This window comes from Paraburkholderia fungorum, assembly GCF_046027605.1.
Classification (GTDB): Bacteria; Pseudomonadota; Gammaproteobacteria; order Burkholderiales; family Burkholderiaceae; genus Paraburkholderia; species Paraburkholderia fungorum_F.
This window is the reverse complement of sequence record NZ_JAQQEF010000029.1, coordinates 57,672-99,310: the sequence shown is the minus strand read 5'-3', so window position 1 is coordinate 99,310 and position 41,639 is coordinate 57,672. Positions and strand designations below refer to the sequence as shown.

Sequence of the window (41,639 nt, the reverse complement as noted above, 5' to 3'; positions counted from 1 at the left end):
CCTCGATGAAGACGCCACGCTCGTCGCACCGTTCAGCGAGCGCCAGCGGCTCGTCAACAAGCCGCTATACGACAAGCTCGATCGCGAGTACGCGGCGAAGGATTGAACCCTATGGACAGCGCGAGGCGGCGCGCAAGTCCATGACACCCTGAAGCGATTCTCGGCGCTGCAACCGGATTTGTTGCGTTACGATTCAAGGCTGGCGGCCACGAGGCGTATTTCCACGGATACGTCACGGTGTGGGCCGCCATTTCCCTGCTCGTCTTTATCCGGATGCCGGAAACACGTTTTCGAAAGGTAGTCGCAAGAACATGAGGCCAACAAGATATCGCGGTACCGCCTGGCACATTAAAGGCCCCAACGGATCCACCCGCCCTGCAATAAGGGCGGTGCAATGACGACAAGCGGCGCACGCAATTCACACGTAGGCTGGCTGCCGTACATCGTGGCGGCCACCTTCTTCATGGAGTACCTCGACACCACAGTGATCGCCACAGCATTACCGCAGATGGCGCATTCGTTCGGTGTCGGCCCGAACAGCCTGAGCCTCGGCATGACGGCTTACATGCTGGCGCTGGCGATTTTCATTCCGGCGAGCGGCTGGGTCGCCGACCGCTGCGGCTCACGCACTGTGTTCTTCAGCGCGATCGGCGTCTTCACGGTGGCTTCGGTGTTGTGCGGGTTATCGCAGAACGTCACCGAGTTCACCGCGGCACGGCTTCTGCAAGGCATCGGCGGAGCAATGATGGTGCCGGTGGGCCGCCTGATCGTGGTCCGCAGCACCGAGAAGAGCCGCATGATGCAGGCCATCTCGACCATCACCTGGCCGGCGATCGCCGCGCCGGTGGTCGGTCCGCCGATCGGCGGTTTCATCACGACTTATGCGTCATGGCGCTGGATTTTCCTGCTGAACGTGCCGTTCGGCCTGGCGGCAATGGCAATTGCGCTCGTCCTGGTGCCGAACCTGCGCGGGAGTGAACGCAAGCCGCTCGACGTGGTGGGCCTGCTGCTGAGCGGCGTGACGTTGACCGCGATCCTGTACGGCGCCGAACTGGCGAGCCAGCCTGGCGAGAATCCGTGGATTGCCGCGGCGTTCATTGTGGGCGGCTTGCTGGCCGGCGTGGTGGCGTTCCAGCATGCGAAGCGGCATCCTCATCCGCTGATCGACGTCTCCACGCTGAAGATTCCGACCTTTTCGGTGACCGTGGTGACAGGATCGTTCACGCGTATCGGCATTGGCGCGGTGCCCTATCTGATGCCGCTGCTGTTCCAGATCGGCTTCGGCCTGTCTGCGTTCAAATCGGGCTTGCTGCTGCTTGCGAGCGCGGTGGGCAACCTCGGCATGAAGGCGCTGACCACGCGCATTTTGCAGCGTTACGGTTTCCGGATGGTGTCGATTGTCGACGTGACGTTGGCCGGCATCGCCATCATTGCATGCGGCCTATTGACGCCGAACGTACCGCTCGTGCTGGTCCTGTTGGTCGTCTTCGTCTACGGCGTGGCGCGTTCGATGCAATTCTCGACGCTTGCCACCCTCGCCTACGCCGACGTCGCACAGCCGCAGATGAGCGCGGCCAGCACGCTGTGGAGCGCGGCGGCGCAGATGACGCTCGGCCTGGGGATTGCCTTCGGCGCGGTGTCACTGCGCGCCGCTGCGTTCATCAATGGCGAGACGACCGGCCGCGTTTTCACGCTCGACGACTTCCGCCTGGCGTTTCTGTTTGCCGGCGTGGTGACGCTGATCTCGGTGATCGGCTACATGGGCCTCGCGCACGACGCCGGCCAAAGCATCGGCGGCGGTTCGCGCGGCACCGAAGACCCGGCGAAGAGCTGAGCGCAAAGCGAGGTTGATGGCAGAATTTGAAGCGCAATTGAAGCCAGGTTGAAGCGGCGGCGCCCAACCGGCGCCGCCTCCTTCAATGGCTTGATCAGAACAAGTGGAGACATGCGGTGCAAGCCAACGAACTGACGATTTCGCGCAACAGGGCCGACCTCGAGCTGGACATGATCTACACGTTCCTGTCGCAAGAGACCGCATGGGCGAAAGACATGCCGCGCGAGACGTTCGACCGGGCGATAGCGGGGTCGCTATGTTTCGGCGCGTATCTCGAAGGCAAGCAGATTGCATTTGCCCGCCTGATCACGGACGAGGCGACATTCGCCTACCTGTGCGACGTGTTCGTGCTGCCGGGGTACCGTGGCCGGGGCTACGCGTCGGCATTGATGAAGCACGTATTCGCCAGCCCGTCGCTGAGCGGTTTGCGCAGAATCGTGCTGGTGACGACAGACGCCCACCACGTCTACAAACCGCACGGCTTCAAGGAACTGGCGACGCCGGAGCGTTATATGGAACTGCACAATCCGGACGTCTACAAGACGGCTTGAGCGCGCTCCATATGCACGGCACTGCCGGTCTGCGACGGCGGAAAAAATCGAAGTGCGCCCGGTACTCGGCGCCCACCCCATATCTCAACACCTGCAACCCTTCGTCATGGTCGACAGGTCAGTTCATCTAGCTGGCGAAGCGCTTTTCGAGCCGCTCGAGGAAAAGGGCCGCCCCCGGTGATACCAGGCGCCTTCGCTAGTGCGACTGGGGATCACATCATTCGATCCGTTCTCCGGATTGACGGTAGTGGACCGTTTGAGCACTTCTCGCGCAACGATTGTTGAGCGGGCAAGCGACAGCAATCGCCGCACGCCCAAAGGCGGCTGCCTTGTTTAAAGCCGCCTCAATCAGCGCGCTGCTCAACGCTTTCCTCATGGCGATACAGATTGCCGTAGGCACCTTGAGCGGCAACACGATGACGCGAGTCAGCGCGCTCGCCGTCAGCGGCTTCGTCACGATCGCCAAGGAAACGCTGTTTCGCTACCTGCACGCCGCGGGCCGGCGCAGCGGCTCGGCGATTCTGCAGGCCAGCGCATGGCACGCGCGAATGGATGCGGTATCGGCGCTGGTCGCGACCTTGGGGGTGGCCGGCAGCATGGCCGGTCTGCCGATGCTCGATCACGTGGCAGCCGCCGCGATCGGCCTGATGATCATGCGCATGGGGTATCTCAGCGCGCGCGACGCATTCAAACAACTGTCAGCCGGTGCAGCTGAAAAAGCCGTCGCGCTTCGCACAGCCGAATAGCGCGTGTCGCGGGTGGGCATGCACGCGTTCTTTCCGTCCGCGGCATGCACAGGCGACTGTCAGCCGTAGGCGCGCTCGCGCATCCACTTCGTCATGATCCATTTGTCGCCGCCGAGCACCGGCGCGCCGCCGTGCAAGGTCAGCGGATCGAGCTGCCGCTGGCCGTTCATATAGCGGAAATAGACGGCGCCCCCCTGTTTCGCGGCGACAGACATGCCCGCTTCCGGGAAAATCGTCTCGCCACCGTCGGGCACGTCGTTCAGATAGATCACGAGGGTCGCGACCCGCTGGCCGCCCCGGGTGGTGTGCACCGCGCTGCCGGCCTGATCGGGCGGGAAATAGTCGAAGTGCGGGCGATATTCGCCGCTCGTGCCGTAATGCAGAATCTGCAGCCCTTCGCCGTTTTCAACCGGCCAGTTCATCAGACTCGAGATGCGCCGGTCCATCTGTTCGATGAACGGGTCTTCGCCACGCTGGTACCAGATGCCTTCGCTGGTGCGGTTGCGGATCACGTCTTCCTTGCCGGTGGCGGGGTTGACCGTGGTCGAGCGCTTCAGCCGATGCCGCGAGCGCTCGATCATCTCGTTGCATTCGTCCGGCGACAACACATCCGCGAACACGACCACTTGCGGCCGCTCGCAGCGCATCAGCACGTGGACATCGCGATCGTGCGCGCGGATCACATTGCCGCGCGCAACGGGCGACTCGTCGTACTGGTACGTTTGCGGCACGGCTTTTACCAGCGCGGCCTCGGTTGCCGCGGGCGCGGGGGCCGCCGCTTGCGCCGAATTCCTGCCGGACGCTTTGTGCACCGCCGCGTGCGCGGCTTCCGTGGCAAACCCGGCCTGGACCATCGCGTCGATCATCGAGTCCGCGCTGCATCCCCGCGCTACGTTGCTGCTCAGCCAGGCTTCCCATGACTCATCCATTACAGGCATAGCATTCCCCGCTTTTCCGTGTGACAAAATACTGCATCAACTGGCCGGTCCATAGCAAGGGCGGACGCAGGACGCCCGAATTGACCAGTTACGCGCGGCGCTGCCGGCGCCGATAGAGGTCGAGGCCTTTTCTCGCCTGCGCCCGGATTGCGCGCTGCACGAAAGGCGTCCAGCCCAGCAACGCGCCTTTGAGCCCCAAAGCCTGACGGGACCAGCGCCAAAGGTCGAACGAATCGCGATGTTCGACGATGCGCCCGTCCCGAAACCCAAAGCGGGCGTCGATGCGGTTGATCACCGTGCGGCCCGTCTGACTGAACGTGTAACGGGCTACCCAGTGGGCGCGGCCGGTGCGCTCGTCCGCTTCGACCCCGTCGAATGTCAGCGAGAAATCCTGTGCGCGCGCCGCCAGCATGCGCCACATGTCGCGCGCTTCCTCACCGCGCAGCTCGCCGAAGGCCGGGTCGATGAAGACCACATCGTCGGCATAGCAGGCAGCCATTGTGTCGGCGTCGCGCTGCTGGAACGCAGTGTAAAAACGCTCGATGAGTTCGGTGTTGGGATGGCTCATTTTCTTGTGCTTGTGCGTTACCCGCTTAGCCGCTTAGCCGCTTAACCGGTGGTGAAAACGGCCCGTGAAGAAGCGCGCGCCGGGGTTCCAGCGCGCACGAGCAGCACACGATATCGGAAAACGAGGCAGTCGGGGCGCGGCAGGCTGGATCGCCTCTCTAATTGTTCGACGCAACCCCACTCACCCGAACAGCTTCACCCTTGCGACCTAGCAGCCAGATGCCCGCCGCAATCGCCACCGCCACTGCGCCGGCCAGATAAAGCGCCGCGGCAAAGCCACTGGCAAAGCTCGCGTGCGCGGCCGACATCAAGGTGACCCGCAGCGCCGGCGGCAGATGCGCCGTGGCTTGCGCCGTATCGCCAGCCAGCACGCGTGACATGAAGCCCGCGTCGAGCGCGCTGCCGATATCGGGCGTCATCTGCGTGGCGGCGACGAATGCGGCGTGCGTGCGGGCCGCGAGCACCGCTCCCAGCACACCCACTGAAGTCACGATGGCCGTGAAGCGCGTCGTCGTGCTGATACCGGACGCCATGCCAGTCCGGTCAGGCGGCACGCACGCCATGATGGCCTTCTGCGTATCGCCATTCATGATTCCCGCGCCCAGCCCGGTCACGACCATGCCGAGCGCCACCAGCACATAGCGCGTGTCGCCGGCGACCAGCGCCGTCAGCAGATTGCCGGCCGCGATCAGCAATAGTCCGCTCGACAGCAACGCCAAACCCGACATCCGCCTCGCGAGCGCCGCGCCGATGTACGGCCCGAGCACCATCGCCAGCGCGAACGGCAGCATGCCGACGCCCGCCATCACCGCCGACAGGCCGAATGCGTTCTGCAGATAGAGCGGCAAAAACGTCATCATCACCTGGGCGCAAGCGGCGTAGCCGAACATCGCGAGCACGGCGGCGACAAAGCGCGGCTGGCGGAACAGCGCAAGGTCGACCATCGCATGAGCTCGCGAGCGTTGCACCTGGACGAATGCGGCAAGCAGCAGCACGCACGCGGCGAGTCTTGCAGCGGTGGTCCAGCTCGCAAGCCCGTCGACCGGCACCTCGATCAACGCCCAGATGCCGAGCGCGAGCGCAAGGCCGAACAGCATGCTGCCGGCGGCATCGAGCGGGCCGGGTCGAGGATTCCTCGACTCGCGAATCGAGCGTGACGCGCACCACGCGAGCACGGCGCACACCGGCAGATTGAGCAGGAAGATCCAGCGCCAGCCGAGCCATTGGGTAATCACCCCGCCGATGAGCGGCGCCACCGTCGTCGCAAGGCCCATGCAGGTGCCCCACACGGCCCAGGCGCGCACGCGTGCGGGCCCTTCGTGAAAGGTGTTGGCGATCACGGCGAGCGCCGCGGTGAGCAGCATCGCGGCGCCGACGCCCTTGACCGCGCGCGCCACGTTCAGCATGGCCGCCGACGGCGCCGCCCCGCAGCCCAGCGACGCCAGAAAGAACACCGCGAGTCCGAGCAGCAGCATCCGCTTGCGGCCGACGCGGTCGGCAAGACCGCCAGCGGGCAGCAGACACGACGCGAACGCGACCATGTACGCGCTGACCACCCATTCGACATCGGCGAAACTCGCGTGAAACGAGCGCGCGATCGACGGCAAGGAGACGGCCACGACATTGGTGTCGAGAACGATCAGCGCACAGGTCGCCGACGCTGTGGCCAGCACGAACGCGGGGTTGACGGGTTTGGAGTCTGCAGGCAGTGCGGGACGGGTGGACGCGGTTGACATACGGCGCAGGTGGAGTCGAATCGAAGTGATTCGATGGTAGCGAAGCGTCTGTTTCCTGTCATTGGCATAAACTCACAAAATAATTATCTCTGGCGGAAATACTGAAGACCATGCGAAAACTCGAACTTCGCCATATCCATGCGTTCGTTTGCGTCGCCAGGCATCTGCACTTCTCCCGCGCCGCCGACGAATTGGACATCGCCGCCCCATCGCTCACCAAGCTGATCCAGGAAGCGGAACGGCTACTCGGCGTACGGCTCTTCCATCGCACCAAGCGGTCGGTGGCATTGAGCGCGGCAGGCAGCGCCTACCTCGCTGAAGCGCTCAGCGCGCTCGACCACCTCGCGCGCGGCGAAGAGCGCGCGATTCTCGCCGAGCGCGGCGAGCTGGGCAGAATCGAAGTCGGTTACGTCGCATCGGCCGCCTACGCGGGTGTCTTGCAAGCGGCGGTCAGCGGCTTTCGCGCCAGCTATCCGGGCGTCGACATTTCGATTCGCGAGGTGCCGATGGACAGCGCAGCCGAGATGCTGCGCGACGGCCTGCTCGACGCCGCCTACGTGCGCCCACCGATGCCGCTGGTCGACGGCATTCAGGCAAGCACGGTGCACCGCGATACGTTCGTCCTCGCGCTGCCGGAAAGTTCCGCGCTGGCTGGCTCGCCCGACATCAAACCGTCACAACTGCGCGATCAATGTTTCGTGCTGCCGGAACAGGAAGCCGGCACCTTCGAAGTCGCGCGGCGCGGGCGCTTTTCGCCGCGGCTCGGAGCCCGTCCCGGCACGCTCGCGGCGGTATTGGCCTGCGTATCGCTAGGCGGCAACGTGGCGGTCGTACCGCATACGCTGGCCGATTGCATCGCGTTGCCGGGCGTCGTCTACCGAAATATCGCCGGCAAACCCATCGCTTCGGAAATTGCCCTTGCCTATCGAAAGTTCGAGCGGGCGCCCGCCGTGCGGGCATTTCTCGAGTTCGCGCGAAGCAGGTAAAACCTGCCCGCACTACACGTAGGCCGTCTTTCGTTATATCCTGTCGAATATCACGGTATGCTTCGTGGAACGCGGCGGCTCGCCCGTCGAACGCACACGACGAAGCAAAACAAGCAAGCAGGAGCCAGTAGCAGTGCCTAGTCGATCCACAGCGCGATCCACAGCGCGAGCCAACTCGCGATCCACATCGGGATCCTCCTTGTCCGACCCGGCGGGACGCCTTCCGAACGGGCTTTCATCGACCATCGTCGCGGTGAAGTCGGCGTCTGAACGCGGCCGCGCCGAGCTGATCCGCGATGTAGTCGACGCTTACCGGCGCCTTTACGGCAGCGTGCAGCGCTTCGTGCTGATGTTGACGAACGACCAGCTGAACTTCGCCTCGGTCGGCACGTTGGGCTCGCACTCATTGAATCAGTTGCTGTCGATCCTCGCCGAACAGGCCAAGGCGGCGGCTTTCGTCCGTTTGCGCGATCTGAAAGCCTCGATCGAAGAAGCGCGTTCAGCCGAGCAGCTTCGCGACGCGATTTTCTCGGACGCGTCCAGCAACGACCTGGCTGCGTTACGCAAGGTGGTGGCGGAACTCGAACGGCTCGACGCGGCATTTATCGGCCTGTGCGTTGGGCATGTTCTGGAGGAGCATGCGCGGGCAGCATCATCCGGCTCGCAGACGGCTGTGGTCCGGCGCGCCGCTGGCCGCCCTCCCGCCGCCTCTGCGCCTGCCGCCCCTGCCACCAGACGCAAATCGCAATCACGCGCTGTGCCCACGCTCGTACGCCCCAACGAATAATGCGTCATTTGCGCACATGAACGTTTTCTTTCACCCATCGCTATATCCTTTCGAATATATCGTCAGCACGATGCGTTGGGCGAGCGCGTCCAGCCCGCTCGTTCAGTCAGCCTGATGCCAGAACCGGATCCGAGGTCCTCATGCACACGCCGCCGTTTCGTCTCGCCCAGCCCTCACGCCTCAAACTGTCCGGCGACGAGCTTGCTGGCACCGGCCTGCAGGCGATCGACCCGTGCTGCACCCCCGCCAAGATGTCGTTTTCGAATGTCAACCGGCGCGCGCGCCTCGCGGAGCTCGATGGCCAACTGCATTGTTCGATCATCGGCACCTGTCTCAGCACGCACGAACTGCGCAAGCTGGTGCCTAAATTCACCAACCTCGATCGCCACGACGCGAGCGACCTGGAGATTCACCACTCGGCCGTCGAACTCGCGATCGATGGCGGCGCGGGCGCCAAAGCCCTGCACAAATTGCTCGACGAGCACTATGCCGGGGCGATCCGTCGTTTCGACGACGCCGCCGACGAAGTCGACTTGCTCAAGCTCTGGGACGAAGCGCTGAAAAGCGGCGACATCCCGCCAGCCTACTGGGCTTTGATGACGCATCCGTACGCGACCTTGCAGGTGCGCCAGAAAGCGTTCGGCGAATTGCACATGCTGTCGCATCTGGTCGGCGCGGCGAATCGCGCGGACATCCGCCGGCTGGTCGCGCTCGAAGCGGAAAACGCCGAATTGAAAGAGAAACTCGAGCGGCAGCAATGCGGCTTGCAGGAGATCAGCACGCAGCGCGACGCCACGATCGCGGCGCTCAACGAGCAGATCGCGCAGCTCACTGCGTTGGCCATGCGCCAGACGTCGACGGATCCCAGCGATCTCGAAGCCGAGGTATCCAGGCTGCGCGACAAGCTGGCCGACACCGACCAGCGGCTGGCATTGCACACGAGCCGCCGCGAGACCGCGGAACAGCGTATGCAGCAGGAACAGGGCGCGGCGCTCGCATTACGCAGGAGCCGCGATGAAGCATTGGCGCAGTTGTCGCAAGTGCAAAGCGAATGCGATGCGCTGGAACGCGCAACCGTGGATGCAGCGGGCGGCCATGGCGCGGGGACGCGGCAAGCCAGCCTCGACGGCATACGCGGCAAACGGATTGTTTATGTGGGCGGCCGGCCCGGCTCGAACGCCGCGCTCAAGCGGCTAGTGGAAGCGGCCGGCGGGGATTTCGTAGTGCACGACGGCGGCGTCGAAGATCGCAAAGGTCTGCTCGCCGCGGCATTGCCGGGGGCGGATATCGTCGTGTTTCCGGTCGACTGCGTCGATCACGATTCGATGAATACGCTCAAACGGGTGTGCGAACGGCATCAGATCGACTATCACCCATTGCGCACGGCGAGCGTGGCGAGCTTTGTGGAGTTGGTGGGCCGCTTGCGCCCCGAGCATCTTGCCCAGTTGGGCAAAACGCCGCCGTCGGCGTTTTGCCTGCGCCACGGCTGAGCTTTGAGGCGTGCTCAGGCAGACGCAGGGTGTGCGTTGCGAGCGCCAGTTCTTATCGGTGAACGACTAACCAGGCGCCGTGATCCGCGAGTCCTGATCGTGAACCGCGCGAGTGCTGAACGGACCCGCCCATCTCCACTCAGGAGCGAATCAGCCTGGTCAGCTCGGCGAGCTGTTTCGCGCAGCATCGTTCGGCCTCGACTTCCACGTCACGGTAGAGCCGAATGATGCTTTCGCCCACCGGCGTCAGCGTACAACCACCGCCGCTTTGACCGCCCTGCTCCGAGTGCGTGGCGGGCGCCTTGAGCGAACGGTTCAGCTCGTCGATCAGAAGCCATGCGCGCCGGTACGACATGTCGAGGCTGCGCGCCGCAGCCGAGATCGAGCCATATTCGCGCACGGCTTCAAGCAGCTCGACTTTGCCGGGTCCGAGCGCGACCGCATCGCCGCTGCGGATGCGCATTCTGAAGCGCACTTCAGGGCGCGGCCTGGCGGGTTTCGTCGCCGGTCTGGGTTTGGTTTTTGCGGTATCAGCCATGCGCAAAAGCATACACGAAGCGCCTCGCGCTGCCATCCTGGCATAGGCTCTAGTGGCGGTCCGGGACGCAATGCCCATAGTCCTCGCAACCCGGGCAACCGGGTGCCGGGCCAGGCTCGAGCCCGACCGAAAGCGCGCGTTGCTGAGCGAGGAATTTCTTCCAGCGCAGGTTTTCGACGTTGAGCACGACGAGCGTCGGGAAATAACGCGTCAGCATCCATGTGACTTCTTCACGGCCCGCAAGGCCGAGGTCGCGCCACAGGTGGTCCGGCCGCAGGCACGCGTGAGCGATGATCGCGGCGAGGCACTGGGCGTCGTTCGCATCGACGGTGGTGCTGGAATGCGTGAGCAGCAGCGCGTGTAGCGTTTCGACGAATTGCGCGTGTTCGCGTGTGTCGACGGGTGGTAACGCAGACAAAGGCGCAAGCACGGACACGGGCGCGTGTACCGCGTGGGCGAAATGCCGCTCCAGTAATGCGCGCCAGGCTTGCGGCGGCAACCCAGGCAACGCAAGTTCGTGACGCACGTCGCGCGCGGCAATTAGCCTCGCAAACAATTGCGTATCGGGCGACGCCGCGTTCGTGGCCGCCGCCAGCCACGCCGCCGTGCGCTCGGCAAGCTGCGCATCGAGCGCCGTGAGCAGCGATTCGGCGCCCGGCGCAGCAACATCCGCAGCGGGCGTAAGCGGTTCGTCAGACATGGCGGCGGCGCGATGATGAAGAGCGGACCATGGTACGCCTGTCGCTCGAATCGCCTACGCCAAAGGCTTCAGGACATGCGCCTCGATACGCGCGAGACGTTTGACGTGGCGTGCAACTGATCTCACATGACCACACTGAGTGCACAGCAACGTGCACCGCCGCGCGATGACGTCGTAATATAGCGCTCTTAATAACGTATCGGGGTTAATCGCATGATTCGCAAGCTGCTCGCTTCTCTCGTGATCGTCACCGGCGTCATGACAGCCGCGCCCGCCTTCGCGCAGGACAACACAGTCAACGTGCTGTACGCCGGTTCGCTCGTCAATCTGATGGAGCGCAGTGTCGGCCCCGCCTTTGAAAAGGCCACCGGTCAGCAATTCCGCGGCTATGCGGCGGGGTCGAACAAGATCGCCAACGAGATCAAAGGCAAGCTGCGCCGCGGCGACGTGTTCATCAGCGCCAGCCCGACGGTGAACAACAGCCTGATGGGCGAGGCGAACGGCGACCACGTCACGTGGTACGTAACCTTCGCCGAATCGCCGTTGATGATCGGCTACAACCCGAAAAGCAAGTTCGCGGCGGACTTCAAGACCAGGCGCTGGGATCAGGTGTTGCAGGAGCCGGGCATCCGGATCGGCCGTACCGATCCGAAGCTCGATCCGAAAGGCGCCTTCACCGTCGATATGATGAACAAGGCCGCGGCGCTTTATCATCAGCCGGACCTCGTCGAGAAGACCTTGGGCGACGCGGAAAATCCCGCCCAGGTTTTGCCTGAGGAAACGCTGGTGGGCCGCCTCCAATCCGGCCAGCTCGATGCCGGTTTCTTCTACTCGACCGAAACCTCCGACCTGAAAATCCCTGCGCTGCGCCCGGCGCCAGAATTGCAGGCCAAGGCCAGCTACACGCTGACGATTCTCAACGACGCCCCGAACCGTACGGGCGCGAGCAGCTTCGTCGACTTCCTGCTGAGTGCACAGGGCCGCGCGCTGCTCAAGCAACACGGTGTGGACGTCATCAAACCGGCCACGACCGGCAACGTGCAGGCAATGCCGCCTTCGCTGCAAGCCGTGATCGACGCCGCGCAGTAAGGTGTGGTGAAACAAGCGATGAATCAGGCGGTGGATCAGGTAGTAAATCAGGCGGTGAAGCAGGCAGTGAAGCGGTCGGCCGCGCGGCCGCTATTGTGGCTGGCGGCGCTGCTGGCCGTCTATTTATGCGCCCCATTCATCGCGAGCGTGCCCCAGCTCGGCGCGGCCGATTGGCCGAATGTCGACTGGTCCGCGGTGGGGTCGGCGGTCGGCATCTCGGCGGCGAGCGCCAGTGTGGCCTCGTGCGTGATTCTGCTGGGCGGCGTGCCGCTCGGCTATTTTCTGGCGCGCTCCAACTCACGCAAGATGGCGCTGCTCGGCTTCGTCGTGCAGTTGCCGCTTGCGTTGCCGCCGCTCACGAGCGGCGTGCTGCTGCTGTTTCTGCTGGGCCCGTATAGCTGGGTCGGCCAGTTCACCGGCGGCAAGCTGACGGACTCGTTCGCCGGCATCGTGCTCGCGGAAACCTTCGTGGCCGCGCCCTTCCTGATCATCGCCGCGAAATCGGCGTTCGCCGCCGTCGATCCCGTGCTCGACGACGTCGCCGCGACGCTCGGCCATCATGCGAACAGCCGCTTCTTCCGCGTGATGTTGCCGGTTGCGTGGCCGGCGATTCGAGCGGGACTCGCGCTCGCGTGGTTGCGTGCATTCGGCGAGTTCGGCGCAACGGTGATGGTCGCCTATCACCCGTATTCGCTGCCGGTGTACACGTATGTCGTGTTCGGCGGCCAAGGCCTGCCGGCGATGATGCCGCTGCTGCTGCCGACGCTCGCGATTGCGATTATCTGCGCGGCGCTGTCGATTTATAGCCTTCGCTCAAAAGCCGCGCTCGAACAAACAGAAAGCGGCGACGACGCGCTGGAACCCGGCACGGATCTAACGGCGAGCCGTGGCGAGAGCGCCGATCTGCGCCTCGCCTTTCATTTGCAGCGCCGCCTGGGCGCGTTCGACCTGGACATCGCGTGGACGCCTGCAACGCGGCGGCTGGCGATCATCGGGCCGTCGGGCTCGGGCAAATCGCTGGCCTTGCGTCTGATCGCGGGGCTCGAATCCAATGCGTCGAGCGACGTGCGGCTGGGCACCACCGACTTGGGCACACTGCCGCCCGAGCGCCGCCAGATCGGTTATATGCCGCAAGACTACGGTTTGTTCCCGCACATGACGGTCGCGCAGCAACTCCGGTTTCCGATCGACGCCGACGCCGCCAGCGCGCGTTACTGGCTCGATCATCTGGGCCTCACACAACTGGTTGCGCGCTTGCCGCATCAATTGTCGTTCGGTCAGCGGCAACGCGTGGCGCTGGCGCGGGCCCTCACGCGGCATAGCGAACTGTTGCTGTTCGACGAGCCGTTCGCGGCACTCGACACGCCACGGCGGCGGCGTTTGCAGCAGTCGCTGCGCGCGTTGCAGCGCGAGATTGCGGCGGTGACGATCATCGTCACGCACGATCCCGACGAAGCGGCGCTGCTGGCTGACGAGGTGCTGGTCGTTGAACAGGGTCGCGTGCTGCAGGCGGGTTCCATCGACGCGGTGTTCGAACGGCCGGCTTCGATGCGCGTTGCGGAACTGCTCGGCTTGCACAACGTAGGCGTTGGTTCGATGACGGCGCCTCGGCAGGTCGAGATCGGCCACGGCCTCGTGATCGCGACGAGCGATAGCGGTTCCGCCCTGCCTGCCGGGCAACGGGTGATGTGGCGCATCTCTTCGCACGCCGTGACGATTTCACCCGAGGGCGCTCATGCCGGCGTGGTCGACGCTGTCGAGTTACGGCGAGGTGACCGATATGTGCGCTTGAATATCGCGGGGATGCGGCTCGATATCGCGAACGAAGACACCCGGCTGCGGGAAGGAAGCCCTTGCCGGATCGATATTGAGGCCTCCGGCGTTGCAGTCTGGAATGTGAGTTGACGGGTTTGTTCCGGCGCTAGCAGCGGCATGGCGATTAGGCCACGCCGCCGCTGCCGCTCCCGCTGCGGCCGCCAAACGCCCGCTTAAACCTCGTCCGCGTGTGCCCGCTTCCTGACTTCGGAAAACGCAACGTCGACGAGCAACTTCCCGGAATCAAACACAGTGACGAGCGCCTCGTCCCAGTCCCCTTCAACGGTACGGTCGTCCCAGACCAAAGGCAGCGTCGCCGTCCGGTACTCGCCTGTGTGGCGATTCATCAGCAACGTCAGGCGGCCTTTCATCGACCGCTTACCGGCATCCGTCACCGGGTCCTTGCGGACGTCGTGCCATTCATCGCCGAGCCGGATGGCCGAGCACTTCATCGCGAAGCGCTGCGTATCGCGATTGATCTGCTGCAACAACGCGCCACCCATGCCGAACACGATGTTGTCCGCGGCAAAGCCGGCCTCATCCATGGCCGCAAGGATCGCCTCGATCGAATCCGGATTCACGCCGTCGCCCTGAATCACGCGGACGGTATTGAGCACGCGCCGCCCCTTGCCGTTCACCGTCGAACCAAACGATGCCTCGAGCGAGCGCATGGTTTGCAGGACGATCGTGAGCGGATCGCCGGAATCAGGCCGGATCACCAGGGTACCGCCGGAATCGAGCACCGCCTGCTTGAGGTCTTTGCCCCATACCTCGAGTGCGGCGAACAGGTCGTAGGAATCGGACACCACCGAAACGATCGCCCCCGGCTTGCCGAACTTCGCGATCATGTTGCGGAACGCGTCCGTTTCGCGCTCGCGACCCCATGCGGTGATCGTGCTGTGCTCCGCGGCCGGCACCGAAAACGCCGCCATCGGTTCGTTGTAGTAGTGGTTCGCGGCGACCACACCGAGCACCGTATCCGAGCCCATGAAACTGACGAGATGCGCCGAGCCGCCAATTGCCGCCGACTCCGCGCTCGACACGCCGCGCGCGCCGAAATCGTGCAGCTTGAACGGCAGTTGCGTCAGATCGTCGCTACTCTTTTCCAGATAGGCGCGGATCGTCTTGCGCAGATGCCAGCTTTGCGTCGCCACCGTAATCGGATACCACACGCGCAGCAGCATCGTTTCCAGATACGAGGCGAGCCAGAACACCTGGGGGTCGTCGCATTCGACCGTGACCAGCACATTGTGCGTGGGCACCACCGAGCCTTCCGGCACCGCGCGGATCCGTACCGGCAGATAGCCGCCATGATGCTCGACGATGTAGCGCCAGCCGGCTTCGTTGAACGGCTCGCCATGCGCCGTGAAAAACGCTTTCGCCTGCTCGATCATCTCGGCGGTGATGGGGCGGCACAGATATTCCTTGATCAGCATCTGCAGACCGAAGAACAGCGTGCGGTCATAGCGTCCGCCGCGCGACTCGATGTACGAAAACATCGCCGACGCTTCAGGCGGATATTGCAGGTAATGCGACGCCTTGTACGAATCCGTGTTGAGGATCGGATTGGACAGGATCGACGCCATGGCGTTGAGTGGGTTTGTATCGTTTTGCATGGGTGATGCTGCGCTCGTGCGGTTCTCTCAAGAGTAATCGGGTGGCCTCGGGGACGTGGCGCTTGCGTCGTAGGCGAAGCTACACCATACACCGTCAAAACCCGCCCGGAACCACCCGGACCCGCACCTTACCTCGTTATGCCCGATACCGCTTGTCGGCGCACAGAAGGTGTTCCTCTCGCACAATGCGCTCGACTTGCTGGCGGATGTCCATGCCATGCGAAACGCGCCGCATTGCATTCCGGCTACACGCGGCAAGCGGCCGGGTTCAGTGCCCAGGCTTCAGTTGCGGCGGCGCATTCGGCCGTGCCGCGAACAGGCGGCCGAGCATGCCTTTGCGCGGCTCGGCGGGCGCCGGCCACAGCATGTCGGCCAGCAGACAGATGCCTTGCGCCAGGCCGCTGTCGTGGGCCGAGGTGACGAGCGGCACGCCGCGGTTGAGCGCCTCGTTGACGCGCTTTTCGTCACGCGCAAGCTGGTGCGCGACTCTCGCGCCGAGTGTCTGTTCGAGCGTGGGCAGGTTGATGGCCGCGTTCTTGTCGTATTGATTCACCACCACTCGCACCTTGCTCGACGGATAACCCAGCTCCCTGAAAATATCGAGCATGCGGCGCCCGCCGTGCAGGTAAAGCAGGTTTTGCCGCACCACCATGCAAATGGCGTCGCTATGATCGAGTGCACGGATCGTCAGCGGATTGAGGCTTTGACCGATGTCGATCAGTACTGCGTCATACCGCTCGCGTACCAACCACAGAATTTGCTCCAGTTGCGCGGGCTGCACCTCGGCTGCCTTGAGGGGGTCGCCGGCACCCGCCAGCACGTCGAGGTTCGCGTGTACCCGCATGACACATGCGTCCAGCAAGCCGGCGTCAAGGCAGTCGATCTGCGAGCACAGATCGGCAAGCGTCGCGGGCGGCGGTTTGTCGGCCATCAACAGGCTGGCATCGCCGAATTGCTGGCTGAGATCGATCAGCAGCACGCGGCTGTTGCGCAGCGAGGCGAGGGAATACGCGAGATTCACAGCGATCAGCGTCGTACCGCTGCCGCCCTTGCTCGACACCAGCGAGACGATTCGCCCGGCGCGGCGGCCGCCCGCGTTCTTTTTCGCGGCGATATGCGTGAGCGCCGCAGCGATCTTGCAGGCCTCCAGCGGCCATGACAGCACATCCCGCACGCCGACGCGCATCGCGGCAGTCAGCAACGCAGTGGATGGCGCCGGCGTAACGAGCATGCAATGCAGGACAGGCGAGCAGGCCAGCGTCTCCTCCACGCCGTCCAGATCGCGCGCGCTCAACTCGACGTCGTCGACGATCAGCAGATCGGCGCTCCTGATCGCGCGGGTATGCATGCGCAACTGCCGCAGCGTGCAGTACGCGGTGCGCAAGCGATACACCACGCCGCTTTCGTCGAGACGCGCGACGATGTGCGGCGCTCGCTCCGCGCTGGATGTAATCATGAAGATGTCGATCATGCCAGGTCTCCGCCGGCCTAAGGCCTGTCAGTGGGCAAGGCCGCGTCGATAACAGTCGGCATTCAGGTGTAGTCGTCGGGATCGGATGGGTAGATGTCCACGCCGCGCTCCTGGCCTCGTTCGGGCGCAACCGGCATCTCGAACATCGCGTCGCGCAGCGCATCGCGTTGAATCTCTGCCTGGGCCTTGCGTTTTACCGCCTCGGCGATGACCAGCGTGAGCAGATCGGCCGACGGCGCGGCGAACAACCTGCGCTGCCGCACCAGAAGACGCCGATAAGAGAGCGCGGCGCCGTGCGCCGTGATGTGATGGTCCAGCCGCGATGCGGCCAGCTTGCTATTCGTTTTCATGACACCCCCCGAATGATGGACCCTTCGCGGACCGCATCCAGGTAAGCCGTGCCTGCGTTAGTACGCAGGCACGGCGCCCGGTTCACCTCGTAACATGCGCCCCTCTATGGAGACTCTGGCCATTCCTCCCCGCTTCGTCGCGCCGGCCGGTCCTGACCGTGCGCTGCCCCTTCCCTGTTCTGTGCGTCGCGTGCCCGTGAATTGCGTGGGCACGGTACCTGTCGCTTTTTTTACTTATTTATTTCGGCCAGCTACGTTGGCCTGCTACTTCGGTCATCCACTTCGAATCCGTCCAGCTTGACGGAAAAAGTGGCGAGGTCAGCGTTTCACGTTGTCCGGTGATGAATGACCGAAACTTCGTCTCGATCATTCACCCCGTTTTTTAGACATCCGTTTTTCAGTGGCCCCGCCGCACCCTCGCAAGACGCATTGGCATCCCCGGCCGCGCTTACGAAGATAATGTTTGCCGCCGGACTCCAGTTGCTTCCCCGTGCTTCCGGACCGCGGCGGCAATGCATTGGCTTGCGAAGCTCTTATTGCAATGGCTGTGCCAGGCACCTTCAACCCCTTGCCGCATGGTGATTCTGTCGCGACGCAGTTTGTCTGGGCCGGCTTCGCGACACGCGTTGATTCGGATTCGACACGCGATTGATTCAGCGCACGCGCATGGCGGGACAATCTACCTGTCCGCATGACTGGGGACGACCCGCATCCCACCCTGCCAGGCCGCGCTTTGCGGCGCACCCCGGTCAAATGTGCCGATACTTCGGGGCACGAAGCAGCACTTGCGACCCCTGCCCAACATGTCGCAAGCTTGAGACGCGGCGGCTCGGTGTTTCGGCAGCCGTTGCACGACGATCGTCATGCGTTTTACCGCGCTCTGTGGTACACCTCGCATAGCCGGGGTTGACCGACTATTTTTGAACGGCAAGCCAACACCTCGGAGCACGAAAAACGTTTCTGAATCCCGATTTGTTTGTATGGCGTTCGAAAGCGCTTTCGCTTATGGTTAAGGCATGCGCCACATAGAGCGCCTGTGTCGGGCCACCGAGGTAAAAAACGGCTGTTGTGATTCGGGGATGAAATAGTCAGGCGGGTTCAGCGTTGAACGTTGCTTCCGTGATCTGGCCGATGCACCTTGCGGCTCGTGCCGCCGCTCCATGCCCCCGCCATTACCGCTACCGTGATTTGTCATTACCGGTCCGTCCAGTACGTCCAGGTGCAGTTCTGAGAGCAGCAACGATCCGGGGGTTACATGAATACGACTTGCACGCCTGTCGAAACCGAACGCACTGTTCTGTATGTGTCGAACTCGCCCGATCAGGATCTCGCCAGCTTCCTCGCCGCATCGGGCTGGCAGGCAGTGCACGCCAAAAGCACGGCGATCGCCGAACGCATGATCGAACGCGGCAACATCAAGGTCGGGCTGGTCGAATTGCCGGGTGACTGCACGTCGCAGCATCTGTCCGCGCTGGCTTCCTGCATGCGGCGCGTCGAAACCAATTGGGTGGCGCAGATCGCGCCGGGCCAGGCGGAAAACGAACTCGTCAGCCGCTTCATTCTCGATTACTGCTTCGATTTCGTTACCCGGCCGTGGCTGAACGAGCGGCTTGTGTTCGCGCTGGGCCACGCGCATGGGTTATCGAGCCTGCGGCATGCGCCGGTCGTACCGGAGCCGTCGCTTGGCCGGCACGGCATGGTGGGGCAATGCGAGGCTATGCAGCAGTTGTACCGGCGTATCGACAAATGCGGGGTGACCGATGCGCCAGTGTTCGTCGCCGGCGAATCGGGCACCGGCAAGGAACTGACCGCCCGTGCGATTCATGAGCGCTCGCCGCGCGCCGGCCGGGCGTTCGTCGCGATCAACTGCGCGGCGATTCCGCCGAGCCTGCTGCAAGCCGAATTGTTCGGCCACGAGCGCGGCGCCTTTACCGGCGCGTTGCAACGCAAGATCGGCCGGATCGAAAGCGCTAATGAGGGCACGCTGTTCCTGGATGAAATCGGCGACATGCCGCACGAATGCCAGGCGGTGCTGCTGCGCTTCCTGCAGGAAGGCACCATTGAACGGCTGGGCGGCAATGGGCCGATCAAGGTCGACGCGCGAGTAATCTCGGCGACGCACGTCGATCTGGACAAAGCCGTCGAAGACGGGCGCTTCCGCTCCGACCTGTATCACCGCCTGTGCGTGCTGCGGCTCGTCGAGCCGCCGTTGCGCGAGCGCGGTGGCGACATCAAGCTGCTCGCCAACTATGCGCTCAGCATGTACCGGCAGGACGGCGCACGCAAACTGCGCGGACTTTCGAGCGACGCGATCGTCGCCATGTCGAACTATCCGTGGCCGGGCAACGTGCGCGAACTGATCAACTGCGTGCGGCGTGCCGTGGTCATGAGCGAGGGGCGCTTTATCACGGCAAGCGATCTCGGCTTGCCGGAAACCGACCACGGTCCGGCGGTGACGCTGGCGGAAATTCGCAGCAAAGCAGAAAAGGACGCCATCGAGCATGCGTTGCAGCGGCATGGCTACAAATTGTCCGAGGCCGCGGCCGAGCTCGGTATTTCGCGGGCCACCCTGTATCGCCTGATGCATGCGAACCGGCTGCATCAGGAACCGGCGCCCGGGCGCGGGACGAGCGCCAACGGCGGCGCCGATTCCGATGACGAGGCGGAGCGGCAGGCGCCATCGCTGGTCTGATCTCGTAGGCCGCCTAAGCGGGGCACGCCTTTTTGCGCATCGAACCGTAGCGTTTTTATCCCGCGCATCCAGCGCCGATGCGATGACTCTCGTATGGGGCGTATTGTCTAGCAACGCTCAAATCCGATGGTTCCGTGCCGGTTGTCGCGGCCCGGCGCAGCGGACGTCGTGGCTGCCTATCGAATCGCCCCCGGCGTTGCTATGCTGAAGGCCGTTCATCCATCTCGGAGCGGACTTGGCCGATCAGCATGCTCGGGCGCATATGCGCCGCCCCTCCTCCGTTCTCCCCGCCCAGGCCAGCCCGTGCGACTCGCTCGCCATCCACGCTCGCCCCCTTAGCTTCGCTCACCCGTGCCGGCGCAAAAAGCTCGCGCTTGCCGCGACCATCCTCGGCTCGAGCATGGCGTTTATCGACGGCTCCGTTGTCAACGTCGCGCTGCCGTCGATCCAGACCGAGCTGGGCGCGAGCGTCGCGGCGATCCAGTGGGTGGTCAACGCGTATCTGCTGTTTCTCGGCGCGCTGGTGCTGGTGGGCGGCTCGCTCGGCGACAAGCTCGGCCGGCGCACCGTGTTTATCGCGGGAATCGGCGTGTTCACGCTGGCCTCGATCGGCTGCGGCCTCGCGCCCCGCGTCGGTGCCCTGATTGCGGCGCGCGCCGTGCAAGGCATCGGCGCGGCGTTGCTGGTGCCGAGCAGTCTCAGCATCATCGGCGCGGTGTTCGACGACAAGGAGCGCGGCCAGGCGATCGGCACCTGGGCCGGCGTCGGCGCGATCACGTCGGCGCTCGGGCCGGTGGCGGGCGGCTGGCTCGTCGATGCGTTTTCATGGCGGGCGATTTTCTTTCTGAACGTCCCGGTCGCGTGCGCAACCATCGCGCTGGCGATCGTCGCCGTGCCGGATAGCAGGCAGGAGGACGACGTATCGGAACTTGACCTTGCGCTCAAGGCAAACGCGCAGCCGAAGCTCGACTGGCTGGGCGCCATCACAGCGGCCGCGGGACTGGCCGCGTTGACCTATGGCCTGACCATCGCCTCGGCGCGCGGCTTCGGCGACCGCCGGGTGTTGACCTCGATCCTCGGCGGCCTGCTGGTGCTGAGCGGTTTCGTAGTGCTAGAAGCAAAGACCCGCAATCCGATGATGCCGCTCGACGTGTTCCGCTCGCGCGACTTCGTCGGCGCGAATCTCGTCACGCTGTTGCTCTACTTCGGGCTAGGCGGCGCGCTGTTTTTCCTGCCGTTCACGCTGATCCGCGGGTATGGCTATAGCGCGACCGAGGCAGGCGCGGCACTGCTGCCGGTGCCGGTCACGATCGGCCTGTTGTCGCGCTTCACCGGCGGCCTGACGAGCCGATACGGCGCGCGGGCCTTGCTGGGCATCGGCCCGGTGATCGCAGCGCTCGGCTTCGCGATGCTCGCGCTGCCCTGGGTGCGCGGCGACTATTGGCGCGGCTTTTTCCCGGCGCTCATCGTGCTCGGACTCGGGATGACGATCACCGTCGCACCGTTGACGACGACGGTGATGTCCTCCGTCTCCGCCGCGCGTACGGGCGTCGCTTCGGGCATCAATAACGCCGTCGCCCGGGTGGCGAGTCTGCTGGCGATTGCGGTGCTCGGCATCGTGTTCGTGTGGTCGCACGACGCGGCGCTCGACGCGCGGCTCGATGCGTTGCATGTCCCGCAAGCGGCGCGTCAGGCGACGCGGCTGACGCAAGACTCGATGGATCCGGGGCCGGCCGCGCCAGGCGCAACGGACGCGGCCGACGCGGCAGCACGGGCCGACGTGACGCACGCGCAAGCTGAGGCTCTCGGAGCGGCATTGCGAGCGGTGGCGCTGGCATCGGCGGGGTGCGCGCTGGCCGGCGCGGTGCTGGCGGCGTTGACAATCCGCGCAGCTACCGGAAAAACCGCCGTGCCGCCGCGCTAAAAGGGCAAGCATCAAGGCGCGATGCCGTTTGCGCCGGGCCATGTGCGCGGTCTTCCCAGCGGAGAACCCGGCGTAGCGTGCTCAACGACAGTTCAGAAACGGCTGAAACGTCCCGAGCAACTCAACCACAGTTCAGAAACGGCTGAAACGTCCCGAGCGAACGGTCGCCATACTGGTCAGTACTCGGAGCTTCGAGCCTCCGAGCCAACCGGGAGCCTTCACATGACGATGACCTGCTTTATCCGTTACCAGATCGACCCGTTCCAACGCGACGCATTCGACGAGTACGCACGCAACTGGGGACGCATTATTCCGCGCTGTGGCGGTCATCTGATCGGCTATTTTCTACCCCATGAAGGGACCAACGACATCGCCTGGGGCCTGATCGCGTTCAACAGCCTCGCTGCCTATGAAGCCTATCGGGCGACCCTGCGAGCCGACCCCGAAGCACGGGAAAATTTCAGATTCGCGCAGACGAAGCGCTTCATTCTGCGCGAGGAGCGCACCTTCACCGAGGTGGTCGACGGCACGCTCGGGGTGGCGGCAATGGGCGCGATGTAAGGGATCGCGGGCGGAGTTTCGCGCGCAGCGGCTGACGTGCTGGCCGATCCGCGTGGTCTGCCGGGCAAGCTTTCTGCTACCTCGGGTTACATTCCGGTTACAGTTCGCGCCGGCTCACCGCTCGCTGGTGCAAGCGGTGAAAGCCGCGGAAGGAACTTGTGCGACCAGAACGGTGTCGGTTCAGGGTCACTCCGCCGCACCGATCCGCGCGTTCCGGCACCGCTGTCCGCCCCTGGTACCCCGCTTTACACCCTATGCGCAAAATACTCCACGCCTGGTTTCTCGTTCTGCTTATCCTCGGCGCCTCGCCGGTCTTTGCCGCCGCGGTTGCCGCCGCGGCGCACCCTCCCGCCGCATCCACGCCATCCGGCGCCGCGGTCACGCTGACGCCCGAGCAGGCCCGCCAGGCCCTCAGCGTCCTCAATGACCCCAAACGCCGCGCGCAAGTCAGCGACACGCTCCAGGCGATCGCCGCAGCGGGCGCACTCAGCGCGCCGCCCGCCTCGGCGGCTACGGCTGCGTCGGCACCCACGGCCGCCAGCAGCGCCGCCGCGCTCGTGCCAGCCGCGTTCAAGTCCAATGGCCTCGCCTCGCAACTGGCCCGTCAGGGCGCGCATTGGGCCGTCCACCTGGGTGTGTCGTTGCGCGGCTCGGTCGCCGCGTTGCTCGATGTCGCTTCGGTGCGTGCCTGGTGGAACTGGCAGTTCACCAACCCGCAGGCGCGTAGCGTGCTCGTGCATGTCGCGCTGTCGTTATTGGCGGCACTGCTGCCCGCGCTCGTGCTCGAATGGCTCGCGCGTCGCCTGCTGCGCCGCGTCTATGCGCTTCTTGCCGCGCGCCGCGAACTGGGCAACGAAGACAGCGCGCCGCAAGCCGACCTGCCCGTCGACGTCCAGCCGCAGCCGGCCGATGCGCCGAATGCCGCCCCACCGCTGCCGGTCTCTCCGGGCGCGTCCGCTGCGGCGGCTTCGTCCGATGCAACGGTCCAGACGACGAAGCCCGGCGTGTCCTCGCCCGCAGCCAGCCCCGCCACCGGCAAAGCCACCGAAGCCAAAGGCAAGCAGAGCGCCGTGCATCACTGGACGCTCCTGCAGCGTCTGCCGCGCGCGCTGCTGACACTGGTGCTGCGCCTGTTGCCGCTGGCGGTATTCGTCGGCGCGGCGAGCGCGCTGATGTCGATCTTCACCGACGACGGCACGCCGCAAGACCGAGCGCTCGATTCGCTGATCGACATCTATGTGCTGTGCCGCGTGATCGTGATCGTCAGCGGCTTTTTCCTGCAGCCGGGCGCACCGCGCCTGCGTCTGCTGCGCATGAGCGATGCGTGGGCGCTTTTCGTGCAGCGCTGGATGGTGCGGATCGTCGCCGTGGTCGGCGCCGGTTCTGCGATCGCGGAGATCGCGCAGTCGCTCGGGTTGAACGACGCCGCGCATCTCGCGCTGATGAAGGTGGTCGCGCTCGCCGGCCACATCATGATCTCGATCCTGATCCTGCAATGCGCGACTCCGGTCGGCGAATTGATCCGCAGGCGTTTCGCGGCGCGCGAATCGCTGCAAATGTTCGGCAATGCGCTCGCCGACGCGTGGGCATGGTTCACGGTGTTCATCGTGATGGCGCTGTGGTTCGTCTGGGCGCTCGACGTGCAGAACGGCTATCACACCCTGCTGCATCTCGGCGGCATAACGCTCGCGATTCTGGTCGGCGCGCGGGTCGTCTCGATCGTGATATTCGGTGCGATGGCGCGGCTCTTCCATGCTCAGGACGACGCGACAAAGTCGCTCGTGCATGAGCATGCCTACCGCTATTACCCGCTGCTGCGGCGGGTCGTCGCTTGGATCATCGGCATCGTCACCGCGCTCGCGCTGTTGCAGGTATGGGGTGTCGATGTGATCGACCTGTTCCGTAGCGGTTCGGTTGGCCATCGGCTGGCTTCAGCGATCATCACGGTCGGCGTCGCCGCCGTGATCGCGCTGGTGGTGTGGGAAAGCGTCAACGTGTCAGTCGAACGGCGGCTGAAGCGCTGGACCACCAGCGGCGACCTGGTGCGCGCCGCTCGCCTGCGCACGTTGCTGCCGATGCTGCGCAGCGCGCTCTTCTGCGTGATCGCTCTGGTAGTGGTGCTCACCGGCCTGAGCGAACTGGGCGTGAACATCGGACCGCTGCTGGCCGGCGCGAGTATTTTCGGCGTGGCGCTCGGCTTCGGCTCGCAAAAGCTGGTGCAGGATTTCATCACCGGTATGTTCCTGCTGATGGAAAACGCCATGCAGGTCGGCGACTGGGTCACGCTCGCGGGCGTGTCCGGCACGGTCGAATATCTGTCGATCCGTACCGTGCGCTTGCGCGGCAGCGACGGCTCGCTGTACACCGTACCGTTCAGTTCGGTGACAACGGTCAACAATACCAATCGCGGGCTCGGCAATGCGGCGGTGAAGGTGAACATCGTGTTCGGCGCGGATGTCGATCTGGCGATCGACACGCTGAAGGAAATCGGCGCCGCGCTGCGCGAGGACGAGAAGTACAAGGACGGCATTCTGTCCGACTTCAGCTTCTGGGGCGTGGATGGGGTGGACGGTTCCGCCGTGACGCTGGCCGGCCAGATCCAATGCCGCGACAGCGCGCGTTGGGGCGTGCAGCGCGAATTCAACCGGCGCATTCTCGACCAGTTCAGCGCGCGCGGCATCGAAATCGCCAACCCGCAGCGGCAATTGCTGACGTGGGATCCGGAGAGCGTAGCGGCCAAAGTCGATTCGAACGGCGCGCCGGATGAAGGCTCCAAGGCCTTGGCGAAGGACGTACCGCCCGCAACGGCGCAGGATGAACCTTCCGGGAAGGCGAAGGACGAATCTCCCGCAATGGCGAAGGACGAACCTCCCGCGAAGGCGAGCGCCGAACGTCCCGCAATGGCGAAGGACGAATCTCCCGCGAAGGCGAGCACCGAACCTCCCGCAAAGCCAGCGGCCGCCAAAGCCGACGCGCCCGTGGAAGATCAGCTGCCCGTCGACCCTAAACCGGCCGGTGGCCCAGGAACGCCAGCAAATCCTGGTTCAACCTCTCCGCATGAGTGAAGTACAGGCCGTGGCCGGCGCCCTCGTAGACGTTTAGCGAAGCGCCTTCGATCAGCGCCGCGGTCGGCCGGCCGGTGAGTTCGAGCGGTGCCGAGGCGTCACGGTCGCCATGCACGACCAGCGACGGCACCCGCACGCGAGCCAGCTCCGCGCGGAAATCCGTGATGGTCTGGACGCGGGCGAGTTCGAGCATGGCCTGATGCGAGGTTTGCAGCATCATGCGGATCGTCCAGTCGAGCGGCGCGCGCGAGACGCCCGGGCCGAAATAAGGTGCGGCATTGGCCTCGATCCAGTCCGGGAAGGAACGGCTCAGCGCAATGCGGCCTTGCTCGAATAACGCGGCGTCAATTCCGTTCGGGTTGTCTTCCGTTTTCAGCAGATAGGGCGTGGCAGCGGGTGCGATGAACGCAATGCGGGCTACGCGTTCCGAGCCATGCCGCGTCAGGTAGCGCACCACTTCCCCACTCGCGATCGAATGCGCGACCAGCGTCACGTGACTCAGATCGAGCGTGCTGAGCACGCTGTCGAGATCGTCAGCGAGCGTGTCGAAATCATAGCCCCGCCCGGGATCGCTCGAGCGGCCGTGGCCGCGGCGATCGTAAGCAATGCAGCGACAGCCGAGGCGCGACAGCGGCTCCATCTGATAGGCCCACATGTCGGTGTTCAGCGTCCAGCCTGCCAGGAAGACGAGCGGCGTGCCGTGTCCCCAGTCACGGTAGAAAAGGCGCGTGTGGTCGGCGGTGCGGATGGTGTTGGGGTCGTCGGTGAGATGCGGGGCGGTTGCGTTCATGGAAGCCTCTTTACCTTGGGTCGGAATCGGTGTGCCGTGCCGCTACTTTGATTGGCAGCGGTAAGCAGGTCGATTACCTGGGAGGTAAAGAGTCAGGCTTTACGAGCGGCAAAGCGTCGGCTTATCGCGGGCGCCTGCTGCATCTGCCTGCTGCATCTGCCGCTTGCATTCGCCTATTGCACCTGCCACCAGCGCGGCAGCAAGCGGCGCACTTCCGGCCGCCGGTAGCGGTCGTCGATCAGATGCACCACGCCCTGATCCTGCTCCGTGCGAATGACCCGGCCCGCGGCCTGCACGACCTTCTGCAAACCCGGATACAGATACATGTAATCGTAGCCGTTGCCGAACTTCGCCTCCATGGTGCGTCGCATCTGCTCGTTGACGTCGTTCATCTGCGGCAGGCCGAGCGTCGCGATAAAGGCGCCGATCAACTGCTGGCCGACCAGATCGACGCCCTCCGAGAACGCGCCGCCTAGCACGGCGAAGCCCACACCCTGATTCATGATGCGAAAGCGCGCGAGGAACGCGTCGCGCGCCGCCTCGTCCATGCCCGGTTCCTGCGCCCACACCGGCAATTCCGGATGACGCTCGCGCATCAACGCCACCACCCGCTGCAGATAGTCGAAGCTGCTCAGAAAGCCGAGATAGTTGCCCGGCTGCGCTGCGTACTGCCGCGCGATCAGATCGACGATCGGCACCAGCGACCGTTCCCGGTCACGCCAGCGCGTCGAGACATTGCCCGCCACACACACCTGCAATTGCTCGGCGCGGAACGGCCCTTCGACGTCGAGCCAGCTGGTCTGCTCGGGCAGACCGAGCGTGTCGCGATAGAAATGATGCGGATTGAGCGTGCCGGAGAACATCACCGTGGTACGCGCGGCCGCGTAGCGCCCCGCGAGGAACGGTGCCGGGATCACGTTGCGCACGCACAGCGTGGCGCTGGTTTTGTCGCGCGGCGTGTCGCGGTCCGCGGTGAGGGTGATGTCGAAAATCGAATGCTCGCCGAATTGCTCCGCCAGCGCGACGAAATGCATGGCGTCGAAGAAAAACCGCAGCGACGCTTCATCGATTGAAAGCGGTGCTTCGGCGAGCTGATCCGTCACTGCGCCGATCAGAGTCTGCGCAGCCGAAAGCAGTTTGCCGGGGACCTCGGCATAAACCTGATACGTGCCGGTCTGCGCGCGCCTGACGGCGCTCCACTCGCGCTGAAGCCGTTCAAGCGGCTTCTTCAACGTTGCGGGCGCGCTTTTGCGGGCGAGCCGGAACGCCGCCTGATCGAGCGACGCGCTGTACATGCGCCGGGCCCGGTCGAGCAGGTTATGCGCCTCGTCGACCAGCACGCCGACGCGCCACTGATTGATCTGCGTCAGCGCGTACAGCAGCGCGCTGCCGTCGTAGTAGTAGTTGTAATCGCCGACCACCACGTCGGACCAGCGCGCCAGTTCCTGCGCGAGATAGTACGGGCAGAGTTCGTGCGCGAGCGCCGCTTCTCGTACCGATGCCCGGTCGAGCCTTGGCCCCGCCAACGCCGCGCTGCGGGCCGCGTCGAGCCGGTCGTAGAAGCCGCGCGCGAGCGGACAGGACTCGCCGTTGCAGGCCTTGTCGGGATGCTCGCAGGCTTTATCTCGCGCGACCAGTTCCAGGGTTCTCAACGGCAGGCGCGCGGCGGATTGGCCTGAGCCTCGATGGAGCGTTTCGATTGCGTCGAGGGCAAGCGCGCGGCCCGGCGTCTTGGCGGTGAGGAAAAAGACGCGGTCGATCTGGTCCGATGCGCACGCCTTGAGCAGCGGAAAAATCGTCGCCAGCGTTTTGCCGATGCCGGTCGGCGCCTGCGCCATCAACGGCGTGCCGTCACGCGCCGCGCGATACACCGACACCGCCAGTTCGCGCTGGCCGCTACGGAACTGGCCATGCGGAAACTGCAAGGCGCCGAGCGCGGCGTTACGCGCGGCACGATGCGCCTCTTCCTGCACAGCCCAATCGAGAAAGCGCTCGCATTGCTCGACGAAGAAAATCTCCAGCTCACGCGCGCTGTGCGTTTCGCTCAGGAGCGTTTCCTTCTGACTGCCGATATCGAAGTACACCAGCGTGACCGTCAAGTCGGCGAGCCCACGGGCACGGCACAGCAGATGACCGTACACCAGCGCCTGCGCCCAATGCAGCGTGCGGTGATTGGCGGGCATTCGTTCGAGCGCGCCACGATAGGTCTTGACCTCTTCCAGCCGGTTCGCTGCCGGATCGTAACCGTCGGCGCGGCCACGCACGGTCAAACCACGATGCGTGCCGCTCAGCGTGATCTCAGTTTCGTAGCCGCTGGTGCGCCGCCCGGCGACCGTTACGTGGCCGGCCATCCCTTCCAGCGAGGTGGGCGCGGGCGTGAAGCGCAGATCCAGATCGCCGCGCCTCGCGGTAAATTCGCACATCGCCCGCACGGCGACCACGTAGGTCATCCGGTGGCCTCTTTCGCAACCACGGCGCTGACTTCGGCGGCGGCGGTCTGCGGAGCCGCAGTCGCCCCCACTTCCGCGTTTTCCGCCGCCTCGCCGGTCTCGACTTCCGCCACCTCGTCGGACACCGCGACGTCTTCCTCGGCCCACCGCACGTCGAGCACGCGCACCGGCATACCGTGCTCCGCGCAGTAAGCGAGCCAGCGGATCTGGTTGTCCTGCAAACGATCGCCGGGGCCCTTCACTTCGATCAACTCATAGCGGCGCTCGGCCGGCCAGAAACGAATCAGGTCCGGCAGGCCCGAACGGTTGCCACGGATATCGCGCAGCAAGCGCTCGAACCAGAGTTTCAGATGCGCGGCGGGCAGGCAATCAAGCGCCAATCCGACCAGTTCCGGCGTCAGCAAGCCCCAGAATACAAATGGCGACTGCAGACCCACCTTGCTGTGCAGATGCCGCAGAATCGGCTCGCGATAAGTGCCGCTGTCGAGTTGCGCGAGACACGCCGCGAATTGGCCGGCGCGACGCGCATGAAAATCCGCTGCATGCAGATCGGCGGGACCGCGCTGGAACGGATGGAAAAACGCGCCGGGCAGCGCGGCGAACACCGGCTCCCAGCACAGCAGACCAAACAGCGAATTGATCAACGCGTTTTCGACGTAATGAACCGGCGCCGAGTCGCAAGTCAAATGATCGCGTGCGATGTATTCGACCGGTTGCGGCGTCTGGGGTCTCGGCAGCACCAGCGTGCCGCGCTCGACCGGCCGGGCCGCCGGCACACGCGCGACCCGCTCGCCACGCTTGCGCTGCAAACGCGGCAGCATGCGGGCGACGCGCTGCGCTTCCTCTTCGCTTTCCGGCGTGGCGGCGGCTTGCGAAGCGAGAGAGAAGGCTTCCTCCAGGCGCTCGCTGCGCTCGAGCACACGCAAACGCCGATGGCGCGCGCCGGGCCACGCACAACGCTCATAGACGGCCAGTGCGGCGGGCCAGTTCTGCCGACGCTCGCAATGCTGGCCGAGACGAAACAGCAGTTTCGCGCGACGCGTTTCGAGCCAGGGATTCGAGGTTTCGATCGCGGCGATGGCGGCGACGAGTTCGTCGATCGCCTCGGCTTCCGGTTCGCCCGCGGGCAGCCATTCGAGCGCTTCGCGGCACGCATGCAACGCAAGGTACACGTCGACGTCCACACGTTGCTGGAAAGCGCGCGACGATGCAGAAAAAGCCACCTTTTCGTACTGGAACACGCCGAGATCGGCAAGCACGAACTCCGACCAGTCCTGCTGCAGATTGCCGAAGAACATCAGACGCAGACGCTCGCAAAGCGGTGCGACCGCGACGTGGAAGACGCGATCGGTGGTCTGGCTGTGCCATGTGGACAGGGGATATGCGGCGGCGCCTCTTTCTTCGCCTTCGCCTTCTTCTTCGCTGTTGTCTTCGCCTTCGTAAAACGGGCGCAGTGCTTCCAGTAGATCGGGTTTGCGCAAGCCCTTCGCGCCGGGGATCAATGCGATGGCGTCCGCAAAAATCAGCAGCAGCTCGGGCCGCGTGGTAAGCGCGAACAGCTCGTCGAGCGTCAGAGCCGGTTCGGCGTCGACCCAGCCGAGCGCGCTCAGCGGCGCAGCCGCCTGCGAGGGGCAACCGATCTCGTCGTAAGAAAGACGGCTGGCGCGGAACAGCGTGCCCTTGCGCATCAGCATGCGAACCAGCAACGCGCGCGAGGACTGCGGCAAAGCGGCGAACTTGCGCAGGAAACCGTGTTCGTGCGCGTCCAGCAGATCGTCGTAACGCTCGGCGAGCCACGCCAGCGCACGCTCGAAGTTCAGCAGGTAATAAGGGGCATCAGAGCGGAGGTCTGATGGAACATTTGTCGCCACGGCGCTTTCACGGAACCTGTATGTTTATACAGTGATGATAGCAAAATCCGTGGCGAGGTCTGGCGGTAATGGGTTGCCGAACGCGGTGCGAGGGCCACTGCCCGTCAAAGCGTCGCCAGAAGTTTCAAGCCGCCACGCACATCTGACTGAACGCGGCGAGGACGGCGAAGACAAGCGCTATCGCTACCAGCGTGGCTGCGATGGATCCTGCCGCCAGCGATTGGCGCAACGAAAGATAGAAGCGAAGGGTCATGTCGTTTCCGCCTGCGAGTCGATAGGCATCGGTGTTGCGCGGCCGTGGTGTCGCGGTACTGCGCCGATCTGCCGGTTGTTCCTGTTAAGACGAACTCGGCGAGCGATTCTTGACACAAGCGTCGAACGCGTCAAGCGAAAACCGGCCGCCATTCATTCAGAATCCCGGCTTTCGCCCGCCTACACCGTCGTTCGCACCGGCAATCCGCCGACGAACGCGGCAATCCGTTCGCACGCATCGATCAGGCTCGCTTCGTCGACCACGAACCCGAGCCGCACGAAACCGTTCGCGGTCTCGCCGAAGGCGCTGGCGTCGAGCAGCGACACGCCCTGCGCGCGAAACAGTTGCCAGGTGAAGTCGACCGTATCGAGGCCCGTGCCGCTGACGTCGACCATCATGAACATGCCCGCTTCGGGCAGCAGGCAACGCAAGCCCGGGACACGATGCAAGCGCGCGAACACCACGTCGCGGCGGCGCCGGTAAATCTCGCGCATCTCGGCGACGACCTGCGCCTTGTTCTGCAAAGCCGTCAATGCCGCTTGCTGGATGAACCCCGGCAAGCCATAGTGCATAACCAGCGCGAGCCGCCCCATATGCTCGATCAGGATGCCGGGCCCGATCGCCCAGCCCACCCGCCACCCCGCCATGGCATGCGACTTCGAGAGACTGCCGAGCGTCACGGTACGTTCCGCCATGCCGGGCAGCGCGGCAATGCTGACGTGCTCGCGCTCGAAGGTGAGGTCCGCATAGACCTCGTCGGAGAGTACCCACAGGTCGTGCTCGCAAGCGATCCGCGCGATGCGTTCGAGATCGGCGCGCGGCATCACCACGCCGGTCGGATTGCAGGGTGTCGCGAAGAAAATGGCCTGAGTGCGCGGTGTGACGGCCGCTTCGAGCGCGTCGCAGTCGAGGTGAAAAGCGCGCGCGGGATCGACCGGCACCGGCACGAGCGTGGCGCCCGCGGCGCGTACGCAGGCCTCGTACGTGAGATACATCGGCTCCGGAACGATCACTTCGTCGCCTGCTTGCAACAGGCACAGCGAGGTTGCGAACACGCCGTTCTGCGCGCCCGCCGTCAGGATCACATTGGCGGCGTTCACGGCACAACCGGTGGCGCGCGTGTGTTCCGCGGCAATCGCCGCTCGCAGCGGTTCACGTCCGGACACCGCGCTGTAGTGCGTATCGCCGCCGCGCAAGGCCACGACCGCTCGCTCGACGATCGGCGCGGGCGTCGCGAAGTCAGGATCGCCCACGCTCAGCACAATCACATCTTCGCCTCTCGCGAGCGCCTGTTGAGCAACGCGATGAATCTCCCACGCCGACGTACGCCTGCCTTGCAAACGCTCGACCAGATTCGAGTACTTCATGGAACGCACCCCGTTTCGACTTGAGCCGCCAATGTAATGGGGCGTGCGCGAAACGTCCAGATACGAAAAAGCGCCACGCGAGCATCGAAGCTCGTGTGGCGCTGGAGCAATGGCCCTCGCGTGAGAGCCCGCAAAAACAATGCTGCGTTTAAATCTGGCGGCGCAGTTCCGCCGGCGGCACTTTCATCAGATGACGATATTTCGCCACCGTGCGCCGCGCCACCAGCACGCCCTGATCGGCGAGCATTCGGGCGAGCGTCACATCGGACAGCGGGTCGCGCGTATTCTCCGCGGCGATCATTTCCTTGAGCAGCGCGCGCACGGCCGCGGCCGAGCAGGTGCCGCCGCTTTCCGTGCCGAGCTCACGCGGGAAGAAGTGCTTGAACTCGAAAATGCCGCGCGGCGTAGCCATATATTTGTTGCCGGTGGCCCGCGAGATGGTGGACTCATGCAGGCCGAGTTCTTCGGCGACATCACGCAGCACCATCGGCTTGAGCGCGATTTCCCCGTACTGGAAGAACGCCTTCTGATGCGCGACGATGCACTCGGCCACGCGTTGAATCGTATCGAAGCGCTGCTGCGCGTTGCGGATCAGCCAGCGCGCTTCCTGCAATTGCTGCGCGAGTGGCGAGCGGCTCGCGCCGGCCGATTGCGCGAACAGCTCGGCATACATGCGATGGATGCGCGCGCGCGGCTGCACCGCCGGATTGATCGCCACCACCCACTTGTTGCGCACCTGACGCACGATCACGTCCGGCACCACGTAGTTGTCTTCGGTACGGCCGTAGCTGTTGCCCGGCTTCGGATCGAGTTTGCGCACCAGCGCGCAGGCCACCCGCAGTTCGTCGGCGCTGCAGCCGATCTGCTTTTGCAGCTCAGCCTGCTCGCGGCGCGCGAGACGTTCAAGATGATGTTCGACGATCTGCCGCGCGACGTCGCGCCCCGGCGTGTCGGCGGGCAAGGCGTTGACTTGCAGCGATAGACACTCGGACAGCGAACGGGCCCCGAGACCGGGGCGATCGAGCGACTGCACGAGGCGCAGCGCCACCAGCAATTCTTCTTCGGTCAGTTCGGGTTCGAGGTCAACGCTGTCGGCGAGATCGGAGAGTTCCTGACGCAGATAGCCGTCGTCGTCGAGCGCCTCGATGATGAAACGGGCCACCGCGCGGTCCCGGTCGTCGAGCCGATAGAGCCGCAGCGAGTCGTGCAACTGCTCGCGCAAGGTGGGTTGGGAACGCGCCCATTCAGCGGGATCGCTACTTTCGGAGTCGCCGTTCTGGCGGGTCGAACTGCGGCTGCTGTAGTCGCCCGAAAAATCACCGGGCATGTCGTCCTGCCCCGCGCCTTCCATCGTGTCGTTACCGCTTTCAGCCGGCATGGATTCAGGCTCGGCCACAGCGACCGTATCCGTGGCGGGCAGCGCACCCATCTCTTCCCCGGGCGCCGCGGTGGCGAGGGCAACGTCTTCCGTGTCGGTCGAGTCGTACTCGAGGAACGGATTGGTGTCGAGTGCGGTGCGCAACTCCTGCTGGAACTCCAGAGACGACAACTGCAACAGACGCACCGATTGCTGCAAACGCGGCGTGAGTGCAAGAGACTGCCTTGTGCGTAGTTCAATTGAAGGCATTGTAGTGAGGTCCCTTAATAGCTGAGAAATGGTGTGTGGCCTCTACAGAGCAACTGTCATACCAGCTCGCCCAACACACTGTTTTTTCTGAGTTTTACCTTTTCAGGCCCGCCAATTGCGCAGCAGGTGAGCGCCATTTTTACAAGCTCCCGGCAATTTCCGGCCGTTTGCCTTCCAGCCCGCCGCAGCGCGCGCCACACCTGCCCGATGCGCTATTCGTCAGCCTAAATGCATGTGCCGTAACGGCTTTTCCCATCATCCGACCGGCCTGCGAGGTGCCGGGCACGCACCTTGCGCCTCAGCACTATGTGGACGGACGGAGGTCTTTGCATGCGAGTCGATCGCCCGGTGGCGCGTGGCGAGACAAACGGAACAATCGGAACGCATGCATAGACCGCCGTCCGGTGTCGATAACGGGCCCTGACGGAACCGTAGCGGCAACGACCCCACGCGAGTCATCAACGGTTTGAACCGCGATCGACCGCAGGCAACAAGACCGCATTTTTCATCAACACCCGAAGGAGAAAACCATGAAGACCATCCAACTTCTGAAGACCGCAGGTAGCATCGCTTGTGTTGCATTCGCACTGAACGCTACGGCGCAAACCAGCACGGCCCCGTCAGCATCGTCTGAAACCATCGGCCAGCACGTCGACGACGGCACCATCACCACCAAGGCCAAGGCTTCGCTGCTGAGCGCAAAGAACGTCAAGTCGACCCATATCCACGTGAAAACCCGCAACGGCGTGGTGTGGCTCACCGGCTCGGTGCCCTCGTCTGACGACAAGGCCGCCGCTGGAGAAGTCGTCAAGGGCCTCGACGGTGTCTCGAGCGTGAAGAACCATCTGAAGGTCATTGCCGATTAAGACCGGGCCATGCGGTAGATAAGAGTCGGCTTCGGCCGGCTCTTTTTTTTGGCCGGACTAGCGCAGTTTCCGGCGAGATAGTCAGCCACCGTTTTTGGGCCGAAGAGTTGCCTGCTTTTGGGGTGACAGAGTTGTCTGCCAGCTAGCGTCGGGCAGCAATGGAAAAGCCGTCCGCAGTTCAAATGCGGACGGCTTTTTTGTGCGCGGCCGCTTATGTCGCCGCATTTCTTTGCGCTGGGCCCAAGTGTCGATGCCTCTTAATGCATGGCACTTCCAACTTGCCCTGTGCCCGCTGCCTGAAACAAAACCGGCGCTCGTTAAAGCGCCGGTCTGCGACTTACTCGGCCGCTAAGGCTGCTAACGATTAACGCTTCGCTGCGCCGTACTGATCGCGCAGATCGCGCACGCGGTCATGATTTTGCAGCACGCCTTGATATTGACGCTCAACGATAGCGCGCACGTCCGCCGGCAATTCCTTTTCGAGCGCGTCGTGATAGCGCTTCTTCGCGACGTCTTCGCCCTTTTCGCATTCGGCGAGGATCTCGTGATCGCTGCGATCCGTCACCGCCGACTTCACATCGACCCAGCCACGATGCAACGCGCCGCCGACGCTACCTCCCGTTTCGGGCTTGCCACCCAAAGCCTGTACCGCGTCCTGCAATTCGCGTGCACCGCGCGTGCAGTCTTCGGCACGCGACAGGAACAACGTCTTCAGTTGTGCCTCGTGCGCGTCTTCTGCTGCTTTGCGAAAGCCCTTCTCGCCATCCTTCGACGTTTCGACCAGATCGTTCAACACGGAAACAACGTTCGTAGCCATTCAATACCTCCAGGGGTTTCGTTAATCGTGGAATCCGCCACTACGCTCTCGTACGCACTTCCACGCAGCAGCGGGGTTCATAGGTCTCTGCGCATGAGTCGTGCCCGGCGCGATTGGGCGTCCATACGCTGATTCGCGGACGCGGCGAGCGTCGGCACGCATTGCGATCTTGCAGGCCCACGTAAATATTTCGCGCCGCAGCGAGCGCTGGGCGGCGCAAGAACGCCGCCCAGCGGTCTTCTGACGGATGGCATGCCGGTTGCTTTATCTCCCCTGCCCACGAGGCGCTATTCAGTGCTTGACCGCACTGCAAAACGTGCCAAGGAATTGAAAGCAATGGGCAGGCAATAACGACAGGGAGAATCACCATGAAAAAAATCAGGAGCGCGGAATATCTGGTCGCGATCGCGATCGTCACATCAGCGGGCGTGCTGCAAATCCGCGAGCATATGCAACCTCTGGAAGCACCGGCGGCGAGCGCTCAAGCTGCGTCGTCGTGTGGCATCACGCGTGATGGTTTGGTTCCCGCGGCTTGCGAACCGACCCGCAGTGAGCGCCAGGTGGAGCGTGCGCCGCAACTGCAACATAGTGCAGCGCGTATCTGGGTATGAGCGACGGTTTCGACGTTGAGACGAGAAGACAGCGCGGCGATTGTTTAAAGCCAGCGCGCGTGCGCAGTTCTGCATGAACGCAAAAGCAAACGGCCCGACATACGACGGGCCGTTGTGCTGTTTACCGCGCAGCGCTCACTCAACCGAAGCGCTCACTCAACCGAAGCGCTCACCCCATTCAAGCACGCTTCTCGCTGAACTCGTTTAGCGGCACCGGCGTCTTGAGCGGATCAAAGTCGGCCCAGCGCCCCTGCTGCCAGCGTCCGCTTGCGCGTTCGATCGCCACGCCCCCTGCCTCGCGCAATACGCGAGCAGCGTCGAACTGATTGTCGGGACTTACGTGCACGGCAACCAGCACGCCGGAATCGCGCGACTCCTCGTGAAAAGCCGAACGGTGAACGCCCTTGCCGCCTTCGCGAGTGCCTACCATCGCGCCGACAAGCGAGCCGACGTATGCGCCGACGCCGGCCGCGATCAGCGAGACGATAAGCGGCGCCGAAAACGCCGCGAATATTCCCACGCCGACCACCGCCCCCGCTACCGCGCCGAGCGTCACGCCCATTCCGGCGCCTTTGGGCGCGTCTTTCGCGCCCGCGTCGGTGCCGGTATCGCCGCCGATTGGATAGCGTGCGTGCTGACCACGTGGATTGACAAAGAACAGCGTGACGTCTTCTTCGACGAAACCTGCGTTGAAGAGCTTTTGCGCCGCATCTTCAGCGGCCGGGAAAGTCGTAAATCGTGCTGCGACGATGAGTGACATGAGGCCTCCTTGCATCGTTGAATCGCGTTTTGCGGACCCGTTTTGCGGACCCTTAAGCGGCACAACCCCGCGCCGAAATTGCGCGCGGGAGGTCGGGCATGGCCGCGCTACGCGGTGGTGCCGCGGTCGGGTTCCATGCCTTCCACTCTGAACAGTCCGCTATGCAACACTACGCCATCGCCACCGTTCTGGTCGAGCGCTTCCGCGCACACTGAACGGATGCGATTGCGACCCTTGTCGAAAGCGGCCATCAGGGTAGATTCGAGCGCCGAATCAGCGCCGAAATGATCTTCCAGCGCCTCGGCGGTGATCGCACAGACCACTGCTTCGCCGTCGACGCGCGCCATGAAGCGCACGGTCAGATTCGTTCCGTCGAAGAGCGGCTTGTCGTCGGAGAAAGTGATGTGCATAAGGGAATCCTCATAGGCCGGCCGCGGCAGGATCGCGTTCATGACGCACCCTTCATTGAGCCGGCAAGTTGCTGCGCCATGGCAAGGTGATGCTTGATGGTCGGCAATGCATGCGCGGCCGCCGCTTTCAACTGCGAGTCGGTGCCACTCTGGCTCTCCTGCTGGAACAGGTCGACCGCGCGCTGGTGCGCTTCCACGCCGATCTGCTCAACATAGGCCTGATCGAATTCGCGGCCCTTGAGCGTTTGCAGTTTGCCGACCAGTGCTGAATCGGCGGACGGCGTCGTGGCAAACCCCTTCTTCGCAGCCAGGGCGGCCATGCCGTGCGAGAGTTTCGTATGGTCCGTGATCATTTGCTGCGCGAATTTTTTGACGTTCGGATCGTTCGAATTCTTGAGTGCGATTCTGCTTGCCGCGATTTCAGTGGCATCGGACTTTGAGGCGTCCTGCACGAACTGCTGATCCGCAGGCGAGAGCTTGGTGGCGCTCGTGGGTGCGTCGCTCGCGGGCGCGTCACTGGCTTGCGCGTACACCGCGCCGATCGACGCCGCGCCAAGTCCCAGCGCCACCGTCATCACTTGTAGGGAATATCGGAATTTCATGCATTTTCTCCCTGGTCGAGCTGTCCGTCGAAAGCGGGCAAAGCGACGAGGCGCGATATTCAAAAACAGTTTCCACGCGCTTCGTCCATCACGCTTCACTTATGCAGCCTTGCGCTTCGACAATTGCGCAATCAGTGCTTTGTTGAACGCCGGAAGATCGTCCGGCTTGCGGCTCGTGATCAGATTGCCGTCCTCGACCACTTCCCGGTCCACCCACGTGCCACCCGCATTGCGAATGTCATCCTGCAGACTCGGCCAGCTCGTCAGCGTGCGTCCCTTGATGATCCCTGCCGAAACCGGCAGCCACCCACCGTGGCAGATCACTGCGATTGGCTTTCTGGCGTCGTTGGCGGACTTGACGAAGGCTTGCGCCTGCGGCAGCAGGCGGATGGCGTCGCCATTCACCACGCCGCCGGGCAGCACGACGGCGTCATAGTCGGCGGAGGTGGTTTTGTCGAAAGTCGAGTCGACTTCCACCGCGTCGCCCTTGTCGACATGCTTGAAGCCCTGGATCTTTCCCGGCTTCGCCGAGATGACGTGTACCGTTGCGCCCGCTTCAGTCAGCGCGCGTTGCGGTTCGAGCAGTTCGGCTTGCTCGAAGCCGTCCACCGCGAGTATCGCTACCTTGTAACCATTCAGCGTGTTAGCCATGCATACTCTCCATTACGTGTTGGTGCAGGGGCCGCGCGGGTCAAGCGGGCGGCCCCTTCGTTACATCCTTCGTTGCCTCATCAGGCAGCAAAAGACGTGCCTACATCCGGCGACTGTCTAGAGGCCTTGCGGATCGTCGTCGAGACCATCGTCATCGTTGGCGCCCAGTGGATCGACAATGCGGTCGGGTTCGATATCGCCGTTTTCCACCAGGGTCGAATCGCCGTCGGCGGCGGCCCGCTCACCGGTGCCGGCGCGATCAGTGTCACTGCCGAGTTCGGTGTCGCCGGTTTCCAGCGCGTGGTTGTCCAGTTCGGAATCGACATCGAATTCATGACGCTTCGCACCGGCTACATCGCTGCCGCTATCGGAAGAATCGCTCGGACCGAGCGCGCCGGTTATGCCTGAAGTTTCCTTGACTACGTGTTGCGGCTCTTCATCGGGATTCAATGTGCTGCTCATGGTGGCCTCCTTGGCTGATTCAATTCAGTAACCCACTTGAGCGTTCGCAAGGACTGTTCCGCTCTCGGAGCGCCATCCTTCCATAGCCGGGATCGTTCCTTTCGCACCTTCCCATCCTTCAATAGCCGGGGATCGTTCCAATTCGCGCATCGCAATCGTTCAATAGCCGGATCGTTTCGTTCGCGCATCGCGCATTCGTCCGCGGATTCGTCAATCAGCCTCCCTATTCAATAGACGCGCCCCGCGCCGGGCATTGCCTTTGCTTGTAGCCAGACATTGGCGCAAAGCGCGCCGCCTGCTTGAAACTTCTACCTGCGACGATGGCTCCCACGACCACACAGATTCGACGCCAACCCGGCCACCAACCCGAACGTCGTACCGACCGTCCGGACGACAGCGCGCGACAAGCCGCGCCCGCCGTGATGCCACCGGGCTTGCGGCACGCGGACGACACCAGACCTGGCTATACGCGCAAGCGTGAAAAAGACGGCTTCGGGTATTTCGATCTGGCGGGCGAGCGCATCGACGACGAAGATGAAATCAAACGCATCAATGCACTCGCCATTCCGCCCGCTTACGAAGACGTCTGGATCTGTCCCGACGCGCGAGGCCATATTCAGGCGACCGGCCGTGACGCGCGCGGGCGCAAGCAATATCGTTATCACCCCCGCTGGCGCGAGACACGCGACGCCGACAAATACGAACGCATGGCGCAGTTCGGCCACGCCTTACCGAAGATCCGCGCACGGGTGGCACGCGATCTGAAACTGCCGGGCATGCCATGCGACAAGGTCATCGCCGCGATCGTGCAGTTGCTCGACACCACGCTGATTCGCATCGGCAGTGTGGAATACGCGCGCGACAACCAGTCGTACGGTTTGACGACGCTGCGCAAGAAGCATGTGAAGATCGAAGCCGGCCAGTTGCGTTTCAGGTTTCGCGGCAAGAGCGGTATCGAGCACGACGTGACCGTGGACAATCCGCGCATCAAACGCATCGTGCGCCGCTGTGCCGAACTGCCGGGCCACGAGTTGTTTCAGTACCTCGACGAAGACGGCACGCGCCGCACGATCGGGTCTGCCGACATCAACGACTATCTGCGCCGCGCGAGCGATGCCGACTTCACCGCGAAGGACTACCGAACGTGGGCCGGCAGCGTTTATGCCCTGGCCGCGCTGCGGCGCCTGATGTGCAGCAGCGCCGCGGAAGCGCGCCGCCATATCGTTGCGACCGTCAAGGACGTGGCGGCGTTACTGCGCAATACCCCGGCAGTGTGCCGCCGTTGCTACATTCACCCGGTGATAATCAGTGCGTTCGAGGCCGACGAGTTACAAAGCTTGCCGCCCGGCCAGGCACGCCGTGGACTAAGAGTGGACGAGGTGGCCTTTGCCGCCTTGCTCGCGCATGCGGAGAAACGCGCGGCGCAGCAGGCGCGCAAGGCTGGCGCCAAGGGTAGAAAGACGCGGGAGGCCGAGGTGACGGACAGCGTCAATGGCTCGCTGACCACGCTGCTGAAAAAATCGCGCGTGGTGCGTAAAGAAGCGGCCGCGAAGACCGACGCCAAGGCGGGTACGCAAACCGGGCGGCGTTTCTGATGCGGCGCCGGCTCACAACCGCGCAGCGCCTCCGCGACAGCGCCGACTCGCACACTGCGCAGCGCCTCCGCAACCGCGCCGACTCGCAAACCGCGCAGGGCCTCCGAAGCCGCGCCGGCTCGCAAACCGCGTGGTGCCTCCGAAGCCGCGCTGACTCATTGACTCGCGGCTGAGGCCGCGGCCGCGCCCGGCGTGCTTGCCGCGTCGGCGGCGGCCGCCGCGCCGCTGCTCGTGTCCGCGGTGCTGCCTGTCGCCGCGTTGCCGTTCATCACGCCGCTGCTGCTCATCGCGGAACTCGCCCCCGTGCTGTCGCTATCGGAGCGTTTACAGCCGGACGCGGCTGTCAGCACGACGATAGCCGCCACCATCAACACCTGTTTGCCCACGCTCTCGTTGAATCGTTGTTTCATCACTGCCTCCCTGATTGGTCGGGCGAAGCCGTTCCCGCGATAAAACGGGCGCCGCCTCGCCTGCCCTCACTCACTTTTGGCGTTACCTACTGGCCTTTGGTGTCGCTGCTCGCGTCGGCTCCCGGCATGTTGGTCGAATCATTCATCGGCTTCTTGGTTTTTGATTTCGACGTGTGATGCATTTTCGACGAGCCGGAACTCATCGCACCCGACGCCGGGTCGCCGCCCGCGGTCGGCCCCGCCGTTGCCGCGCCGTGCGCGTTACCCGAACCGCCGGTGCCGCCGTTGCCACCGTTACCGTTACCGCCGCCCGCTTGCGCGAAAGCGACGCCCGACATCGCGACAAGTGCCGACACGAGTAATGCCTTTGAATATTTCATGGAAATCTCCCTGGATGTATGAACGGCAAGAACAGCAAGATTCCTCCGCAAGGGTTATGCCTCCCGAAGTCGATAAGGATGGCTGAATGCGTGACCTTGTGGTCCGGCGTTTAAACGGTCCGGCGTCCCGGCGAGTACGCGGATGACCATCGAGCCGAGCTTCCACTCACCTCCTTCGCATGTTTCCCGGCTCCCGCGCTCCGCTGCGTGTTTATCCGTTCTCCTCGCCGACGTAGACGAAATAATTTCAAATAACGCAGC

37 protein-coding genes and 1 pseudogene are annotated in these 41,639 nt (G+C 64.0%); 16 read left to right on the top strand and 22 right to left on the bottom strand.

Translation table 11 applies throughout. From position 1 onward, the window contains the following. The 4 genes and pseudogenes from PQR53_RS32705 to PQR53_RS32690 all read left to right on the top strand — a co-directional run. Positions 1 to 106 (top strand): annotated as a pseudogene (locus PQR53_RS32705) (carboxyvinyl-carboxyphosphonate phosphorylmutase); the annotation flags it as partial. Positions 107 to 394: 288 nt separating this feature from the next. Continuing rightward, the gene (locus tag PQR53_RS32700; protein ID WP_408463609.1) at positions 395 to 1,834 is read left to right on the top strand and encodes an MFS transporter; all 1,440 of its coding nucleotides are present in this window, start codon (positions 395 to 397) and stop codon (positions 1,832 to 1,834) included. 116 nt (positions 1,835 to 1,950) lie between these two features. Next, positions 1,951 to 2,385 carry a GNAT family N-acetyltransferase gene (locus PQR53_RS32695; protein ID WP_408463606.1) on the top strand — a complete coding sequence of 145 codons (435 nt, stop codon included), beginning with the start codon at positions 1,951 to 1,953 and terminating at the stop codon, positions 2,383 to 2,385. 329 nt (positions 2,386 to 2,714) lie between these two features. Next, positions 2,715 to 3,131, top strand: a complete 417-nt coding sequence (locus tag PQR53_RS32690; RefSeq protein WP_408463603.1) for a cation efflux transmembrane domain-containing protein — start codon at positions 2,715 to 2,717, stop codon at positions 3,129 to 3,131. 59 nt (positions 3,132 to 3,190) lie between these two features. On the opposite strand, the gene PQR53_RS32685 is transcribed toward PQR53_RS32690, so the two are convergent. The 3 genes from PQR53_RS32685 to PQR53_RS32675 form a co-directional block, all read right to left on the bottom strand. After that, positions 3,191 to 4,069 (bottom strand): 2OG-Fe(II) oxygenase, encoded by an 879-nt coding sequence (locus PQR53_RS32685; RefSeq protein WP_408463600.1) that lies wholly within the window; start codon positions 4,067 to 4,069, stop codon positions 3,191 to 3,193. Between the two features lie 88 nt (positions 4,070 to 4,157). Beyond that, positions 4,158 to 4,637 (bottom strand): nuclear transport factor 2 family protein, encoded by a 480-nt coding sequence (locus tag PQR53_RS32680; protein WP_408463598.1) that lies wholly within the window; start codon positions 4,635 to 4,637, stop codon positions 4,158 to 4,160. A 157-nt stretch (positions 4,638 to 4,794) separates the two neighbouring features. Further along, positions 4,795 to 6,372 carry an MFS transporter gene (locus PQR53_RS32675; protein ID WP_408463595.1) on the bottom strand — a complete coding sequence of 526 codons (1,578 nt, stop codon included), beginning with the start codon at positions 6,370 to 6,372 and terminating at the stop codon, positions 4,795 to 4,797. 110 nt (positions 6,373 to 6,482) lie between these two features. On the opposite strand from PQR53_RS32675, the gene PQR53_RS32670 reads away from it, so the two are divergent. The 3 genes from PQR53_RS32670 (at position 6,483) to PQR53_RS32660 (ending at position 9,635) form a co-directional block, all read left to right on the top strand. Next, positions 6,483 to 7,358 carry a LysR family transcriptional regulator gene (locus tag PQR53_RS32670; protein WP_408463592.1) on the top strand — a complete coding sequence of 292 codons (876 nt, stop codon included), beginning with the start codon at positions 6,483 to 6,485 and terminating at the stop codon, positions 7,356 to 7,358. A 199-nt stretch (positions 7,359 to 7,557) separates the two neighbouring features. Beyond that, on the top strand, positions 7,558 to 8,145 hold the full coding sequence (locus PQR53_RS32665) for a hypothetical protein (protein WP_408463589.1): 588 nt from the start codon (positions 7,558 to 7,560) through the stop codon (positions 8,143 to 8,145). 140 nt (positions 8,146 to 8,285) lie between these two features. Beyond that, on the top strand, positions 8,286 to 9,635 hold the full coding sequence (locus PQR53_RS32660) for a DUF2325 domain-containing protein (protein ID WP_408463587.1): 1,350 nt from the start codon (positions 8,286 to 8,288) through the stop codon (positions 9,633 to 9,635). A gap of 139 nt (positions 9,636 to 9,774) precedes the next feature. Here PQR53_RS32660 and PQR53_RS32655 read toward each other — a convergent pair whose 3' ends face one another. Beyond that, on the bottom strand, positions 9,775 to 10,173 hold the full coding sequence (locus PQR53_RS32655) for a winged helix-turn-helix domain-containing protein (protein WP_408463584.1): 399 nt from the start codon (positions 10,171 to 10,173) through the stop codon (positions 9,775 to 9,777). A gap of 49 nt (positions 10,174 to 10,222) precedes the next feature. Next, entirely contained in the window at positions 10,223 to 10,873 is a 651-nt protein-coding gene (locus PQR53_RS32650) for a nitrogen fixation protein NifQ (RefSeq protein ID WP_408463581.1), read from the bottom strand. 213 nt (positions 10,874 to 11,086) lie between these two features. Between PQR53_RS32650 and PQR53_RS32645 the strand changes: the two genes are divergently transcribed. Continuing rightward, on the top strand, positions 11,087 to 11,962 hold the full coding sequence (locus tag PQR53_RS32645) for an extracellular solute-binding protein (RefSeq protein WP_408463578.1): 876 nt from the start codon (positions 11,087 to 11,089) through the stop codon (positions 11,960 to 11,962). Between the two features lie 66 nt (positions 11,963 to 12,028). Next, positions 12,029 to 13,867: an ABC transporter ATP-binding protein/permease gene (locus tag PQR53_RS32640; RefSeq protein WP_408463621.1), complete on the top strand. Its 1,839-nt coding sequence runs from the start codon at positions 12,029 to 12,031 to the stop codon at positions 13,865 to 13,867. 83 nt (positions 13,868 to 13,950) lie between these two features. On the opposite strand, the gene PQR53_RS32635 is transcribed toward PQR53_RS32640, so the two are convergent. The 3 genes from PQR53_RS32635 to PQR53_RS32625 all read right to left on the bottom strand — a co-directional run bounded on the left by PQR53_RS32635 (position 13,951) and on the right by PQR53_RS32625 (position 17,214). Continuing rightward, positions 13,951 to 15,393, bottom strand: a complete 1,443-nt coding sequence (locus PQR53_RS32635; RefSeq protein ID WP_408463575.1) for a nicotinate phosphoribosyltransferase — start codon at positions 15,391 to 15,393, stop codon at positions 13,951 to 13,953. A gap of 268 nt (positions 15,394 to 15,661) precedes the next feature. Then, entirely contained in the window at positions 15,662 to 16,864 is a 1,203-nt protein-coding gene (locus PQR53_RS32630; protein WP_408463572.1) for a CpaE/TadZ family protein, read from the bottom strand. Positions 16,865 to 16,926: 62 nt separating this feature from the next. After that, a complete protein-coding gene (locus PQR53_RS32625; RefSeq protein WP_408463569.1) occupies positions 16,927 to 17,214 on the bottom strand; it encodes a hypothetical protein in 288 nt (95 codons plus the stop codon). A 1,255-nt stretch (positions 17,215 to 18,469) separates the two neighbouring features. Between PQR53_RS32625 and PQR53_RS32620 the strand changes: the two genes are divergently transcribed. The 4 genes from PQR53_RS32620 (at position 18,470) to PQR53_RS32605 (ending at position 25,456) form a co-directional block, all read left to right on the top strand. Beyond that, entirely contained in the window at positions 18,470 to 19,906 is a 1,437-nt protein-coding gene (locus PQR53_RS32620) for a sigma 54-interacting transcriptional regulator (protein ID WP_408463566.1), read from the top strand. A gap of 262 nt (positions 19,907 to 20,168) precedes the next feature. Beyond that, a complete protein-coding gene (locus PQR53_RS32615; RefSeq protein ID WP_408463618.1) occupies positions 20,169 to 21,830 on the top strand; it encodes an MFS transporter in 1,662 nt (553 codons plus the stop codon). A 222-nt stretch (positions 21,831 to 22,052) separates the two neighbouring features. Then, positions 22,053 to 22,391 carry an NIPSNAP family protein gene (locus PQR53_RS32610; protein ID WP_408463563.1) on the top strand — a complete coding sequence of 113 codons (339 nt, stop codon included), beginning with the start codon at positions 22,053 to 22,055 and terminating at the stop codon, positions 22,389 to 22,391. A 254-nt stretch (positions 22,392 to 22,645) separates the two neighbouring features. Further along, positions 22,646 to 25,456 carry a mechanosensitive ion channel family protein gene (locus tag PQR53_RS32605; protein ID WP_408463560.1) on the top strand — a complete coding sequence of 937 codons (2,811 nt, stop codon included), beginning with the start codon at positions 22,646 to 22,648 and terminating at the stop codon, positions 25,454 to 25,456. Here the strand turns inward: PQR53_RS32605 and PQR53_RS32600 are convergent. The 6 genes from PQR53_RS32600 to PQR53_RS32575 form a co-directional block, all read right to left on the bottom strand. Further along, a complete protein-coding gene (locus PQR53_RS32600) occupies positions 25,395 to 26,246 on the bottom strand; it encodes an alpha/beta fold hydrolase (RefSeq protein ID WP_408463557.1) in 852 nt (283 codons plus the stop codon). The genes PQR53_RS32605 and PQR53_RS32600 overlap by 62 nt on opposite strands. Positions 26,247 to 26,419: 173 nt before the next feature. Continuing rightward, positions 26,420 to 28,696, bottom strand: coding sequence for an ATP-dependent DNA helicase (locus tag PQR53_RS32595; protein WP_408463554.1), 2,277 nt, complete (start codon positions 28,694 to 28,696; stop codon positions 26,420 to 26,422). Beyond that, a complete protein-coding gene (locus tag PQR53_RS32590; protein WP_408463551.1) occupies positions 28,693 to 30,567 on the bottom strand; it encodes a VRR-NUC domain-containing protein in 1,875 nt (624 codons plus the stop codon). Before PQR53_RS32590 ends, PQR53_RS32595 begins: the two co-directional genes overlap by 4 nt. A gap of 124 nt (positions 30,568 to 30,691) precedes the next feature. Further along, positions 30,692 to 30,820 (bottom strand): hypothetical protein, encoded by a 129-nt coding sequence (locus PQR53_RS32585; RefSeq protein ID WP_408463548.1) that lies wholly within the window; start codon positions 30,818 to 30,820, stop codon positions 30,692 to 30,694. Positions 30,821 to 30,999: 179 nt separating this feature from the next. After that, complete coding sequence (locus PQR53_RS32580; protein ID WP_408463545.1) at positions 31,000 to 32,187, bottom strand: pyridoxal phosphate-dependent aminotransferase; 1,188 nt, start codon at positions 32,185 to 32,187, stop codon at positions 31,000 to 31,002. A gap of 148 nt (positions 32,188 to 32,335) precedes the next feature. After that, positions 32,336 to 33,814, bottom strand: coding sequence for an RNA polymerase factor sigma-54 (locus PQR53_RS32575; RefSeq protein WP_408463542.1), 1,479 nt, complete (start codon positions 33,812 to 33,814; stop codon positions 32,336 to 32,338). Between the two features lie 530 nt (positions 33,815 to 34,344). On the opposite strand from PQR53_RS32575, the gene PQR53_RS32570 reads away from it, so the two are divergent. Further along, positions 34,345 to 34,680, top strand: a complete 336-nt coding sequence (locus PQR53_RS32570) for a BON domain-containing protein (protein WP_408463539.1) — start codon at positions 34,345 to 34,347, stop codon at positions 34,678 to 34,680. Between the two features lie 364 nt (positions 34,681 to 35,044). On the opposite strand, the gene PQR53_RS32565 is transcribed toward PQR53_RS32570, so the two are convergent. Beyond that, complete coding sequence (locus PQR53_RS32565) at positions 35,045 to 35,497, bottom strand: PA2169 family four-helix-bundle protein (RefSeq protein WP_408463536.1); 453 nt, start codon at positions 35,495 to 35,497, stop codon at positions 35,045 to 35,047. A gap of 368 nt (positions 35,498 to 35,865) precedes the next feature. Between PQR53_RS32565 and PQR53_RS32560 the strand changes: the two genes are divergently transcribed. Then, complete coding sequence (locus tag PQR53_RS32560) at positions 35,866 to 36,108, top strand: hypothetical protein (RefSeq protein ID WP_408463533.1); 243 nt, start codon at positions 35,866 to 35,868, stop codon at positions 36,106 to 36,108. 178 nt (positions 36,109 to 36,286) lie between these two features. Here PQR53_RS32560 and PQR53_RS32555 read toward each other — a convergent pair whose 3' ends face one another. The 5 genes from PQR53_RS32555 to PQR53_RS32535 all read right to left on the bottom strand — a co-directional run bounded on the left by PQR53_RS32555 (position 36,287) and on the right by PQR53_RS32535 (position 38,993). Beyond that, positions 36,287 to 36,868, bottom strand: coding sequence for a hypothetical protein (locus tag PQR53_RS32555; protein ID WP_408463530.1), 582 nt, complete (start codon positions 36,866 to 36,868; stop codon positions 36,287 to 36,289). 107 nt (positions 36,869 to 36,975) lie between these two features. After that, positions 36,976 to 37,320, bottom strand: a complete 345-nt coding sequence (locus PQR53_RS32550; protein ID WP_408463527.1) for a DUF1488 family protein — start codon at positions 37,318 to 37,320, stop codon at positions 36,976 to 36,978. After that, complete coding sequence (locus PQR53_RS32545; protein ID WP_408463524.1) at positions 37,317 to 37,880, bottom strand: DUF4142 domain-containing protein; 564 nt, start codon at positions 37,878 to 37,880, stop codon at positions 37,317 to 37,319. The genes PQR53_RS32550 and PQR53_RS32545 overlap by 4 nt, the downstream gene beginning before the upstream one ends. Before the next feature lie 99 nt (positions 37,881 to 37,979). Then, positions 37,980 to 38,531 (bottom strand): type 1 glutamine amidotransferase domain-containing protein, encoded by a 552-nt coding sequence (locus PQR53_RS32540; protein WP_408463522.1) that lies wholly within the window; start codon positions 38,529 to 38,531, stop codon positions 37,980 to 37,982. Positions 38,532 to 38,648: 117 nt separating this feature from the next. Beyond that, positions 38,649 to 38,993, bottom strand: a complete 345-nt coding sequence (locus PQR53_RS32535) for a chemotaxis protein (RefSeq protein ID WP_408463519.1) — start codon at positions 38,991 to 38,993, stop codon at positions 38,649 to 38,651. A gap of 320 nt (positions 38,994 to 39,313) precedes the next feature. On the opposite strand from PQR53_RS32535, the gene PQR53_RS32530 reads away from it, so the two are divergent. Beyond that, entirely contained in the window at positions 39,314 to 40,588 is a 1,275-nt protein-coding gene (locus PQR53_RS32530; RefSeq protein ID WP_408463516.1) for a DNA topoisomerase IB, read from the top strand. Positions 40,589 to 40,743: 155 nt separating this feature from the next. On the opposite strand, the gene PQR53_RS32525 is transcribed toward PQR53_RS32530, so the two are convergent. Then, positions 40,744 to 40,998: a hypothetical protein gene (locus PQR53_RS32525; RefSeq protein WP_408463513.1), complete on the bottom strand. Its 255-nt coding sequence runs from the start codon at positions 40,996 to 40,998 to the stop codon at positions 40,744 to 40,746. Between the two features lie 86 nt (positions 40,999 to 41,084). Next, complete coding sequence (locus tag PQR53_RS32520; protein ID WP_408463511.1) at positions 41,085 to 41,378, bottom strand: hypothetical protein; 294 nt, start codon at positions 41,376 to 41,378, stop codon at positions 41,085 to 41,087. Positions 41,379 to 41,639: the final 261 nt, after the last annotated feature.

Excerpts from the sequence above, each read along its gene's own strand:
- PQR53_RS32620 (WP_408463566.1), top strand. The coding sequence starts at position 18,470 with ATGAATACGACTTGCACGCCTGTCGAAACCGAACGCACTGTTCTGTAT.
- PQR53_RS32610 (WP_408463563.1), top strand. The coding sequence starts at position 22,053 with ATGACGATGACCTGCTTTATCCGTTACCAGATCGACCCGTTCCAACGC.
- PQR53_RS32630 (WP_408463572.1), bottom strand. The coding sequence starts at position 16,864 with ATGATCGACATCTTCATGATTACATCCAGCGCGGAGCGAGCGCCGCAC.
- PQR53_RS32585 (WP_408463548.1), bottom strand. The coding sequence starts at position 30,820 with ATGACCCTTCGCTTCTATCTTTCGTTGCGCCAATCGCTGGCGGCAGGA.
- PQR53_RS32580 (WP_408463545.1), bottom strand. The coding sequence starts at position 32,187 with ATGAAGTACTCGAATCTGGTCGAGCGTTTGCAAGGCAGGCGTACGTCG.
- PQR53_RS32550 (WP_408463527.1), bottom strand. The coding sequence starts at position 37,320 with ATGAACGCGATCCTGCCGCGGCCGGCCTATGAGGATTCCCTTATGCAC.
- PQR53_RS32625 (WP_408463569.1), bottom strand. The coding sequence starts at position 17,214 with ATGAAAACGAATAGCAAGCTGGCCGCATCGCGGCTGGACCATCACATC.
- PQR53_RS32700 (WP_408463609.1), top strand. The coding sequence starts at position 395 with ATGACGACAAGCGGCGCACGCAATTCACACGTAGGCTGGCTGCCGTAC.
- PQR53_RS32670 (WP_408463592.1), top strand. The coding sequence starts at position 6,483 with ATGCGAAAACTCGAACTTCGCCATATCCATGCGTTCGTTTGCGTCGCC.
- PQR53_RS32565 (WP_408463536.1), bottom strand. The coding sequence starts at position 35,497 with ATGGCTACGAACGTTGTTTCCGTGTTGAACGATCTGGTCGAAACGTCG.
- PQR53_RS32540 (WP_408463522.1), bottom strand. The coding sequence starts at position 38,531 with ATGGCTAACACGCTGAATGGTTACAAGGTAGCGATACTCGCGGTGGAC.
- PQR53_RS32645 (WP_408463578.1), top strand. The coding sequence starts at position 11,087 with ATGATTCGCAAGCTGCTCGCTTCTCTCGTGATCGTCACCGGCGTCATG.
- PQR53_RS32560 (WP_408463533.1), top strand. The coding sequence starts at position 35,866 with ATGAAAAAAATCAGGAGCGCGGAATATCTGGTCGCGATCGCGATCGTC.
- PQR53_RS32675 (WP_408463595.1), bottom strand. The coding sequence starts at position 6,372 with ATGTCAACCGCGTCCACCCGTCCCGCACTGCCTGCAGACTCCAAACCC.
- PQR53_RS32525 (WP_408463513.1), bottom strand. The coding sequence starts at position 40,998 with ATGAAACAACGATTCAACGAGAGCGTGGGCAAACAGGTGTTGATGGTG.
- PQR53_RS32615 (WP_408463618.1), top strand. The coding sequence starts at position 20,169 with ATGCGCCGCCCCTCCTCCGTTCTCCCCGCCCAGGCCAGCCCGTGCGAC.
- PQR53_RS32570 (WP_408463539.1), top strand. The coding sequence starts at position 34,345 with ATGAAGACCATCCAACTTCTGAAGACCGCAGGTAGCATCGCTTGTGTT.
- PQR53_RS32575 (WP_408463542.1), bottom strand. The coding sequence starts at position 33,814 with ATGCCTTCAATTGAACTACGCACAAGGCAGTCTCTTGCACTCACGCCG.
- PQR53_RS32680 (WP_408463598.1), bottom strand. The coding sequence starts at position 4,637 with ATGAGCCATCCCAACACCGAACTCATCGAGCGTTTTTACACTGCGTTC.
- PQR53_RS32535 (WP_408463519.1), bottom strand. The coding sequence starts at position 38,993 with ATGAGCAGCACATTGAATCCCGATGAAGAGCCGCAACACGTAGTCAAG.
- PQR53_RS32595 (WP_408463554.1), bottom strand. The coding sequence starts at position 28,696 with ATGACCTACGTGGTCGCCGTGCGGGCGATGTGCGAATTTACCGCGAGG.
- PQR53_RS32555 (WP_408463530.1), bottom strand. The coding sequence starts at position 36,868 with ATGTCACTCATCGTCGCAGCACGATTTACGACTTTCCCGGCCGCTGAA.
- PQR53_RS32685 (WP_408463600.1), bottom strand. The coding sequence starts at position 4,069 with ATGCCTGTAATGGATGAGTCATGGGAAGCCTGGCTGAGCAGCAACGTA.
- PQR53_RS32650 (WP_408463581.1), bottom strand. The coding sequence starts at position 10,873 with ATGTCTGACGAACCGCTTACGCCCGCTGCGGATGTTGCTGCGCCGGGC.
- PQR53_RS32600 (WP_408463557.1), bottom strand. The coding sequence starts at position 26,246 with ATGAACGCAACCGCCCCGCATCTCACCGACGACCCCAACACCATCCGC.
- PQR53_RS32655 (WP_408463584.1), bottom strand. The coding sequence starts at position 10,173 with ATGGCTGATACCGCAAAAACCAAACCCAGACCGGCGACGAAACCCGCC.
- PQR53_RS32635 (WP_408463575.1), bottom strand. The coding sequence starts at position 15,393 with ATGCAAAACGATACAAACCCACTCAACGCCATGGCGTCGATCCTGTCC.
- PQR53_RS32545 (WP_408463524.1), bottom strand. The coding sequence starts at position 37,880 with ATGAAATTCCGATATTCCCTACAAGTGATGACGGTGGCGCTGGGACTT.
- PQR53_RS32530 (WP_408463516.1), top strand. The coding sequence starts at position 39,314 with ATGGCTCCCACGACCACACAGATTCGACGCCAACCCGGCCACCAACCC.
- PQR53_RS32660 (WP_408463587.1), top strand. The coding sequence starts at position 8,286 with ATGCACACGCCGCCGTTTCGTCTCGCCCAGCCCTCACGCCTCAAACTG.
- PQR53_RS32605 (WP_408463560.1), top strand. The coding sequence starts at position 22,646 with ATGCGCAAAATACTCCACGCCTGGTTTCTCGTTCTGCTTATCCTCGGC.
- PQR53_RS32520 (WP_408463511.1), bottom strand. The coding sequence starts at position 41,378 with ATGAAATATTCAAAGGCATTACTCGTGTCGGCACTTGTCGCGATGTCG.